Here is a 57,289-nt window from a genome sequence, read left to right on the forward strand (position 1 = left end):
CGCAAGAACTGACTTATCAAAAAAATAGCCACTTACGCTCGAAAACATACGGAAAGCCGACATCCGACAGCTTCAGTCAGATGACCACCTTGAGCCCAACTCGGTCGTTGCTTCAGGTCGCAGCATCCGTCGCGAAGGGCGGTTTCCGGTCATTCGCGGCCAGTGCGAGGGTATCGAGCGTGGGAAGAGAAAGCAGACGTTCAGAACGGCTTGAAATCGAGCATATCGCTGCATCACCGCAAGGCGGATCCGAGCCCGTAGCGTTAAAAGACAGTCGCCGATGCGTTCTTCTTTAAAGACAACGCTTGAGCCCCTCTTGAGCCTTTTCGCTTACGAATTTCCTTGAGGCTTCAAGCAGCTTCGTAGCACGGTTCTCAGGGGCCCCACTTGCGTGGCAACTGAGATCGACTTCCTGAACAGGCGTACCGTCATCGATGCGACTCAAGAGCTGGATTGTCACGACCTTCGTCATTGCAATCACTCAAGGCTTGCTGTCGCTTCTCCTGATCCTTCAGCACGATGCCATCTATTCCGAGCTGCTGCGGCAACGGGTTGCTGTGATCGCACAAACGACAGCAGAGACGTTTCGCCCCATCCTTGATCTCGGCCTGCCAATCTCCATGCTGCGTGACGGCGACGCCATCCTGGCGCGTGGCATCGATATCGATCCCAGCATTATTGCTCTCCACGCGATCAATCCCACAGGGATCGTGGCCCATACAACCGGGTCAAAACCTGGAGTAGTCGACGATCATGTGCTTGCGGCTATGCGGCTTGCCGATGGAGACTTTTGGGGACACGAAACTCGCGAACTGATTTATAGCGGCTTCTCGATCCGAAGGGCAGAAGGCGAACCGCCCTCGGGCGCGGTCATCGTGGAATATCCGCATGACAGACTGGATGCCGCTTCCCGAATCATAGCCCGGATCACGTTGCGCAGCGCCCTTGTCATAATCTTTGCGACATCGGCCCTGGCTTTCGTCCTGATCTACCTTATTCTCGACCGTCCGCGCCGCAGGCTGGCCGATTTGCGCACCTTCTTCGAAGCCATCCGTTCTCGGCAATCACCTCATACTCCGGCGATGACAACAAAGGCGGGCAGTCTCGATCATGAACTGGTCCGACTGGGACAAAGCCTGCAAGAGGCGGATTGCATGTATCGACAGGCCCAGCTGGCCATTGCGCAGCCCGATGATGCGCATTTGCCTTCCAGCAGGGATACATCGGCCGCCGACGACACGGGTGGCACGAACGTGAACACGGGCAGGCTTAAGTCCGTAATCATGGCGCGCCTTCTGCCCATCACGGTGGTGCTGATCGTCCTCTCCGCCATTGCGCTGGGCACCGTCGTAACCCGAGCGGTGACACGATCCATCGAGCCGGAACTGGCCGCGCGAACGGATCTGATCGGTACCGTCGTCGGCGAGAACGTACAGCGCGCCCTCGACAGCGGAATCTCTCTCGACGAAATCGTCGGAGCTGACCAATTCTTCGGCGACATGCTCAAGCGGTTGCCCGAGGTCGCCTATATCGCCATCGCCACGGGGCGGATCGTGATCGAAGCAGGGACCCGGATCGACCCGTATCTCGCCCCCCCTCGGGAACGCCGGGATGTCCGCAGCCATCCGATTATTCATGACGGAGAAGAGGTCGCCTATGTGGTCATCGACATCGATCCGCATCTGATCACCAAACGGTTTCGCAGCGCGTTCCTCGATGCGGCCGTGATCCTCTTGGTTACCATGCTATTGGCAAGCGAAGCGATGCTGTTGCTCACGGGGCGCGCCTTGGCCGAGGGCCTGGAAAACGTGCAGATTCTGAGCGGGATGCAGGCGGCTGGGGACTTCTCGCGCCTTGTGGTTGCGAAGGGCCAAGGTACAATTGCGACCATCTTGAGGACATTGTCAGACCGTGCCATTGCCCTCCACACGGTCTACGGCAAGGCGCTCGACGCGGCCGGAGGGCAAGGGCAGGCCGGGCTGCGGCGTGTGGGGGAGCGGTTCGGCTTGATCTCCGGCGCCCCGCGGCTGCTAGAAACCTCATCTTTCGGGGACGTCCGGCTGGCGCTGTTCCTCTTTGCCGCGGCGGATGAACTTCCGCTGGCCTTCCTGCCAATCTACACGCGCGCAGCGGACAATCTTTGGTCCTGGATCGACCAGTCAGTGCTAATCGCCCTGCCGCTCGCCGGGTATCTGCTGGCCATCGTCCTGATGTCACCTTACGCGCGGGTGCTGGTCGAACGGTTCGGCGTAAGGGGCCTGTTCGTCGCGGCTTCAATCCCGACTGTAATCGCCCATCTGGGTCTTTTCGCGGCATCGACGGCGCAAGAGATCATCCTGTGGCGCACTGTTACCGGGTTTGGCTACGCCCTAGTGACCCTCGCGGCGCAGGACTATGTTCTGAGCGTTTCGTCGAAATCGAACCGCGACAGCATGCTGGGTGTCTTTACGCTGGTTCTGTTCGGCGGCGTGTTCACCGGCGTGGCCCTAGGTGGAGTTCTCGCCGATCGTCTCGGCCCGGCCAACGTTTTCCTGGTCAGCGCCGGTCTGATCGCTACCTCCGCCCTTCTCAGCACCTGGTTGGTTGCACCGGGCGTCGGCAAGCGTCATGACCCGGTCGAAACCCGAACAGCCCGGAATTGGACGGCGCTCAGGCACCCGCATCTGATCGTCCTGATCCTGGGAATCGTCATTCCTTCTGCCGTTGTCCTGCAGGCCTTCGTTTCCTATCTCGTGGCTCTCACGCTCGATGCGCAGGGGGCATCCGCTGCCGAAATCGGCCGGATCCTGATGCTGTTCTTCCTTTCGCTGATGGCGGGCGGCCCGCTGGCCGGTCGTCTTGTGCAACATCTAAAAGGCTCTCACGCGATGCTCTGTCTTGGCGCAGCGAGTCTTGGCGGCATTGCGCTGCTGCCAGCGGCCCTCCATCCGTCACAGGCCACGATGGCACTGGCCATGGTCGCCACAGGCGCCGGTAGCGCCATGATACGGGGCGCACAGGTTTCCATTGCGCTGTTTCTGGCCGAGACCGACCTCGCCAAAATCGGGCCGACCGCGGTTCTGGGTGTGCTGCGCACCGGCGAACGGCTGGGAAGCATCGTCGGCCTGGTCCTGATCGCGGCGCTCGCGGGCATGGCAGGATACACCGCTGCGATCCTTTCAGTCGCCGCCTGGACGCTTGTAGGTGGCGTCGTCTTTGCTGCCCTGAATTTCAAGCATTTCTTGACAAAAAGTTAAGCTGGACGCTCAGCTATTCCAATTGTTGGTAGGAGCGATTCCATGAGGTTCATCGGTGCATGTTTTGCCGCTGGCACGCTAATCTTTTCATCTGCATTCCAGGCGGACGCCGAAACCAAGACCATCCTGGGTGTATGGTATGAGGGGTGCGAACACCTCTGTGAAGGTTTGAAGGACGCCATCGCCGTGAGCGGTTTCGATGTGGAAGTTCGAAGTGTCGATATCGCTCAAGACAAGAGCCTGTTGCCGGGAGTAGTGGAAACAGCGCGAAAAGATCAGGTCGATCTTGTCGTCACATTCGGCACGAGTGTGACTCTCGGGGTTATCGGCACGCTCGACGATGTGGGAAATCCCCGGTTTCTTGACGATATTCCGGTTGTCTTCACGGTCGTTGCCGATCCCTTCGGTACTCGCATCGCTGAAAGTTTCGAACGCAGCGGCCGGGAGAACGTTGCCGGGACCTTCAACCGTGTTCCGGAGGCCGTGAATGTCGAAATCATTCGTCAATATGATCCCGGTTTCGAAAAGCTCGGACTGCTATACCATTCCAACGAGCGCAACTCTCTGATTAAGAAAGAGGAACTTCAAGCCTTGCTTCCGGAACTTGGGATTGAGTTTGTGGCTCTAGAACTCGACCCGGGCAATCCTGGCGTTCCAGACGCCGCGTTGATTCCGGTCCGCATGGCCGAATTCCGCGAGCGAGGGGTTCGCTGGATGTATCTCGGATCGAGTTCGTTTCTTCGTCTCTACGGTGATCTGTACACCTCATCAGCCGTTGAGAATGGCATCGCGATCGTCAGCCCCTATGAGAGCCTTGTTCGAGAAAATCGTGCTCTCCTCTCGATTGCGGCGCGCTATTACGATGTCGGGAAACTTGCTGCAGATCAGGCTCTTGCCATCTTGCGTGACGGCGCGGTACCGGGTGACCTTCCCATCTTGCGAGCATCCAATTTCGCATATGTGGTTAACATGGATGTCGCGCGAGATCTCGGTCGAATCCCGCCATTCGCTTTCCTCCAGGTCGCGGAAACCGTATCGAACTGACGAGCCTTTGAGCGCTCAGGAAGCGAAGCCAAGTCAGCTTCGATTGGCTGCCAGACCTCCTTTACTCACGATCTGAAGGTCGGCTTAAAGCCGAGAACGCCAGTCGGGCAAATCTAGCGGAAGGTCCGAAAAGTCCGCTGAGCGGTCATTCGCCATTACAGCGATCACGTCCGCTTTGTGTTGCTAACCCGTCATTTGAGCAAAAGGCTCTGCACTTTCCGTTGAAGAACGCCCCCTGCCAGACGTATCCAGCAGGGGGCCACCTTGGGAAAGGTGCTTGGGGCGGTTTCTAGATGCCAGGTATTCGTGTCAGCCTTGTGACCATGAATTGGAATGAGTTTGGCAATAGGGTCTGTCCAAACTGTCCAGATGTCCATTTGGCGCTTCGCGTTCTGGACAAATGGACAGATTGGACACCACCGGTCAGGACAGCGGATCAGGTTTAAGCCGGTAATTGCCCCGCCCGCCCTTTTCGACCTCCCCGCCCACGGTCATACGCTGCAACGTCTTTGCACAAAGGTCATAATCCAGATCCGCGTGTTCGGCGATGTCCTTCGGCGTGGCTCTTCCGACCTTAAGCGCCGCTCGGATCGCCTTCCGGGTTTGGCTGCCGTGGACATCACAGGGACGCCCAAGGTCCGACCATTGGCATGTCTGCGGATCAAAATCGACGGCGCTCTCGAACTCGGCCAGATCACGCCCCCTGCCATAGAGCACCTTGCCATCGGTTGTGCTGCCAAGGACGAGAGTTGCATCTGCGGCACCCGTCAGTCCGGTAGACCCTGACACAGTGTCGAAAGGATCGTCCGCGTCGGCCTTGCGCACATGGTGTATGACCACGATGGCGATACCAAGCGCGTTTGCGAGGCCGTGCAGTCCGCGAAGCGACTGGTAATCCGACGTGTATTGGCTGTCCCTTGCATTGCCTACCGGGCGCACCGTGGCCAGCGTGTCGATGATGACGAGCCGTGCGGTTGGATGTCGTCCAAACCAGGCTTCGACGGCCTCCAACCCGCCGCCATCCAGCCGAGGCCATTCAACGGCAAAGACCAGGTCTTCGGGCCAGTCCATGGCGACTGAGCAGCTTTTAGACAGGCGGGCCTTAATCCGGCGGTGGTTATCCTCCAAGGCCGCGTAGAGCACCTTGCCCGATGCCGCCTGACGTCCAAGCACCTCACCACCGGTGGCAACGGCATGTCCCAACTGAAGCGCCAGCCAAGACTTACCCATCTTGGGTTTGCCGGCCAGCAACGTAAGTCCCTCCGGGAGCATATCCCGGACAATCCACGATACCGGCGGGAACTCCTTTCGTTGCAGTTCCTGCGCAGAGATTGTGTCCGGCATGGAGACGCCACTGGGCAAGGCGGGGGCCTCTGCGTTTTCAGCCGCTGCTTTGAGAGCATCATCCCATTTCATGCTGCCGCCCTCCGTCCTGCTTCCTCCAGGAAGGCCAGCTGCTCGCGTGCTGGAAGGCGCACGAAACAGGCGGAAAGCCAGGCCCGGATCTCGGGGAGCGTCGCAAGATCCGCCCACCAGCACGCGTCTTCTTCAATGTCCATGAAAACCGGCAGCGGTGCCCCGGCCAACCTGGCCGGGACGATGGTTTCCATCACTTCCAAAAGCGGATCGGTCTCGCAAGCAGCGGCAACCGACGCCAGCAGGCAGGCACGTTCATAGGGCGAGAGGCGCGCTCTGAGCACGGTCTCCAGCCCACACCAAACCTCTGGCTGGTCCTTTAGGGTCAACGCATGCCCAATTGAGGTAAGGGCGCGGTTATGTCGATCAGCTGTCTGCATCACCGGCCCTCCCCAAAGTGCAGCATCGCAATCAAGTGGGCTGTGTGCTCATCGAGACCGCAGCGGCGGCGCAGATAGCGGGTTTGAAGTTCACGCGATGTCGCGTATGTTTGCGTAAAGGATGTCGATGCCAATTGATTTTCCTTTTCTGCCCCGGTGGAGCGTGCCAGCGCATCCCCGGGGCGTTTCCATTTGCTGCTCATGATCAACCTCCTATGATTTTTGGAAGAGCGGCGAGCGCAGCCCATGCGGCAGGGTCAACCGGCTTACACAGGCTGGCGGCGAGGCGCATTAGGGCTTTCCGGGTCCAGAAGTAGCCAAGCGCCCGCCACGGCCACTTCCCGCCACCATTCTTACGCTGTTGCAGAATCCACTGGATGCCGTCTTTGCAGACGATCACTCGATGACATGGACAGATTGCGACCAAGTCGCGCGCTTGATGGTCAGAGGTTTCATATGTGCTTGGACTGACGCCATGCGCTTCGTTTGGCGTGCAACCGTTTTCGCCTGCAGCGATATGGATTTTATGCGCCGAACTGTCGTATCCTGACATTATTACTTGGCTAGGTGCACCACTTTCTGAATTAACTTTGAATAGGGCAGTGCCCCATGACTTTTGGTCTGCCATGGCAGAGTCCTTTCACTTGATAAGCAAAGGCGCTGGGCGTAATGGTGAGGAATAGTTTGCCGACTATATTCCCGCTCATTCCACTAGCGACTTCGCTTTGGTTTGAGCGGGTCTTACTCCGCGTGTGCCGCCATTGCGGCGTCTATATCGGTTTCGGCCCAATACAGGCGTCCCCCGATTTTCACGGGCTTGGGCAAGCGGCCCAACTCCACGTCTCTGTAAATTGTCGTGCGACCGCGCCCACCGAGCTTGTCTTGCAAGTCGCGAAACGTCAGGTAGCGCATCTTGATAACCTTTTTTCTATTCCGTCGTGCAGCATAGAACATATCGGGAACCCCGGGCGGAGAAAAGCCTAAATTTCAAAAAAATTGTGTGGCCACAAAGGGTTAGTCGAGTGGACCGAATTGTGGCCACATGGTCCAAAAAATAAATATCCATATCAGGATATTACGTCTCAAGCGGTTTTCTGTTGGAATTTAGATTGGGCCGTTTAAGCGCCTTTAGGCAAATCAGTGACGCTTTGCGAATTGTAGAAGTGATTCGTCGGCTGTTTCTGGCCCACTGAGTTTATTCGCCCACAGCTTCATCACCGCTTGGCGCTTCTCAAGAAAATCTGTGCGGCGATAACTGCGTTCGACCTTGCCGCCAACCGTGTGGCCCAGCGCAAACTCGGCTACGTCGTGCGGCGTGTTTGTCGCCTCTGCCACCCAATCGCGGAAACTGGAGCGGAAACCGTGCGGGCGCTCTGTCATTCCGCGCCGCTCCATGAATTTGCTCATGGTCATGTCCGAAATCACGCCTTTGCGGACCCCCGGAAAGAGAAAGCCGTCACGCGCGAACGGGGTGGCCTCTGCAATGACCGCTTGCGCCTCTTGTGAGAGCGGCACGCGGAAATCGCTGGTGGCTCCTACGCGGCCTTTCATGGCTTCTGCGGGGATGGTCCAGATATCGCCGTTGATCTGGTCAAGGTGCAGGTGCCGCAAGGGAAAGCTGCGTACCGCCGTCAGAATGAGCAGGCGCAACGCCAGTTCTGAAACGCTGCCGCCGTCAAGCGATTGATAGAAGGCAGGCACGTCGCGCCAGTTCATAGCGGGAATGTTCTTCACCGTGTGGCGTTGCTTGCCCAGCAGCGCCTTGGCCTTGTCAGTCGCCTGTAAGTCCACGTCGAGGCCAAGCGCCGCCGCATGGCGCAGGCAGATGCCGAGACGGTTCATCGCCTTCTGTGCCGTCGAGGCTTTCGTGTGCCAGATAGGCGCAAGCGTGTCGCGGATGTCCCGCTGGTCGATCTGCGACACTGGCATCTTACCCAGCTTTGGAAGCACATGAAGTTCCAAGGGCGAGAACCACCGGCCTGCCTTGCCATCGCCCTTCAGTTCGGCCTTGCGGCTTTCGAATGCATCAACGGCAATGTCGGAGAGGATGTGCAGGTTTTGCTCGGCCTCGCGCCGCTGACGCTCACGCTCTTTGATGGCGTCCTTACCTTCGCGGACCACGGCGCGCCATTTGTCGGCCTCGTCACGCGCTTCTTTCAGCGACACGTCCGGATAGCTGCCAAGGCCCATCTCGTGCCGCCGTCCGAATATCGTGTAACGAAGGAACCACTGCGCGCCACCATCGGGTCGCTTGTGAAACCATAGACCAGCACCATCCGAGTATTTACCCGCAGGCTTTGTCTTGATTGCTGCGCTGGTCAGCTTGTGTTTAGGTCGCGCCACTATCCGTCCACCCTGCTATCCACCCATATATATGGGGTATGCCGGTACAGATTGGAATACTCTGAAACAGTAAAGCTCTTATTTATCGGAGTGAACTTCGGGACGTGGGGCAGAATGGTGCATCAAGATATAGTAATTGGATGCGCTTCACCCGCACCACCTCCAGCCATGTCCAGTATCGGTTCACTCGCCGGGTTCTTGCCCAGTCCGCAGCAGAAATCCGTGGAACGATGTCTGCAGACGCTGGCAGATTGCGATTGCGAACCCGCTACGCTGTTGACTATCTTCCCTCTCGCCCGCGTCCGAGCTGTCGGCGGGACCATGTGTTCAGACGGGGCCAGCCATGAAATTCTGTATTGTGGGAACGGGGCGCTGCGGGACGCGTCTTTTGAGGGGTATGTTGAACGCCCATCCGGACCTTTTCGTGTTCAACGAAACCCACTGGATCGCCAATTTCTACGAGGTCTTCGGCACGGCGAAAGTGCCGGTCGGGGATCTTCTGGACGTCATGCAGCGCACGCGGTTCGTCGACGGCTCGCGGACGACCGAGATCGATATGGAGGCCTTCAAGGCGGCGCAGAACGGCAAAAGCATGATGACGCCTGCGGCGTTCAGTGATGCGGTGGGGCTTTTTTTCGCGGCGGAGGAGGGCAAGACGCTCTGGGCGGACAAGACGCCGGATTACGGGTATTGCGCATCGATGCTTCAGCTTTACTGGCCCGACTGCCGGATCATTCATCTTATCCGCGACGGGGCGCGGGTTGCCCGGTCGATGGCGCAGCATCCCGGATACCGGGCGCTGGTGGCGCATGGGCGTCAGCATTGGGGCCCGCTGTCGATCGATTTCCGCGGATTTTCCGGGAGGGAGCAGGAGGTGGACCGGTCGGACTTCGTGGACCTCTGGTATCGGCGGCTTTTGCGGATCCGCAATGAGAGTGAGCGCCTCAAACCCGGCAGCTACCTCGAAATCCGGCATGAGGATGTCATTGCCGACCCGGCGGGCACTTTGAGAACGATTGCGGATTTCACCGATCTGCGATCGGATGAGACCTGGCTGCGGACGGCGTCCGATCACTTCGATGCGAAGAAGATCAGCCGACCGCGCCCTGTCGGCATTCTGAAATGCTTCCGCCCGAGGCATCTCGCGCTGATGCGGGAGCTTGGATACAAGACCGACCTGCCGGAGCGCCGGGAATGCTGACGCGCTTGAACGCTTTGCCGCCCCTTGCACCCGACGACATTCTACTCGTGGCATGCCTGAGAAACGAAATGCTGCGTCTGCCCTGGTTTCTACACTATTACCGGCGTCTCGGGATAGACAGGTTCCTGATCGTCGATAACGGCTCGGATGACGGATCCCGCGCGTTTATTCTGGAACAAGAGGATGTGACCGTCTTCCATACCGAGCAGAGCTATGCCGACAGCGGCTGTGGGATCGATTGGCAAAACGCTCTGTTGCGGGACCATGCCGTCGGCCATTGGACCTTTGTCGTCGATGTCGACGAGATCTTCGTATTTCCGGGATGTGAGGCGACCGGTTTACGACGTTTTCTTACCTATCTCGACGGTAAGAAAGCGACGGCGGTCGTCGCACCCATGATCGACATGTATCCCGGCGGTGCGATTGCCGAGGCGGGATACCGCGCAGGACAGGACCCCCTTGAAGTGGCGCCCTTTTTCGACGTGGAGGGCTACCAGCTTGGCGGGGCGCGGTCCGAAGCGCGCGGATTGCCGGTGCGGGGAGGACCGCGGCACCGGCTTTTCTGGGAAGGGCGCGGACGGGACTTCCCGTCACCCGTGCTGCGCAAGACGCCGCTTTTGCGATGGTCGGCGACATCCGAACTGATCGCCTCGACGCACAAGGTGAAAGGATGTAGTTGGGCCGAGGTGTCCGGTGTGCTGCTGCATTTCAAGTTATTGCAGGATTTTGCCGCGAGCGCGCGGGAGGAGACGGCGCGTGCGCAGCATTTCGCGGATGCACGGCAGTACCGGGCGTATGACGAGGTGATATCGAAACGAGAGGCCCTGACCGCATATTACGAAGGGTCGGTCCGGTTTCGGAATACCGAGCAGCTTTGCCAGCTAGGCCTCATGCGTGTGCCGCCCGCGTATTCGCTCCTTGGCAATGGCGTGTTGTAATCGGGAAGGTGCGAAAATAGGGTTACGCGGGCTTCGCGTTCCATCCCGGAGAAATTTGCATGCATGGCTATTGGAAAGACTTCTGCGTTGTGGACGACAGGAAGCCGGACTTGGGGGGCAACCTGCTTCACGGGGACACGCAGGCGATCACGCCGGGTTTGTGGCGTTACCTGATTGACCGATTTGCACCCCGGACCGTGCTGGATGTCGGCGCAGGCGAAGGCATCGCTCTTAGCTTTTTTCACCGGGCGGGTGTCATTGCGCACGGGTTCGATGGTCTGGCGCGCAACGTGAACACTGCGAGGTTTCCCATTGCACAGCATGATCTGAAGCGCGGTCCCTACCGGTATCCCTGTGATCTTGTCTACTGCGTCGAAGTCGTCGAGCATATCGAGGAGAAATTCATCGACAGGCTTTTAGCGACCTTCCAGAACGCGCCGGTCGTCGTCTTGACCCATGCGCTGCCGGGCCAAAGGGGACATCACCACGTCAACTTACAGACCCGGGAGTACTGGATCGAGAAGATGGACGGCGTGGGATACAGCCTTTCGATGGACAACGATAAATTCTGTGCCATCGCTGCGGCGGAAAATCCCGACAGCTATTTTGCCAAATCGGGTTTGGTCTTTCTCAGGCGATTGCCCAAGCGCGCGTGATTTTTGGACCGTTTCGACTGACGCGACCCAGCCGAAGACCTCTTCAAGGCGCTTTGGTTTATTGACTAAGCGACCGGCCGGAAGCCGACCTATAAGCGCGGCAAATGTCGATGAAGCGCGTATCGGTGACCGCCACGCCGGACGCCAAATCCGCCGTTAAGGCGGCATCAGAGGGCAGCGCCTCTGCGAGGACCGCTTCGATCCCGCGTTCCTGATACATGCGGTACCATCGGCGCCAGTGCCAACCGGCCGTGGGCGGAAGGGTGGTATTCGCCGCATAGGCCTTTCCGCCCTGTACGACCTTTCGGCAGAGTTGGTCACGGTTTCTGATGGGGTAATGAAAAACCTCGATTGCCGAGGCTTCTTTTCTCGCTGCGTCCTCGTAGGCCGCGTTGTGATTACCCTGTTTGATCTGCCTGAGCCCTTGCGCCCGCATCATCACCTTCGGGGCCAGGGCATGGTAAAGATAGGGATGGTCCATCGGATCGGTGTAGATGTCCTGCAAGGCCGGACGGGGAAATGTTGTGCTGGGTCTGTATCTTATCCGGTCGATCCAGGGCCCTGTGTCGGGCTTGTCCCATGGGTAAACCATGTTGAGACGCTTGCAGACAAGCAGGTCGGCTTTTGTGTCGGCCAACCCTGCTTTCAGGTCACCCTTTGGTGCGGTCCAGAATTCGTCAGCGTCGTTGCTAAAGATGAAGTCGGCGCCGAACGCGTCGCGGGCACGCAACGCTGCCCGGGTCGTCCAGGCCGTCTGATTGAAGTCGCGACCTGGTTCGTCGATCACCTCGGCGACACCGGCGCGCGCGTAGTCTTCGAGGACTTCGCGCGTGCCGTCCACCGAGCCGTTGTCGATAGCGAGGACGAAATCCACCCCGTGATCCAGGTGATACGACATGTTCGTCGCGACGATGTCGATCTCATCTCTGACAAGAAGAAGCATGACCAGCTTCATGGAACCTCGATCCCGGATGGAAAACGACACGCCGTCATCCCGTTTTTCACGGCTTCAGGAGAGCGTCGTGTGAAGAACTGTTTCGCGATGTTGTGGCACGACTTCGATCATGCGTCCACTAAGGAACGGTTGCATGATCTATGGCGGATTATCAGGCCAAGGGACCCAAGTACGTTCGGCACGTCGCGCGTCCGTAAGCGTGCCAAGTGGTTATTACGACAGTCGATGACCTGAAACTTGCAGGCGTTTCCGACCCGCCGGCGGATCAGCCTTCTTCCTCGACACGTTCGGGCACGATTATCACACCTCTCGACACAACAAAGGATCCCGTTTCGTAATAGGGCACTTTCGCGGTTGATCGGGCCTGCGCGCCTCGCCCGTTGTCGATCTGGTTCTTGATTTCGACCTCTTCATCGGTGGCCGCAGTCAGTTCGTAGCGATAGATGCCGTCGAGCGCCTCTCGACCGGACAATTCGAACACGGGCGTACCGCTCATCGCCTCGATTTTCGTGACCTCACCGTCAGGGGCTGTGACGGTCAGGGTTGCATGGCTGAGGCCGATCCAGTTCTCGAACCAGACAGCGTTGGAATTGTGCTGTTTGACCGGGTCCGCGGCGAAAGTGGCCGTTGCCGTGAGCACGCAAAGGGCGGTTCCAAGAAGAAGGCGTTTCAAATCTCGCATGTCAGGCTCTCTCGTGTTGGATGAGTGTCGCAGGTTCGGCAGGCCGTGAGCTGTTCCGCCGATCCATTTGTGTGCGCTGCTTGCTTATCAGTTTAGCAAACGACCCTTTGAAAAACAGATGGAACGTCATTGCGATTTCAAAGCCTGTTTTTCGGCAAGGTTCTGCGCCTCGGTGATCTGTCCTGGCGTCATCCTGCTGCTGAATTGCGCCATGAGATCTGCGGCGGGCGTTTGTCCCGCGGCGGCGGCGAGCGTCAGCCACATCTGGCCCAGAACGAAATCGAGCGGGACGCCGGAACCCTGAAAGTAGAGCAGCCCGAGATTGATCATTGAGGGACCGTGCCCTGCCTCAGCCGCGGCCCGGAACAGGCGTGCGGCTTCGGCCCGGGTAGAAGCCGGGAAGTCCTCTGCGTTGGCCAGAAGCCAGGCGATCTGGAACTGAGCGACGGGATCACCGGCGCGGGCCGTCTGCTGGAGTTTCTCAAGCTCTTCCGGCGAGGTTGGCGGCGGGGCGAGGCGGGGATCGTAGACAAGATCAGGGCCAGCGCTTTCTTTGCGAAGCAACTTGAGTAGCGCGTTGAGACGCACAGTGTCGACGGGAAGGGCCACGCCGCTCTCAGACAGGGCGGCAAGTGTGCGGATTGCATCGGGATATCCCTGCTCGGCTGCGCTGAGCAAAAGCTCTGCCGCGCGGGCGTAATCTTGCGGCACTCCTTCTCCTTGGACGTAAAGCCTACCAAGTGCTGTCTGCGCGACAGGATGGCCCGCCGCGGCGGGTCCTTCGTAATGGCGAGCCGCCCTTGCAAGGTCCTTATCCACGCCCCGGCCGTTCTGATAAAGCAGTCCGAGGCGCACGGCGGCATCCAAGTGCCCGGCTTCGGCGGCTCGGCTGTAGAACGTGGCAGCGGAGGCCGGATCGGTGCGCCCGTCAGCGCCGGTTTCCAGAGCGATGGCATAATCGAAAAGGAATTTCGGCACACCGGTCTTTGCGGCCAAGCGCAGCCAATTCAAAGCTTCGGCATGGTCTCTTTCCCGTCCGAGGCCGGTCAGGAAGGCAAGGCCGAGCAGGTTTTGTGCAGGCGGGTCACCCGCCGCGGCGGCCTTCTCGGCCCAATCGGCTGCGGTTTCGTAATTCCGTGGAACGCTCGCGCCTTCAAAAAAGGCGCGCGCGAGATTGGATTGCGCGGCGGTATCGCCCGCTTCGGCGCGCTGGATCACTGTCGCAAGTCCATCCTCCTGCGCAGTGGCCGGTCCTGCCGAGAGAGTGAGACAAAAGAACAGGGTTACGGTGCGTGCCTTCATTCGCGCGCAGAATCCGGGCTTGGGTTTGAAATGCTTTGGTGCGTTTGCGGCGGGCCGGGTTCTTGCGTGGCAAACCATGTCCGCGTGGCGGTTTGCGCCTCGGCCAATTGTTCAGGGGTCATGAGATCGCCGACTGATGCTCTCAGGCGGGCTGCCTCCGATGCGCCCAAGGTCGCGGCGATATTGAACCATTTGTGCGCGCTGACATAGTCGCGCGCGACAAGCTTCCCTTGCAGATAGAGCTGGCCCAACCGGAGCTGCGCGGCGGGATCGCCGGCCATCGCCGCCTGTTCCAGCAGCTTCACGCCTTGGGCGCCTGTCACGTCGTCGTCGAGATAGATTTCTGCAAGGGCCGTGAGCGCGGGTCTCAATCCATCCTTGGCCTGGCGTTCGAGCCAGCTTGTCGCGCCGGCATCCCGTTCTACCGCTGCGGCCAAGGCCCAGGGTACCATCCGGTGCGGCGCCATCCGCCCGTCGAGCGCGCCGGCGCCGGCAAGCTGTCCGAGACGAAGTGCGGCCGCACCCGCGTCCGATGTTTCAAGCGCGCCCATGTAAAGGCCGAGCGCGGTCTCACTGTTTTGCTCCACACCGCGACCGGTCTCGTAGAACCTTGCCAAGGCGACCATCGCACGCCCAAGACCCCGCTCGCTTGCCAGCGCATACCAGCGTGCGGCGTCCTGATCGTTGGGCGTGACACCAAGACCGGTGGCGTAGGCGAAGCCGAGGTTGCTCATGGCGCCTGCATCGCCGGCCTCTGCCGCCGTTTGCAGCCAGCGCAGGCCTTCGTCGACGTTTTGGTCCACGAGATCGCCACGCAGGTAGTGCATGCCCAGTTCCCGTTGCGCGATCGGCATGCCGGTTTCCGCCGCGCGCCGGTACCATTGTAGGGCCTCGTCCGGTGCCGGATCCGTGCCGTCGCCATGTTTAAGCCTGACAGCAAGGCGAAACTGCGCCGGATGGTGTCCGTTCTCGGCGGCGGACCGGAGCCATGTGACGGCCGTGGCCGGATCGACAGCGGTTCCGAGCCCGGCATCGTAGAGCTGGCTCAGAGTGTACTGTGCCTCTGCCATGTTCTGATTGGCGGCGGCGAGATACCATGTGTAGGCCGAGGTGGCATCCTTCTCGACGCCGGTGCCGGTCAGGTAAAGCTGGCCCAAGAGATACTGCGCATCGGCGCCGCCGAGCGCTGCCGCCCGCGACAGCAAGTCTACGGCCCGGTTTTCGCTCAGTTCGGGCGCGGTGCCCGCGCCGCCCTCGGTAATGTCTGTTTCGTCGGACAGTTGGAGGCGGGCAAGAAGGGTCATCGCCGACACATGATTTCTGCCAGCGGCCTGTTCCAGCCACTTGATCGCTGCAGGAATGTCCCGCGGCCCGCCGCGCCCTTCGAGCAAGACGCGCCCATAGCGGTATTCGGCAACGGCCGAACCGCCTTCTGCGGCCAACTGGCCAAGGCCTTCGCGCGCGAAGATGAAATCGCCCTTGCGCCAGGCGTCTTCGATCTGCTGCATCGTGACCCGTGGTGTGGCGTTATCATCTGCCGCCCGGTCTTCGTTCGCCGTGGCGGCGAGAGAGGACAGCGAAAGAACGAGACAGACCAAGCTTCGATACGCCAAGGCATTCTGCCAGGAAGAGGTCTTTCCGCTCATGTCGACTTGGTTCTTTTCTGCTTCGGCGTGGTCGGGAATCGCGTGATACCGGTACATCGTGCCATGCCAGAGTGGTCGGTCAAGCGACCACCATGCAAGTGCGGTAAGGTATATTTTCGGGGTGATCAAAGCGCCAAGCACGGCGCGTTGGCCGGGCCTGGATGGATATCGTCACAAGATCGAGGTCAGTCGAGAACCGTTGTCTCGAGCTTTGCCACGCGGTCACTCAGGCCATCGATCATTAGCTGCTGCTGCGCGATGTAGATATGCGCATGTTCCAGTTCGTTGAGGATATTCCCCATCTTGTCTGTGATGTTGACCGGCTGACCGGGACGGGTCGGGCCGACCGCCGGAAGATGCCCGTTGGTCCACATCAATTCGGCGTGCTCCTCGATCGTGCGGAGCGAATACTCTTCGTCAAAGACCCGGTCACAGCCGCTGGCACAGCTTGGACCGTTGGTCGTCAGCGTTCCGCTGATCGTCATGTTCCCATTATGATCCAGCGACATTTCCTGTCCGTCGCCATCCACGATATTGAACCGGATCGCACCGTTGCTGCCGCCGTCGGTAAAGGTGATGTCAGCAGATTTGTTGGGAGCCGCACCGTCTGCGGTGATGCGCAGGAAGTTGAAAGACTGCGACGAGATCAATTCGAGCACCCCATCGTTATCCAGTGACATCTCGTGGCCGTCGGTTTCGTCGATATTGAAGCGAAACGCGCCTTCGGCGCCGGCGTCGGTGAACGTGATATCGCCGAATTTATTCGGCGACGCACTGAGCGCTTCGAGCCGGAGGGTCGCCCAGGATTGATCGACCCGTGCTACGTGCAGGTCGACAACTGGGGAGTTGGTGCCCATGCCGACCTTTCCGCCCGGATTGAGAACCAGGGCGTTGTTTCCGGCATTCGGTTTGACCCTGAACGGCAGTTGAGACCCGTTGGTGACATCTCGCAGGAAAAAGTTGGTTTCGTTACCGGCAAGGTCCCAGGTTTGTGGTGTCCAGCCGCTCGTCCCGTTCTGTTCGAGGCGAACGGTGGGCGTGTCTCCGTCGGCAATCTGGACTTCTGTTACGGGATTATCGACCCCGATGCCGATGTCGCCGTTGGCGTCAACACGCAAGGAATTGTTCGGTGCGCCATAGTCGATCTGGAAGGGCGAAGCGTTGTTGTCGGCGCTGTCGATGCGAAAGTAATTCCCACCGCCGTTATTGCTGTCGTTGATCGTAATGCGCCAATCCACGTTGGGAAAACTTCCCGAACTCGACGTGTCGTTGAAGTGGACGCGCAGATTGTTTTCCTTGAGACGGAGCGTGTCGAAGCCGAAGTTTTCCGAAAAGGAACAGTCGGTACCGACGCAGAGCGACCCTCTGATTTCGACGTCAGTCGTAAAATCCGGGCCTGCCGCGAAGGCGCCGGTCGCAAGGCCCATGGCGCTTCCCAACAGGGCGGCTTTCGTACTGTATTTCAACATTCTGGTCGCTCTCCCTCAAAGCAATCATTTGGTCGCCAAACGGTTGTCTTTTATCTGTCGAAGCTTGGTCTTCGCTTTCTCACTATACACAAGAGCATACCGCTAATTATACCTAAAGGAAGAACTCTTTGTTTCTTAAGCCGGCAATTGCAAAAGCACCCATTGCATCGCGGTCGCCGCCGCAAGCGCGGCGCCGAATGGCAGCGGGCGGCTTGCGCGTAGGGCGTTTCGTGAGCGTAAACGGCCTGCTGCAGCCACCGCGAGCGCGGCGAGACTCGCGGTCAGAAGCATGGCCGGCAGGTTCCAGGACCCGATCGCCGCCCCGAGCCCGGCCATCAGCTTGATATCTCCCAGGCCGAGGCCCTCGCGCCGCCTTATCACTCGGTAGCCGACACGCAGGATTATAAACACGCCGCTGCCGATCAGGGCGCCGAGAAGCGCGTCGGTCAAAGGCGGCTGGCCCGTGATCAGAGACAGCGCAAGCGCAGTCGCAATAAGCGGCAGCGTCAGGGCATCGGGCAGGCGGAACCACAAAAGATCGGTAATCACGAGCGTGAGCAGTAACCACAGAAACAGTGCGGTCAGCCAGGTGTCCGCCAGCTGTTGCCCTAGGATCACCGCGATCACGGCAAGACCCGTGGCCAGGATCTCTGCATAGATCAGCCATGGCGGGATCGCCGCGCCGCAAGAGCGACAGCGCCCCTGAGCGAGAACAAACGACAGGATTGGTACGAGATCAAAAAACCCAAGCCGACGGCCGCAACTTCGGCAGGCCGAGGGGCGCCGAACGATATCTTCTTGCCGCGGCAGGCGGTCGGCGAGCACACCGAGAAAAGAGCCGATCGCCGGACTTATCACGATGAGCAGGAGATCGGCGAATGTGACGGTCATGCAGACTTGATAAGCCAGCACCGCCGAGATTGTCAGCCCGGTGTCGATCCATTAAGGTTTCGCTTGAGCAGAAAGAGGATACCCCGATGCAGAAATGCAGCCGCCGGACCTTGGCCGCCGGGCCGGTTCAGCGAAGACACGACGCCGGATTCTCGCTTTTGGAATTGATGGTCGTCGTTGTCATCCTGTCGATCCTGGCGCTGGTGGTTGTGCCGCGGGTGATCGACCGTCCGGATCAGGCGCGGGTTGCACGGGCGCAATCGGATATCGCGGCGATTTCAAGCGCGCTCAATCTCTATCGTCTCGACAATTTCCGCTATCCGACGACAGAACAGGGCCTGCAGGCGCTGGTCTCTGAGCCGACCAGCGAGCCGGCCCCGGCCAACTGGGCGGCGAACGGGTACATGGACCGTCTGCCTGTCGACCCTTGGGGACAGCCCTATCAATATCTGCAGCCCGGCGTGCATGGGGATTTCGATGTGTTTTCTTACGGGGCGGATGCTGCCCCCGGCGGCACCGGGATCGATGCGGATGTCGGATCATGGACGCAGGGCTGAGATCTTCGAAGGGCGCGGGCTTCACCCTGATCGAAGTGCTGATCGCCGTCGCTGTTTTGGCGGTGCTGACACTGGGCGCGGTTCTTACTGCGGGCCGCGTCAGCGGCGGGTCAGGCGCGTCGGATATGGCGCGCTTTGCCGAGCGGATTGAATTCGCCCGCACGTTGGCTATCGACGCACGCCGAACGGGTGGCCTTCGCCTGCGCGATGGCACTATCCAGATGCTGCGACGCGACGCTGATGGATGGCAGCCGGTTGCGGATCCGGTGCCGTGGCAGCAGCCCGTAGTGTTCGAAACGCGCTCACCACGCATCGGGACGGAGACGCCGGATATCCTGCTGCTGCCCAATGGTCAAAGCACGGCCTTCACGCTGCGCTTTTCGAACGGTGGGTTTTGCGAAAACGATGGATGGACCGGCCTGAAATGTTCCGGCGGCTGATCAGAGGGATGAAACGCTCTCGCGGGCTGAGCCTGCTGGAGTTGGTCGTCGCTATCCTTGTGCTTTCGATCGGCAGCATCGCGGCTCTGCGCGCGACCGATCAGTCCCGGGTGTCCATCGGCGGCCTGCCGTCCCGTGTCGTAAGCGGCTTGGTGGCGCGCAATCGGATTCAGGAAGCTCGGCTTTACGGTCCTGCGCGTCTTGGCGTGTTGCCCGAAGAGGTGCGCATGGCCGGGCAGGTCTATCGCATAACGCATGATACCGAAACCACGGCGGGCGGCCTTGTTCGGATAGTGGTCGTTGCGCGCGGTCCGGACGGGGTCGGCGCCCAGTTCGTGACATACCTGCCGGATAAAGGTCTGGAACCATGAAGGCCTCGTCTACGCGGGGACTGACACTTATCGAATTGGTGATTGCGATGTCTATTTTCGCGCTTGTGGCGATCATGGGCGTTCAGAGCCTGACCGGCGCCTTGCGGCTGCGGGACAGGCTGGCAGCGACCGTCGAAGAGACGTCTGACCTCGGACGGGCAACCGCATTGCTTCGCAACGATTTATCCGCCGCGGTTCCCATGCTTTTCTATCCACCTGACGCGCCGCGGGCGGACGCGTCTCTTGACATCGCGGCGAAGGGAATGGGGATAGCTCTTTCAGTCGGCGGCCAGGCCGGGCTTTCCCTTGCGCCCGGTCGTCCGGCGGCATCTGCCCGCCAGAGGGTGGAGTGGTGGCTGGACCCGGCGGAAGGGCTACTCTTTCGCCGGGCCTGGTCGAGCCTTTACCCCGACAGCCCGTCGGACGTTTCGCCGGATGTGGCGATGCTGGAGCATGTTGAGGCGATCGAGCTGCGCACCTATTGGCCTGGGTACGGCTGGGTCGTTGGGTTGCGTCCAGAAGGCATGCCTGACCCGGGCGCGTTCGAAAGTGCCGTCGATAGTGATACCGGCGCGCTTACGCGAAGCATCCTGACCGATATGCTGCCGCTGGCGCTGGATGTCACGCTGGTGATCGGCGATCTTGGGGAGGTCACGATCACGGAGGTGCTGCGATGACATCTTCGCGTGGGTTCGTCCTTGTCAATGCGTTGATTATCGTGGCGGCCCTTTCGGCGGTCGCGGTCTGGCTGTTGACCCGGGCGGAAACCGGACGAGTTCAGGTGGCGGCGGCGCAAGAGGCAGTGCAGCTCGAGCTTAATCTGGATTCCTACGAGCATCTCGCCATCACGGTGCTCGACCGTGATATGCAGGCTGTGGATCACCTGAACGAGGATTGGTCGCACAGCGATCCTGTGCTCGACCTAGAAAGGGGCCGGGTGTCGGGGCGGATCGAGGATCTTCAGGGACGTTTCAATGTCAACTGGTTGGCCAATTCGGATGACGAGCGGATCCGGGATGCGTTTCTTGTGCTTGCGACGCGTCTTGGCGTACGTCAGCAGACCTCGCGCACGATCATCGCGATGGTGTCGGGGCAGGGTGAGCCGTTTGGCCAAGGGCGGCCGGTACGCGCGGAAATCCCGCCGCGCGGCCCGGTGTTCGTACTGGATCAATTGCCGGTGCCATTGACAGAGTTGCTGCTTTTGCGCCCATACGTGACGGCCTTGCCGACCGATAGTCGGCTGAACGTCAACACCGCAAGCGAAGCTGTTCTTGCCAGTCTGGTTTTACCCGAGGCCAATTCAGGCGCGCTCAACGTGCTTGTGTCGACGCGGGTGCGGGAACCCTTCGAGACGCTCGATGCGTTCGCCGAGGTGGTGCGTGCAACGTTCGGCGAAGACGATGTCGAAGCGCTTGGTGGATTGCCGCTCGACGTGTCGTCCGTGTGGTTCGAGGCGCAGATCACGGCAGAACTGGATGGTCGCCGGGCATTACGGCGTGTCATTCTGTGGCGCAACGCGCTTCCCGCGGGCACGCAGGTCGCCTATCGTGCGGATGAGTGGTGAAGGTGGAGCAAGCGCAGGTGAACGCCAACCGTGAGACACGGCTGAAAGAGGCGCGGTCCGAACCGGCCGAAACCGGTGCGGACGGTTTCGTTTACGTGTCCGAAAACGCCGGTCCGCTCACGGCGCGGCAGATCGGTCTCGTGCCGGGGGCTGAGGCGCCGCTCTTGCCGGTATCTTTGCCGCCTGCGCTGCAGGGCTATGCGCGCGAACAGGTCGCGCAAAGACAGCTCGGTGATCGCCTGGGCCTTTCAGCGCAAGCCTTCGATATGCGGCCTTTCCCGGCCTCAGCCAAGAGCCGCATGTGGAGCCGGGCGATCGTGACCGATCCGAAAAAGCTTTCCCGCTGGCGAGCGCTGGCAGGATCTTCTGGCAGGGCCGTTTTGCCAGATTATCTTGCCTTGCCCGCAGCCCAAGACATCTGGGTGCTTCGGGTGGCCGGAGAAATGGTAATGGCTCGCCTAGGGCCGGAGGACGGGTTTTCCGCGTCTCCGGCCATCGCAGCGCGGCTGCTGCGCCAGGCACTGGACGCGGCCGGCGCGCCGCCCAAGGCATTGTTCGCGATGACGCCGCTGCCCAATGAGATCGACGCTCTGTTCTCGGAGCGCGACCTTCCGGTTGCGGGACGTGCCGCCGAGCTGGAGGCGCTTGGTCTCGCGCCGCCTCGCAGCCTTGCGCATGGTGAATTGACCTGCGATCTGCGCCTCGATCCGCGCGCGGCGCGGTCGCGCTTGGCGTCGCGGATCTTGCCGTGGCGCTGGCCGGTGCTTGCCGGACTGATTGCCGTTGGATTCTGGTCCGCGGCGCAATTGCTGGCGATCGAGGAAATGCGGCAGGAAACGGTGCAAGTCCGGGCGTCCACGCTTGGCGTGGTGCGCGATGCGTTTGTGCCGACAGGACCGATCCTAGACATCCGGACTCAGGTGAGCCGATCATTGGCCGAAGCGCGGGTTGCTGCCAGCGGAGGAGAGGACCGGGCTGCTCTGCTCGATCTTCTGGGGCTCGTGTCCGACGTACTTGTCGCCCATGAGGCCCGCCCGCTGGTGCTTGACTACGAGTCGGGGAACACGCTGCGCGCCGAGGTACAGGTCGCGGATTTCTCTGCGTCCGAGGCGCTGGCCGAGGCCCTGCGCGACGCCGGTCTTGACGTGCGCGTCGTGGAAGCGCGGGCAGAGGGCGGCAGCGAAGGGGTGCGTGCGGATCTGGAGATTTCGGCCCGCGCGGCCTCAGAACCGCCCGAGAGGGCGCGGCCATGAGCGCGCGGTTCATAGACCTCTTGCTCAGGCTCGCCCCTCGTGAACGCCTGCTTCTGGGTGTGCTTGCCGTTGTGCTTTTGGTTGCCGGTGTCGGTTTTGGCGTCATTCAGCCTTTGGCCGAGCAGCGTCGCACGGCGCAGAATGAGCTTTTGCAGGCGATTGCGCTTGATGCCTGGGTTCTGGGCCGTCGGGATGATCTGAACCGGATTGATCGCCCGGCTGGGACCCGCGCGACGGAACCGGTCGGCGCGAGCGCGATAGAGCAGGGTCTGATCGCGCTCAATCTGCGAAACAGCCTGTCGCGGCTGGAGACCGGCGAGGATGGCGGGATCACGATGCGTTTTGATGCAGTGCCTTTCGGGCGCTTCATGATCTGGCTGGATTCAGAAGAAGACAAATGGGGCTATCGCATTCAGCAGCTACGCATCGAGCGCACTGACCGTCCTGCAATGGTCGAGGCGCGCTTGACCTTAGAGCCGGCAGATTGATTTAACACCCCTCAGGCGGCGGATGTTATCAAAGAGTTTTCAAGGTCGCATCTATGCTTGATTTGCGTTCGGCCATGGACCCAAGCGGATCGAGGTCGGCATCCTTCGCCAAAAGTTCGCCCAGAGCGGCAGAGGCTTTTTGCAAGTGTTGCTTTCCGGCGGCCTTGTCACCCTCGAAAAGGGCTGTGAGGCCCAATTCGTGGTCCGCAGTGCCTTGAACAGCGAGGGCCGCACTTCGCGCTGTGCCGTGGCTCGACCGGGCCAATGCCTCGGCATGGGCCGACGCCTTCTCAAATCTCCCAGCGCGCAAAAGCGCGTGGGTGTATTCCAGCGTCAGACGCGGCTTGAGCGGACCTGATTGCGGGATCAGGACGGCATAGGTTTCCGTGGCACGTACGTAATGTCCGCGTTCTAGCGCGTCGCGCGCAACGGCATATTGCTTTTGAAAGCTCTTTTCGCCGACCCCGCTTCCGGCGCCACAGCTGCCAAGCACGAAGAAGAGGCCAACCGACGCGGCCCTGACGAATGATCCTGCCTGCATATTTCTGCTCTTTTTTTATAGTTTCGTTAACATGTACCATCGGCGGGAATCTCCGTCTACTTATCGTGGCGACATGGTCTTGTCGTGTTGCCAGAGAAGGACACCCATGCGGCTGCTGGCCTATATCACGCTTCTGGTTGCGCTCGGTTCGGCGGGCTGGGCCGCGCAATTATTGTGGGAAGAGCTTCACGCCGAGCCAAAGCCGCAGATCCGGCGCAGCGTCTCGCCGGAGCAAGCCGCGAAGTCACCAGAGCTGCAGCCGGTGTCGCGGCAATGGCCCGCGCTATTCGGTGAACCGCGCCCGCCCGCTGCGCCTGAACCACCGGCACCGCAGCGGGAAGAACCGCAACCACCGCCGAAGGTCATGCCTCCGCTCGAAAGCCTGGGGTATACTCTTACCGGTGTCGTGGAACTCAGCGGTGTGATCTGGGCAATGATTTCCCATCCGTCCGGTGACATGGTTCTGCGTGAAGGAGATGCGCTGATCGAGGGTATGACGGTCACGCGGATCACGAAAACGGCACTTTGGGTCAAGTCCGAGGGCGGCGAGGAAGTCTCGCTCGGTTTTCCGCAATAGGCCGGAAAACGCGACACGCAGGAATGCCCCCTGGGCGTTCTGCGAATTTATGTGCCAAATTTGGTCAAATAGGCTAATCTGCAACGAAACAGCAGTCCGTTGCATCTGAAACCCGCCAAAAGAACGGGATCGGGCGCTGCGAAAAGAGGCGATGAGCAGGATATGAACAGAACCGAATGTGTGCGATCCGTCTTGATCGCAATGGCCTTGGGGCTTTGCCTTGTGGTGTCGCTGCCGTTTTCCGCGCGGGCGCAGGTGGGTTTGAACCTGCGAGATGCCGATCTTCGCAACTTCGTCGAAATCGTATCGGAAGCGACCGGACGCAGCTACATCCTTGATCCAGGCGTGCGTGGCACGGTGACTGTGCTAGCGCCCACGGAGATCACATCGGATGAGCTCTACGAGGTCTTCCTCAGTGTTCTTGAGCTTAACCGGCTGACAATCGTGGAAGGGGCCGGCGCGGATCGGATCGTGCCGATGAACACTGCGCGTGAACTTGCCCCCGTAACGCGCGGCGGCTCTGCATACGAGACGCGCATTCTGAAGATCGCGCATGTGCCGGCGCAGGAGATCCTTGAAGTCATTCGGCCGCTTTTGCCAGCCGAGGCGGTCGTTTCTGTCGTACCCGGGTCGAACCTCCTGATCTTGTCGGACAGGGGGCAGAACCACCGACGCATCGAGGCACTGGTCGCACGTCTGGACCAGCCCAAGGAAGCGCCTATCGAAATCCTGCGCTTGCGCAACGCAGATGCCGCGGAAGTCCTGCAGGTGATTCAGTCGATGGAAATCATCCCGCAAGGCGCGAACGTCACCGCGGACCGACGGTCGAACGCACTCGTGATTTCGGGTCCCGATAGCCTGCGCCGGCAGGTCCGAACCCTGGCCGCGCGCCTTGACACGCAGCGCAACAACGTCGTGAGCCACGCGATCGGCTTGAAATACGCGGATGCGTCGACCATGGCCGGCGTGGTTCTGAGCAGCCTTGCGCAGCAGGGAGACCCCGCACAGCAAGGCGAGATCCGCCTTGTCCCGGAACCGCAGACCAACACGCTTTTGATCAGCGCCCCGGAAGACCGCATGAACGATATCATCGCGATGGTGCATTACTTGGACCGCCGCCCGACGCAGGTTCTGGTCGAAGCCGTGATCTTCGAAATGTCGGTCGAGGGCTTCTCGGATCTGTCCGCGCAATTCGCAGGGATTATCAATTCCGCCGTGGTCGGTGGCGCACAGTTTTCGCTGGAAGGCCGGCCGAGCCTGACCAATCTCGTTTCGGGCGTTATCAACGGCGAGTCGGTCGATGCCGGTTCGGGTGGAATCATTGCTGGCGTGCCCCGCCAGGGCGATCGCGGCTTCGCCGGATTTCTTGCAGCGATCGCGCGAACGCAGTCGACCAAGCTGCTGTCGACACCGTCGATCATGACGCTGAACAACCAGGAGGCTGAGATCGTTGTCGCACAGAACGTGCCGTTCGTTACGGGATCTTTCGCGACCGTGGGCGATGATGCGATCCCCGACAATCCGTTTCAGACCATCGAACGGCAGGATGTCGGTCTGACGCTGAACGTGACGCCGCAGATCAACGCCGACAATACCGTCAAGATGGTGGTCAAGCAGGAAGTGTCTAACCTGACCAACAGCTCGTCCTCTGCGGGTGGCGAGATCACATCGAAGCGGTCTCTGTCTACCACGGTGCTGGTGCATAGCGGCAATGTCATCATGCTGGGTGGACTGCTGGAAAACGGCTCTGGGTCCGCGTCACAAGAGGTGCCGGGCCTGGCCAAGCTGCCGTTGGTCGGGGGGCTTTTCCGGGGCAAGAATGCCTCTAAGAACCAACGGGTCCTGCTTGTCATGCTGCGCCCGAAAGTGGTGAATTCGGAGGAAGAAGCCAAGCGCCTGACCCGTGAACTTGCGCGAGAAGCGAAGGCGGCAAGCCTTGTCATCGAACCCATTGATGAGGGAAACTTTCCCCGCAGACCCGGGTCGAGCCTGCCTTTTGACGGGGCCGACCTCAATCAACCGTTTGACGCTGGATTCATCGATGATGTTGCGCAAAGCAGAAACTATCCGCCCCTCCCGACCCGACTCCGCTTCGGTGGCGGCTGAGACGGACGAGCCAGTCCGACTGCCTTTCGCCTTCGCGCGCGACCAGCAGGTGCTGCTTGACGGCGCGCGTATTGTCGCCGGCCCGCATGCCACACCGCTTGGCCTGCGCGAGGCGCAGCGCCGGGCAGGGTCCTCCGCTGCGTTGGACGTGGTGGACGAGACCCAGTCAGGTTTCGAAGCGGCATTGACACGGCTTTACGGTTCCACCGAAACGGCCGGGGTCGCGGTGGAGCCGGAAGCAAGTTTCGATCTTGAAGACAACGGCGGGAAGACCGCGCATCGCGACCTTCTGGAGGAACCGGGTGATGCGCCGGTGATCCGGCTGGTGAACCAGCTAATGCGACGCGCTGTGACAGCTGGCGCGTCCGACCTGCATATGGAACCTTATGAGGGCGGCTTGCGGGTGCGGATGCGGGTCGATGGGTTTTTGCAAAAGGTGATGGACCGTGACGACGTACCTGTGCGCCGGGTCATTTCGCGATTGAAGGTCATGGCTGGCCTCGACATTTCCGAAACCCGGCTGCCGCAGGACGGGCGTATCCCTTTGCGTTTGGGCGGGCGCCTCATCGACACGCGTGTTTCGTCGCTACCGGGCAATTACGGCGAGCGGATTGTCCTTCGGATTCTGGATCGGTCCACCGGTCTTGTGCCGTTGTCCGAGCTTGGGCTCAGCCCGGCGCAAGAGGCATTGCTTGAACGGCTGTCCGCCCTTCCCAATGGCATCATCCTTGGAACCGGACCGACCGGATCGGGCAAGACCACTACGCTTTATTCCCTGCTGAAGCTGGCCAACCGGCAGGAACGCAATATCGTGACGGTCGAGGATCCAATTGAATACGATCTTCCGGAAATCTCTCAAAGTCAGATCAATGCCGAGATCGGCATGACCTTCGCCGCCGGTCTGCGTGCGACGCTGCGGCAGGATCCGGATGTTATCCTCGTCGGTGAGATCCGCGATGCCGAAACCGCGTCCGTGGCGGCCCAGGCGGCGTTGACCGGACACTTGGTCTTTTCTTCGCTGCATGCCAACGGCTCGATGGGGGCGGTGGTGAGATTGCGCGATCTTGGTCTGGACAACTTCCTGATTGCGGCCACGTTGCGCGGGGTCGTGGCGCAGCGTCTGTTGCGCCGGCTTTGCCCGCAGTGCCGTGCGCCGCGCAAACCGACCGAGGTTGAGGCGAAACATTTCACACGCCACGGCCTGGATGCGCCGGACCATGTGCACGACGCCAAAGGCTGTGCGGCTTGCAACGAGGTTGGATATGCGGGCCGCCTTGGTATCTTCGAAATGGTTGAAGTGGGTGATAGGCTGCGGGAAGCGATCGACCGGGGTGCGTCGGAGGGCGAGTTGAAATCGTTGGCCGTCAAGGATGCGGAAACCCTGATCGGACAAGGTCTGGGTGCGGTCGCCTTGGGTGAGACTAGCCTTCAAGAGGCCTTGCGCGTCGTCGGAGATGTCGCTTGAGGGCTTACAGCTATGTGGCCTACACTGCCGACGGGCGGCGCAAGACCGGCACCGTCGTCGGCGAGACCGAGACGGACGCCACGCATCAGCTGGCCGAACAAGGGCTTTACCCATCAGAACTCAGGGCGCGGGCACGGCCACGAAAATCGCGCTTGGGCGATTTTGGCAAAGGCCGGTTGGGCACCGAATTGCAGGCAGTCCTGACCCGCCAGCTTGCGGTTCTTCTTGCGGCTGGTTTGCCAGCAGAGACCGCGCTTAAGGCGGTCAGAGCGGGCGGAAGCCCAACGCTCGAAAAGGTGGCCGCAGCCGCGCAGGTGGCCTTGATGGATGGCGCGCCCCTGAGCGAGGCCCTAGACCAGAGCGGAGCGGGCTTTCCGCGCTACGTGATCGCTTCGGTTCGGTCCGGCGAGATCTCAGGCGATGCGGCTCAGGTCTTCGCCGAGCTTGCCGACCACCTGGAAACCCGGGGCACAGATAGGGCGCAGATTTCCAGCGCCCTGGTTTATCCTGCCTTTGTCGCTGCTGTTTCGCTGCTGGTGTGCGGTATTCTCATGGTAAATGTTGCCCCTGAAATCGTATCGCTTTTCGAGATGTCGGGCCGCCCGCTGCCGGATTTGACACGCATAATGCTTTCGATAAGCGACTGGATCGGCGCGCATTCCCTGCTGCTTGGCGGGTTCTTTGGGGGCTTTCTATTGCTTTTGGGGATCAGCGCGCGAGTGCGGGCATTGCGGCGGATCCGGGACCGTATCGCGCTGCGTCTGCCGCTTGTCGGCCGCCTGATGCGGCAGTCAAGTGCGGTGCAATACCTACGTACGCTTGCGCTTGTGCTGGCCAGCCGTCAACCAGCGGTCAACGCCTGTGAAAGCGCCGCGGGGGTCATGGATATCGACCGGTTCAGGCGCGAGGCTGACGCGGCGACCGAAGCCGTGCGCGGGGGAGAAACGCTGAGCCGTTCTCTGGCGCAGCTCAGTCCGATTCCGCCCGTTGCGCTGCAACTGATCGCGGCCGGTGAGATGTCGGCGAGGCTTGGACGGATGGTCGGGCGCGCGGCCCTGTTGCTGGAAACAAGCCTTTCGTCGGAACGTAAGAGGATCGCCGCGTTGCTGGAGCCGATTCTTATGATCCTGGTCGGCGGTCTTGTTCTTGTGATAGTGCTTTCGGTTCTCTTGCCGATTTTTGAACTTCAGTCGGTTGTCGCGAATTGATCCGACCGGGAGTATACGGGCCAACCTGAAAAGGCGAAAGCCGATCAAATCCGCCTCTATCGACGGGTTTGGTCGCGGCTAGTCGCTTTCCGAGGCCTTTGGAAGAACCGGTTGCGGTTCGCGGTTCTTGCGGAAGTGGCGATTCCGCGCCTGCATGTTGTAATCGCGGTAATCATATGCGTTCAGCAGCGAAAGATGCCGATGCATCACGGTGGTGGCTATCGCGCATCGAATGCCCGCTTTCTTTGCTTCCTGGTAGACCTTTCCGTCAACTGAAAACATGAGCTTCGACAGAGCGCTCTTGCGTGCCATGAGCAAGCGCCCGGGGGGATTGAACGGGTCGATAAGAGGACCATCGGGCGGATCGCTCGGTAAGGCTCGCTCTGGTGACCGGGCTTTGATCATGGCCTCTGCAATGGCCTCGTGCGTATCGGGCAACAGCGTGTCGATATCTTCGATCGCAATGAAATCGCGCGTGTCAACGTAGGATCCCAGAAGCCCGAGTTCTGGATTTTCGTCCATCAGATCGCTCATCCGTTCGAGCCAGCAGGGCTCTGTCTCGAACACTGTGACATCGCTTTCGATCACTACGATCTTACCGCCCGGACCGTCCATATAGGTTCTGACCGCTTGGAGCACCCGCGTGGGGTCGTTCTTGGCGTGCCATTCAACCTTGTAGAACATGCCACGTCGTTCGAACCCATGCACCACGTCGCGGATCAACGGGTCGTCAGAGGCGTTGTCGGTCAGGATAAAGCGGGCGGGATGCCGGGTATACCGGTACAGGCTATCCAGACAGGCCCAGAGGTAAATCGGCCGGTTGCGCGACAGGATGACAACGGTAATCGGCTGTTTCGCGGTCACGTTGCGGGTCCTTCGTCACGAATGGCATACCCGAAGCCATGGCGCCCGTAGTCGTTGCCGCAATAAAACATGTAGGTTTGCCCGTGGCCGCGCATCACGGTTGTATAACATTGCATCTTTTTGTCCCAATCGCCGGGCGCCGGCGGGTTGACGAAACCATGGGCCTCGTCGCGCCGAGTCCAGGTTTCGGCATCCGGTGAAGTCGCGTAGCCAATTGCGTAATTGCGGCAAGTCGGTTTGTCAGGGTCGTATCCGCCGCGTGCACTGAACCACATCTCGTATCCTTCTTCATTCGGCATAACCCAGGGCCGACCAAGGCCGCCCTCGTTTCTGCTGTCGGACAGGGCGATGGCGGGGTCCGGATCCTGTTGCCAGTGGACCAAATCTTTGGAGACGGCATGGCGGATATCGTAATGAGGCTGAGCTTCGCCACTTGGGCTCTGCGACCAGGAGCGCCAGCTTGCAAACCACATATGCCAATCCGATCCGATGCGAAGGATCTGCGCACTGCTGCATCCTACCGGGTTTTCCGCACCGGCGCACAGCGTTGGAGCGAGCTGAACCCGAGAGAGGTTTTGGCCACGGTCGAGACTGCACATGAGTCCGATCCCAAGCTGGTAGGGATAGGTTTCCAGACATCGCAAACCCGCACTGGCGAAAAAGACCTTGTCATCAAGCACCATGGCGCAGGTCACGCCGACCCCGTCGCTGTCGAAGGCTCCGGGATTGCCGAACTCGACCAGTCGTTCCTTGGAAATCGAGAGAACCTGCATTTCCCTGGTTGGGTCAACCTCGATCAAGACGACAGAGCCGCGGTTGCGCGCATCTCGCCCTGCAACGTAGATACGCCACAGCGCATCGTGGACGGGCAGTACGGTCGGCACCTGCGCATGCGATCGCCACCATGGATGTTCTTCGGGGATGCTTAGGATCTGCCGCTGTCTGATCCATCGGGACTGCATGCCAAATCCTTGTCAAATTGAGAAAAAAACGCTGAAGCTTTCGGTCGCCAGCGCAGAATGAGTTCAACTGGCAGATGGCGACTTCGTTAATAAACTGTTAACACTATGAATAGGAGGCGTCGTGTTGGCAAGTTTTCGCGACCGAGTCACCGCGATCTGAACGCAACGGATAACTTATTGAAAAAGCTGTCGATCTGTCTGATCTCACCAAGATTCGCGCCTTCGTTCTGGGGGCGGGAATACGCCTTGCCACTTATGCCAGGCGACAAGCGCGCCTGGATCCAGCCCGGTGCCTTGCCGCTTCTGGCGGCGCTGGTCCCGGAGCCGCACGAGGTGGTCCTGATCGACGAGGCCGTGGAAGACATCGACTTCGGCGACCTTCGACGGTTCGATGTCATCGGCGTCACTGGCCAGATCGTCCAACGGGACCGGATGCGCGACATTCTTCACGCGCTTCGCGATCTACCTGGAAAAGTGGTTGTCGGCGGGCCTTACGCGTCCATCGATGAGGGTTTTTTTGAAGGGCTTTGCGAAGCTATCTTTATCGGCGAGGCGGATCATTCATGGCCGGCGTTCCTTGACGACCTGGCGCAGGGCAGGCCGCTGCAGGCGCGCTATGAGCAAACCACGCCCACTGACATGACCTGCCTGCCGACGGCACGGAGGGACTTGCTGAAGTCGCAACACTACATGTCCGCGTCGATCCAGTATTCCCGCGGCTGTCCTTTTACCTGCGAGTTTTGCGACATCATCGTGATCTTCGGGCGACGCCCGCGGGTCAAGGAACCGGCGCAGGTCGTGGCCGAACTCGACGCGGTGCACAAAGCCGGGTTTGGTGTATGTTTCGTGGTCGATGACAATTTCATCGGCAACAAGGTGGCTGTGAAGAAAATGCTGCCGGCGATCATTGACTGGCAACAGGCGCATGGCTATCCGCTCGTCCTGTCGACCGAGGCGACGTTGAACCTCGCGGATGATCCCGAACTGATGGATCTGATGGTCGAAGCGAATTTCCGCGAGGTCTTTATAGGAATCGAAAGTCCGCGTGCGGCCGCTCTGCAGGAAACCAAGAAGCTGCAGAACATGCGCGGCGAGTCGATGTCGGTCAAGCTGGAGCGTATTCGGGATGCGGGTCTCGTGGTGTCGGCCGGTTTCATCGTCGGTTTCGATGAAGATGATGCGGAGATTTTCGAAGAACAGGTTCGTTTCATCGAAGAGAATTCTATCGGCCAGGTGTCACTCGGCCTTTTGATGGCCTTGCCCAAGACACCGTTGCACGCGCGGCTGCAGGCCGAGGGACGACTGACCGACGACAGCGAGATGTGCAATTTCATTCCTCGGCAGATGACACGCGAGGATCTCGTGACCGGCTGTGCCAACACGCTGCGGCGCCTTTATACGGCAGAAGCCTTTTTCGGTCGGATCTTGCGAAACATCTCAGTTTCCGAAGGGTTCAAGACGCGGCGGGCCGAGATGGTCGCACGGGAACAAAGACGCGGAAGCGCGAGGGCGCGTGCAGACAGCCTCGCCATGGCGTTCCGGCTTTGTCTTGCGATGGCGCGCGCGCGTGTATTGCGGCGTGGCGTGGCTATGTATCTTGACGTCTATCGATTCCAGGGCGTGGCGGATCGGCTATCGGTATCCACGTTTTTGTCCTTGTGCGTGCTGCATTGGCATCACTACAGGCTTACCCATCTGAATGCCGAAAACGGCTTTGCGCGAAGCATGAATTACTTTAACGCTGCGCCCGTGGCGGCGCCGAGCAGCCCCGCGGCGATTCCGGAGCCTCGTGACCGTGAAGGCCCTGCATGGCAAAAGTCGTGATTTTCGGAACTGGTCAGTTCGCACAGACCGTGACTGTCTATCTCGAACGAGAGTCGGAACATGAGATCTTCGGCTATACGGTTGACGCAGTATACCGAAACGGGCAGGCGTCTTTGCTGGGCAAACCCGTATTTGCCTGGGAAACGCTCGAAGATCACTTCGCACCTTCGGATGGTGTTCTTTTCGGGCCGATCAGTTTTCGCGGCATGAACCGTTTTCGCGCTGAGCGATATGCGGAGGGCAAGGCGCGCGGGTACGATTTTTTGACCTTCGTACATCCGGCAAGTCATGTTTACTCGGAAGAGATCGGTGAGAATTGCTTGATCCTCGAGGCGAACACGATACAGCCTTTCGTTCGGATCGGGAACAATGTGGTGATATGGAGCGGTAACCACATCGGACATCATACCGAGATCGGAGATCATTGTTTTCTAACTTCGCATGTGGGCATTTCCGGCAACTGCCGGATCGGGCCGTCCTGCTTTTTTGCAGGAAAGAGCGGCGTGTCTGACAATGTAGCGATCGGCGAGCAATGCCTTGTGGGGGCGGGGGCCCTGATCCTGCGTGACCTCGCGGCAGGGTCTTTCGCCCGCGAGATTTCTCCCAAGATCATACCCGGTGGGGCGCACCGTTTCGCGAAGCTGCTGCTAGGTTAAGCTTTTCCGCCGCCGCGAGCACTGTGCAGATCTCGGAGACGTCCCTGGCCTTTAAGTCACAGTAGAAAGGCAGCCCCAGGACTGAGCGCGCCAATCTGTCGGTAACCGTCAGACTGTCCTGCTCGAATGGTCCGAAGCCGCTTTCCGCGTGCAAACCGAACCCGTACCAGAAGCGGCTGTCGATCTTTCGTTCCAGAAGCTTTTCGCGCAAGAGCATCGCGGCCTCCGGCGAGGTCGCATGATAAAGAGCGTAGGCATTGGAAAAGGCCCCGCCTACGCTCAATGTGCCGATCACGCCATGGTCTTGGGACGCCTCGGCGTAATTGGCCGTGACCTGGTCATACTGCGTCTGCCGCGCCGGCCACGCGTCGAGTGCGGCCATGGCAACGCACGCGTGATATTCGCTCATCTTTCCATTGATGTTGTCGCCGATCACCTGTCGCGTGCCCAGAAAGCCGTGATTGGTGGCGCGAACGGCCCGGACCAGAATTTCTGGATCCGAACACAGAATGGCGCCGCCTTCACCACAGCCGAAAGCCTTGGTTGCGTGAAAACTGAGGGCGATGGGGATGTCCGGCTCATAGGCGCATCCCGTCCGCGTCAGGACATCGAAGCTTGCGGCGGCATCAATGATGACCGGAAGGCCTGTGTCGCGGCTGAAGGCGGACCAGAGCTGCAGGTCGGGCAATCGGCCATAGGGCGCCGTCACCATGACCATTCCGATCTCTTCCAGTCGCGGATGGGCTGCGACCTTGCTGGGGTCGAGTGTCCATGTATCGGCATCGACATCCATCAGATACGGCTCATAACCACAACTTTGTGCCGCGGAGATCGTGGCCACGAACGTATAGGACGGGCAAAGCGCCAGCCGTTGTGCGCGGGCGCGTCCTGCACGGGCAAGGATCGCACCGATCAGCGCCGTCGTGCCGGAGGCGGTGAGTGCCACGCCGCCGGTTTCCAGCGCCAGGATATCCGCAAGCCGACGGTGCAATTGCTGGCTGACAGGGCCGAGATTTGAATAGCGCCGCGTCCGGTCGAGTGTCCGAAGGTAGGGAACGATAGCCTGCGTTTTCGGCAAGTGCGGCTTGGCGACCGGGATACGTGGGGTGTAGAGCACCGGATGCAGATCTGATCCAAGTGCCATGCGCTACGCCGCCTCTAGCAGAGGCTGGTTCGAAAACCGGTCTAGATCTGCGCGCAAAGCCTGTTGCCCGGTACGCATGAGGGCCGGCAGAAGATACAGGTGTGGGCCGTCGTAGGGGGGGAGGAAGTGCAGTTGCAGCCCATGTTCCTCAAAGGCCGCACCTTGGTAGAGAGTTCGCCCTCCCGGTGGGTTAATATAGCCGGTTGCGCCCGAACGTGTCGCGATTTCAATGATCCGGTCCTGTGCTTTCAGCCGCGGGTCGATCGCCAGTGCCGAACTGCGCGAAAGGGGGCAGTCAAGCCCGAGATAGGCGCACATGACCTCGATCTGGGCGCAGAGGTAATCCGCCACCGACCGGGTTCGGATAAAAAGAAGATCTTTCAGGGAAAGGCCTGCTATGGTCGCGTCTGGCAAATACCAGTCCTGACGCGCAAGGCGTTTCTCCCATTCCTCCGGTGCCGTGTCGGAAAAGCGCAATTCGCGGATGGTGGTCGTCACTGGCTGACGGGCAAGAGGTAAGGTCAGCCATTTCGGTTCGCCGTTTGATGGCATCGGAGAACGGTGCACGCGACCGCGGCGCGGGAATTGCACACAGTCCAGCAAGATCACCTCATCGGCGCGCGCGAACAGCGAGTAGTATCCAAGATAGGGAAAAAAGTAGGGTTGGATGATCGCGACGCGTTTGGGTGTCATACCCATCATCCTTCCCGAAAAGGGCCGTCGCGGCAATAGTTTGCAACGGCCCTATTATGCACCTACGAGCGCGACGGGAAAATGCCTTCGAGCGCGACACAGGTTTTCATCGCCAGATAAGGCTGCATGTTCGACACGGGTTGTTGGCCCCCTGTATTGCTGACGGAGGCGGCGTGAATGAACTGAACCGAGCCTTCGCCCATGACCAGGTCGAGATTTCCCGTTTCAGCATAGACAAGCGCGCCGGCCGGAAATGTCGGCTTGAAGGCATTTGCAGGGCTCTTGTTGTCCGGAGAATTAGAGCTTGCCGCAACGGTAGCCGAGACCGTTCCGAGAAGGGTATGACTATGTGTCGGCATGTTCAGGACCGAATGGGTAACTTCTGTCAAACCGATCCTTTCCCCTTGTCTGTTCGGTGTAAGGCCCGGCCCGTTGCCGACGCCCATGCCGAAGCGGCCCCGCAGATCCGGTAAGCCGAATGTGGTTCTGCCGTCGCCACCATACATTGTTCCGAGAAGCGCAAAGACTGCGGAGTACTGGGAAATCGGTAGCAATTGGCCGTTCGCTTCTGCCCAACCGCGCGGGCAGAAGGTTGTCCCGACTTGCATGATGGTTCCCAGAAAGGGTTGAGAGTCGGCTTTGGATTGGACGCTGGTGACCCCGATCAGGCAGGCCGCGAGAGTGAGCGTTTTCGCAAGGTATTTCATGTGTTGATCCAGTCTTTTGAAAATGTGCGGGAAACTTCAGCTCCGGCTCGGGTAAATCCCGAAAAGAGCGATGCAATAGTTGTTCACGAGTGTTGGGGCCATGTTTGTGATCGATTGGCTTCCACCAGTCGTGCCGATGATTTCGCCAGAAATGTCGACGCTAATCAGCCCGGGCGCCATGTCCTGTTTTGTACCCTCGGATGACGCGTAGAAATTGACGTTTCCGGTGGGAAAATACGCTCCGTCCGGGTTGTTGGTGCTTGGTGTTTCGTTGCTGGCGACGAGCTTTGCGCCAAGGGTTCCCAGTGGGCTGTGCGAATGGCCGGGCATCTCGTTGATCGTTGTGGTGACGGTTTCCGCTCCGGCCTTGCTGCCCAGACGCTGAAAGCTCAGCCCGCTCCCCGTACCGGTGTGAACCGGAACGCGACCCCGTAAGTCGGGCAGGCCGAAAGTGGTTCTGCCATCGCCGCCATAGATGGTTCCAAGGAGCGAAAAGAGCGCATTGTTCGAGCTGATGGCCAGAAGCTGCCCATCGAGGGGCGCCCAATTCCTGGGGCAAAAATTAAAGCCAAAAGACCGGATTTCCCCGACGAAGGGTTCGTCGGCTTTGGCGCTTTCGGTGGCTGCAGCAATCGCAAGCGTTGCAGCAAATACGTGAGAGATCAGTTTTCTCATATCTATCGTCCTGATATTGCAGGTGCGGCGGTTTTCGATCGGTGCCTATGCCGCACGGTATCTGTGAATTCGATGGCTTGCGCCGCGGCGTCAGTTGCGCGGCGGGAAAAGGCCCTGGGTCGCAATGCAGAAATTCAGCACCTGATAGGGCTGCATGTTGTTCGCCCGGATATTGTTCCCGCTTGTGCCGAGCGATATCTGAACGTCCAGATCGACCGTTGCATTGTTCATGGGCACCGGTACCGTCTGCGAACCCGCGTATACGCGTTCGCCAGCAGGAAATGTCGGGATAAGATTGCCGCCGGGCGCATTCGACGTCGGGGGGCTGCTGGTCGCCTGAAGCCTGCCGGTCGGAACGCCGACAACGTTATGCGTATGATTGGGCAGGTTCTGCTGTGTCATTGCCGTTGTCTCGGACCCGCTTCTCTGCCCGAGCTGATAATTCGGAAGGCCGGGTCCCATGCCGCTTGCGATCGGAGAGCGACCGCGCAAATCCGGAAGTGCGAAGGTCGTTCGGCCATCGCCGCCGTAGGTCGTCCCGAGCAGAGAAAACAGCGCCTGGTTGCTGCTGATCGGCAAGAGCTGCCCATCGGCAGCTGCCCACCCACGGGGGCAAAAATTGAAGCCGACGATCATGATGTCGCCGAGATACGGATCGATTCCCGCCTTTACCGGAGCGGGTGTGGTGAGAGTTGAAACAGCGGCCGCGGCAGCGGCCAAAAATAGTCTACGCATGTGATACCTCCCTTAAAAAAATGTTTTCCTTACGTTAGGTTAACACCATAAAAATTATTCACTCAACGGTTGACTTTAGCTTTTTCCTTTCGAGTAAAACGCGAAGCTTTTCGAAGCTTAACTGATGCGACTCGCGTTGCAGAAAAAAGACACACACCTGCTGGTCCGCGGATCGTAGAAAGATCGTCAAGTCGGCCAATTCCGATCTGTCCGACGCTCTGCCGGCGATCAGTCAGGCAGGATCGCGACAGTGGCTTTTTCTCGGAGCGTGTCCTTGCCATGCGTCTTCCGAAAACCTTTGGTGTCGTGGTTCCCAAGGTAGTACGCCACGACTTCCGCGCGAAGGGCGAGTGCCGGGGCAAGTTGCGTGGAGTTGATCACAATCAGCCGCATGCCGCCTTCGGGCATGCCAAGCGTTTTGAACGTGCCATCCGCCGCGTAGGAGGGAAGCTGGAGATATGTCACGTCCTTCGTCGCGCGCCAGCGCGACCAGATCTCGGCAGGCGGTGGCGGATAGAAGGCCGGTGGCGCAAAAGCGACCACGCTGTATCCTTCTCGCTGCTCCAGACTGTCCGGCCACAATCCGGTCTCATGGAGCTTGTGAAGTGCTCTGACGAAGGGTGCGCCGTAGAGGTCGATCCATTGGACAGCGATGCGCGGATGAACCTCGATGATCGCGGGGCCGATCATTTCGAAATTCAGCGCGCCAGTATAGTCGCCGAGATTTCTGGCGACGAAATCGCGCAAACGTGCCTCGATCTTCGGCTCGATCGACACGCCGATATGCCAAAAGTCCCAAGTGCCCTTGTCGAGCGGGTAGCCTTTCGTTGAGCAAAGCCAATAGATTTTCCCGTCGACTGCGATGACGTCGATACTGTGATGGGGGCCTTCCAGAACCTCACACCACATCATCCCGGGGCGCAGCGTGCTTTCGAATTCGGCGATCGTGTCGAAACGGCGCGCCCCCACTGACATGCCAGACAAATTGTAAATCGGTTTCGCGAAAAGCGGCTCGACGGTTGGCGGCACGCCGAAGGGGCCCGCGCGCAGCCCTTGAAGTTCGGCGACCTGCAACTTGTTAAAGAGCCAGTGATGCCGTGGGTTGAGCTGGTAGGCATCGGCGTCATCGGTGGGCACACCGGGCGTTTCGGGAAAGCCGAACCCGTCGAAATAGGCTTTGCGCCAAGCGTTGCAGCAAAGGATCGCCATGGCTCAGCGCGGCGGACTGTAATCTGCGGTGGCACCGACCTGCAGCACCCAGTCCGCAATCTCGGGTGTTTTTTCGCTCACGAGGTTGTCGGCCAGGAAAAGAAGCCTGTTGGTGTCCTTGCTGTCTGCGCCCGTGCAGAACCGGTCTTGCAGGTAGAAGGGCGGGGTCGCCTGGTAAAGAAGCCGGGCCGTCACCCGGGCCACAGTGACGTCGGGCAGATCGAATGCGTATGTCACGGTGTCGGCGCCGGTGACCGGAGTTGCGCCTTCTGCATCGTAGTCCGGGTCGATGACACCTTCGGAGTTCGTGACCCCCACTGCTGTCGTGTCTTCAGCAAGGTTTGGCTGTGCACCCAGAGCCTTTGCGATCCGGACCCTGTGCGCGAGGGGCAGAAAACCGGAGGGATAAAGCCGATTATCCTTCACCTCGGAACAGATCGACAGAAAGCTGGTGGTCAGTTCACCGGCCGGGGTCGCGTCATGGCCGCAATCCGCCGAAGTGGCACCCGCCGGTGGTGTGCTTACCAGTTCTTGGTAGATCTGCGCTTGGTCTTGCGCGGTGATGAGCTCGTAATGCGGCTGGTGCGGACGGTCAGCCCAGTTTGCTGGTCTGGTGCATTGTTTGGTCCACCAGACCTCACCTGTGACAGGCGTCTTCTGCGGCCCTGTGATCTGGCCCGCCGGGTTGACCCCACCCGATTGCCAAAGGATGCTGTCGTTCTCACCATAGGCGGTGAATTCTATGAAAGCACGGCGGAAGCCCACGCCCGAGGGAAACTTGTGCCCGGTAAGGTTCGTGACCGTGACATCGAAGGCATTTCCGTAGGCGTTGCCGCTTGACGGATTGACGGGGGCGCTTTGGCTGGTGCCGACGGTCACTGTGGCGGTGGCGTTCCGGGCGTTGTCGAGCATTGCGAGTTTCGTCAGGTCGGCGGGGTTGAGCCCGTTGCTGACCAGCATCGGGCTCGATGCAGGGATCCCCAGGACGTTCGGAAACTGATCGGCCATCTCGACGAGAAACATGTTCAATCCGACCAGCGTGTGTTTCGCGAAGCCCTGCCGATAAGGCAGGTCGATGTTTTCCGACGATTCCGTGTAATCGGCAGCGGAGAAATTGGTGCGTTCCTGAATTCCCGCGATCTTGCTGACATAGGGCGTGCCATCAGCCGTCTTGCTTGGCAGGTGGCATTCCTGACACTCCTGCCATTTGCTGCCCTGGTCTGATTCACCCAGAAGATTGACGCCAAGCAATTCGCCAGAACGGAAATCGCTGAACGCCCATTCCGGATAGGTTGTCTGCTCGTATACGTATGTCAGAATGTTAAGGTTTTCACTCGCCGGGTCGGTTTCGCCAAGAACCGGCAGGTGCACGGTATGGCATGAGCCGCAGGCGGCGGAGTCCTTGAAACCTTCATGATATTGCGGCCTGAGTCCAAGCGCGTTTTCCATCGGTACAGTCTTGATCGGACCTGCGGGATCGTTCTCAGCGCCGAACGGGCCATTGATCTCGTCGGCCGCGCCGACTTTGAAACTACCCGTGAAGGTGGCGGCGAAATTTGTGTTTGCCGGTTGCCCCTCGCCATTCTGGCTGAAGATCGCCTGACGCTGCGCGACGCAGATGTTGCGCGTTTCCGTCTCGTTGCTGGCGTCGGTTGGTTGCGGCGGCGGCCCGGCCACGGTGGCATCGGCGAAGTTCATGCGATGGCAGGCCGTGCAATTGATCCCGTCTCGCGCGAGCGCTGCGTGGCGCGCGTCGATATCGTCGAAGGTTGACGGCACCGTGTCTACGTCGGCTCGGGTAAAGTTCTCGCAGGTCTGCGTTTGCGCATCGAATGTATCGATCTGGAACTGGCGCTGTCCCGCGATGCCATGACATCCAAGACAAGTATTCTCGATGAAGGAGGGCAGGCTTTTTTGACCACCGTCATAGGTGCCCGAATGGAACGTGTTCGTCTCAGAGGCAAGCTGAGCGTAGAAAATCGGATCGCGTCCGGCCAATCCCATCGGCGAGGTGCGCCAGGTTGCATAGGGTGAATAGTTGTAGAGATGCGGGACCGACGCGCCCGCGCCCGCGTTTTCCTGAAGTCGCTTGTGTTCCGCCACCGTGAGTGGATGCGTCATGTCAAATTGCATGCCCGTGCCCCCGGCGTCGTGGCAGCCCGCGCATTGGTCCGAGGTGAGATATTCGCTGGCATCGGTTGCCGGACCCGCAAAGACGGGCGCGGTGTCGTAGGTTGCGCTGATCATGCTGATCGTGTCCGGGTCTGTCGGCACTGGCGTCTTGTCATAAAGGTACTCTGCAATCGGTCCTTTACCGGGGGACGGATCACGTACCTGTGCCGCTTCGAGGGCTGGCTGAAGCGCGCGCAGCTCATGCCCGTTCGTGACATCGGTGCGTCCGGATGTTTCGCCGGCGATCGAAGGCGTCAGCGCGGCCGGATCGCTGAATACCTGAACATCGAACCACGAATTCGTCAGATAGCTTTCCGGCTCGCCCTCGCCGAGTTGCAGGTTGTTCATTGTCGAAAACGTCGAATTGTCGACCGCTGACGCATGGCAATTCAGACAATACTGGCCGAACCCCATCGCAGGCGCGCCCCAGTATTGCGGCGGCCAGTCATTGGCCGAGGTATTCTCGGTCGTGGCACCGGGGTCATACTTCGTTGTCTGAGAGGCGAAGTTCTGTTGGGCTTCGGTCTTGGTCGGACCGAGGGCGAGGCCGTAATAGCCCCAATACCAGCCGTCATGCGTTGCGCCCGCATCGCGCACCATAAACGCGATACCGCTTGTGGGGAAAAGGGTTATTGGATCGCGGTCCTGGCATACGGTGGCCGGGGCGTCGTACATTTCTTTCACGATGATCGCGCCGTCAGGCATCGGTGTTGCTGGGGCGTCGTAATGGCCGGTATCGCCCGGCCGTTCGACCGAAATCCAGTCGAACGCCGTCTGGTTGTACCAGATCACCGCCGGCTGATGGAACGCGCTTTGGGCGGTTTGCCACTTGCCGGAACCCTCGCTGCCGAATGTAACACCGGTCGCCATGTCGGGGCCAAGCTGGCGGACGAATTTGTCGCGATACCACCCTTCACCGCTCGGCGCGCCGTCTTCGATAGGTGCGAGCCGCCGGTGGCACATGTTGATAAAAAACTGACTGACTAAATTCTCATAAACTTCAGCCGCTGACATCCCTCCGGCGGGTTGCGTCGCACTTGGCGTTTTGAGTTTTGCTTCCAAAACCTCGCAACTCGTCCCGTCGAAGTTGCCTTGTGTCGGCAAGAGGCCAGAGGCGCTGTCATAGGGGCTTGGCGGTGTCGCGTCACACCAGACCTCGGCGTTGGCCGATGCCGCAAAGGCAACAAGCGCTGCGGACAGCAGTACATTCTTCATATGGGGACCCTCGGCTGACTGCTGACCAAGGACTTGCGGAGAGAAAAACCCTATGACCTGGCAGAGTATCGGTTGTTTTTGCCGGTCATGAATTCGCTAAGCGGGACAATATTTTTGGTTTAAATGCAATGCCGGTACACACTGGATAGTTGAGCATGGGGCGCAACATTGTGTCAAGCAAAACGTGGGTTGCGAACGGCGCTGGACGGTAGGTTGTGCCCTTCATCTCGCAGATATCCGCAGGTTTGCGCTGGCCTGTCTTTGGGCGTCTGGTGGCCCCAGAATTGCATCGACAATGCCATGAATTTTCCGCGTTCTGGAAAAGCCCTAGGTCTTGGGCGCGCCGTGAAAAAGCTTTGGATTGTCAGCGGCGCAGTGAAAGGAGGCGGTTTATGCGACCAGAGTGCGTTTTCGCCGTGCCGGGTGACTTGTCGGCACCAACCGGTGGATACCACTATGACCGGCAGCTTCTGGCGGCATTGAACGACGTGGGGCAGCGGACACGCCACTTGGCGTTACCCTCATCCTTCCACTTCCCGGAGGACCAGCACATGCAAGACGCTGTGGAAGCACTCGCAAAGGTGCCGGCAAAGGACGTCTTGATCGTAGATGGACTGGCCTACGGCGCGATTGAAACAAGGCAAATCGACCGGATCGTGGCGCCAATCATCGCGTTGGTCCATCATCCGTTGGCCCACGAAAACGGCTTGCCGCCAGATCAGGCCAGAAGGTTGCGGCTCCTTGAAAAAGCCAACCTGGGGAAAGCCGCGCATGTCCTTGTTCCGAGCGGGCATATCAAGGATGTTCTCGTGACGGACTACGACATAGCGTCTTCACGTATCGAAGTGATCCGTCCGGGTAGACCCGAGTTTCTGTCTGTACAAAATCTGGCACGAGATGATGCTGCGCCCCTTATTCTGTCCGTGGGATTGTTGCATCCCCGGAAAGGGCATGATGTCCTCATTTCCGCACTTGATGCTTGTGCCGATCTGACTTGGCGTGCGGTGATCGTCGGCGCGCCGTGGGAGAAGGGCTATGACAAAACTTTGCAGAACCAGATCGATGCGGCCGGTTTAGGCGAACGCATCAAGCTCGCCGGTCGGGTTCGGACGGAAGAACTGACACGCCTTTATGCCGAAGCGCGGATTTTTGCGCTGGCGACCCGCTACGAGGGCTACGGGATCGTGTTCGACGAAGCCTTGATCAATGGTGTGCCAATTGTCGCGACCGCCGCAGGGGCCGTGCCAGGTACCGTGCCGACCACGGCAGGTGCGCTGGTTCAGCCAGAGGATGCAACAGGCTTCTCCGCGGCTTTGCGCGGGCTGCTTAAGGACGACGTGCTGCATGCCAAAATGGCGGCGGCGGCGGTGCAGGCCGGGCGCGAACTTCCGTCTTGGGCAGATGCGGCACACCGCGTCAGGTCGGTGATCGATCGTGTGCGTAGCATGGCCTGACGATCTGTCGCTTCCTGTACTTTCAAGCGCCCGCGCCATTCGGGAGCGGGTCAGTCTGAGCGTCTTGGTTGTGTTTGTCCAAATGGTGATTTGGCCAAGGTTGTGGGTTGGTTCACGCGATTGTGTTTCGCCTCAAAGACTTGGCGACACCGGTGTGAACCGTGCGTCTGCGATGTGAAAGTACAGAGCGATTGGCACGAACCGGCCCACTCGGGTCAGGCGGTCTTGCTTTGATCAATTCCCCTCTACATTCATCGCGTGAGTGCCAAGATGGAGTTCCGCGTTGCAAGTTTTTCGTTCATCCGCAATCGACACGGCGACCGTATCAGCTGTGCTTGCGCCGAACGCGTCCGAAATGCTGGCGCGGTTGACCAACGATATGGCGGTCGGTTTGCCAGTCGTATTGCAGGGCGCGCAGGGGGCCGTCCTTGTCGCATTGATCGAAACTTTGACGGAAAATCGCCTCGCTGCTCTTATGGCCCTTGGACGCGCTGAACTTGTTCTGACCGAAGGCCGCGCGCGCGCCCTTGGAATAGAAGCCGAGGTTGCCGGGCAGAAAGTGTTGCGTGTCGACCTACCTGAAAGCTTCGGACTCGGACAACTGAAGGCGGCGGCGGGCCAAGGTGCTGACGCCGCCGCACAGCCCGAAGAAATGCGCCAGGCCGGCCCAGCGGCGCAGCTTCATGAAGCGGCCGTCGCCTTGGCGAAGTCGGCGGAAATGTTGCCCGCGTTGTTACTTGTACGCCCTGATCCACTACAGGCAGAGGCTGGCGATCTGGGTTTGTCTGCGATGAAGGCCAAAGACGTGCTTGACTGTCTTGCGCACGAACGGAGGCTCTCAAACGTCAGTTCGGCGCCCCTGCCGATGGCAGTTTCCGATCTTGGGCAAGTGCACGTCTTTCGAACCGACAACCGGCGCGAAGAGCATTACGCCATAGAGTTTGGCACACCGGATCCGGCACAGCCGGTGACTGTGCGTCTGCATTCGGCGTGTTTTACCGGCGACGTGCTGGCCAGTCAAAAATGCGATTGCGGCCCTCAGCTTAACGGTGCGATGCGTGCAATGGCCCAAACCGGCGGTATACTTCTTTACCTCAATCAGGAAGGACGCGGCATTGGTCTCGCCAACAAGATGCGTGCCTACCGTCTTCAGGATGCGGGCCTAGACACGGTCGAGGCCAACCATTGGCTTGGCTTTGATGACGATGAGCGTGATTTTCGGCTGGGCGCGCGCATGCTGCACCGCTTGGGCATTCGGCGCGTACGATTAATGACGAACAATCCCGCAAAAATTGCGATCCTGTCGTCGCAAGGAATTGAGGTTGTGGAACGCGTGCCGTTGCACACGCCCCAGACGTCTTGCAATGCGCGCTACCTTGCGACGAAGGCCGCGAAATCTGGACATCTGATGCCATGACGGCCGCCGCGCTTTGGTGCATAGGGCCAGAACAGGCCGAAATCCGCGCGGGTCAGTTGGGCGAGGGGATCGAGGTCGAAACCCTCTTCAGCGCAATCAGTCGCGGGACCGAGCGTCTTGTTTTCGAAGGACGCGTGCCGAGAAGCGAAGTGGACAGGATGCGGGCACCCGCACAGGAAGGTGAATTCCCGTTTCCGGTAAAGTACGGCTATTGCACAGTCGGACGCGTGCGGCAGGGCCGATTGGCTGGACAAAAGGTTTTCGCGCTGCACCCTCATCAGACCCGATATCGCATGCCGGAAGCGATGCTGTCTCCGATCCCGGATGCAGTGCCGGATGCTCGGGCGGTTTTGGCGGCAAACATGGAAACCGCCCTTAATATTCTATGGGACAGCGGCGCGTCTGCGGGCGACCGGATTACTGTTGTCGGGGCAGGGGTCGTCGGCGCGCTTGTGGCCTATCTCGCCGCAAGAATGCCAGGGGCGGAGGTCACACTGATAGATCGGCTGAACGGCCGGGCGCGCCTTGCCAAGGCTTTGGGATGCAGTTTTGCTGTGCCCGATGAAGCCCCGCAAAACAGCGACGTCGTTATTCACGCCACGGCGACCGCCGCGGGACTTGCACTTGCGCTAGACTGCGCCGGGCAGGAGGCCACGGTCGTCGAGGCAAGCTGGTTCGGCAGCAGCGTGACCGAGGTTCCGCTAGGCGGCGCATTTCACAGTCGACGACTGAAGCTTCTCAGTTCTCAAGTCGGCCATTTGCCGCCGGACCGCACGTCGCGCTGGTCTTTCGGGAGACGCATGGCCAAAGCTCTGGAGCTTTTGCACGACCCGAGCCTGGACGCGCTGATTTCAGGAGAGACGGCCTTTGATGATCTTCCGGCCCAATATGGCAGGATTCTGTCTGATCCAGATACGCTGTGTCATCGCATTCGATATTCATCAAACTGAGGAAATCCCATGTTCGCCGTAGAAGTCCGAGATCACATCATGATCAGCCATTCCTTTCCCGATCCGACGTTCGGACCGGCGCAGGGCATGCACGGGGCGACCTTTACCGTTGATACGGCCTTTTACACTGAGGACATCGACGACCTGGGACTGGTGGTCGATATTGGCCTTGCGACCGAAGCCCTGTCCGAGGTCCTGGCGCCGTTGCGATACCAGAACCTCGACGAGGTGCCGGAATTTGCGGGGAAGTTCACGACGACGGAATTCCTGTGCAAGCATATTTTCGATGAAATGGCCGGTCGCGTACGAAAAGACCGCCTGAAAGATGGCGGGCGGGTGAAGAAACTGCGCGTTCTTCTGCACGAAAGCCACGTTGCGCGGGCTTGGTTCGAAGGCGATATCTGAGATGAGCTTTTCCGCCGAGTGGCTTGCTCTTCGGGAGCCGGCCGATCATGCCGCGCGCGATCGGGGCCTGTTGCGCCGCGCGGTCGCGGCTGCCGGTCCCAAGCCGGTGGTTCTCGATCTGGGGTGTGGCACAGGATCTACCGTACGGGCGATGCGCGCGCAGTTGCCGTCCGAAACCAGGTGGCGGCTGGTCGACAATGACGCGGCCTTGACCGAATCCGCCGCCCAGGACGCGGGCGGGGAAACCGAGACCTTCGTGCTTGATATCTCCGACCTTGAAGTTCTGCCGCTTAGGGATGTAACGCTTGTGACGGCCTCGGCCCTTCTGGACCTGGTTCCGGAGGACTGGCTGCGCCAGCTTGCCCTGCGTCTGAAGGTTCCGTTCTATGCCGCTCTGTCCTACGACGGAGAGATGTGCTGGACGCCCGAGATGGAAACGGATGCGGCGGTGACAGAAGCATTCAACGCGCATCAACGGAGCGAAAAGGGAATGGGTAGGGCCCTTGGTCCCGACGCGGCGAAAGCCGGTGCGGCTCTGCTTGAGGAGGCGGGGTTTTCCGTGGTGCAGGCGGAAAGCCCGTGGTGCCTTGGCCCGACCGAGACCGCATTGCAGCGAGAACTTGTCGACGGCATTACCGACTCGGCGCTGCAGATGGGATGTTCGTCTGCCGCCGCATGGGGCGAAGCCCGGCGCGATGCTGCGGCAACATCCAGCGCGAGGATTGGGCATCGGGATCTTCTGGCGCTGCCTCCCGGTATCGCAGGCGGGAACCTTCATGCGCCCGATTGACGTGAGCACGCGTGTCTGGACGCGGCTTTTGGATCTGCGTACCGAAGGCGGTTCCGAGGGCGCGCCGGAGTGGACCGAGGCCGAGAAGGCGGCATTTGATCTTTACGCGCCACTTGCAAGCCGCAATGGAGGGTACGTAACCGTTGCGCAGATAGGACAATCCCTCGATGGGCGGATTGCGACCGTCACCGGTGATGCGCGCGATGTTTCGGGACCTGATGGTCTTGCTCACTTGCACCGCATGCGGGCGCTTGTGGACGCAGTGGTGATCGGTGTGCGGACTGCCTTGCACGACCTGCCACGAATGACCGTCAGACTTTGTGAGGGGCCAAACCCTGCCCGTGTTGTGATCGATCCCAAGGGCCGACTGCCGGATGATGCGCCCTTGTTGCAGTCACAGGAGGTGCGTAGGATCGTTGTTCAAGCGGTCGACCGGCCACGACCGAACGGGGTCGAAGTCATCCGGCTTCCAGATCAAAACGGTGCGCTCTGCGCGCGGGCAATCCTTGCTGCTTTGCATGACGCAAATTTGCAGACAATCATGGTCGAAGGTGGCGGCATCACCATCGCAAATTTTCTCGATGCGGGGCTGTTGGAGCGTCTTCACGTCGCCATAGCACCGCTTCTGATTGGTGGCGGTCCGCAAAGTCTGACGCTGCCAAACCCGGTCAGGCGTTTGTCGGATGCGATGCGCCCGGACGCTCAGATTTACGGACTGGGATCCGATATCGTTTTCGATTGCGATTTGCGCGCATAGCGCAGCGACGCAGGCAACCATTTTTTTCAAATCGGTTAGTTTTTGCATAAATTTCCGGTGTTTTGGCAGCTTTTTGCCGCCGCGCGTCCTCCATTGGGTCGCCCACGGAAACGTCACTGGATGTTTTGCGCCTTTGCACCAAAACCACGCCATGGACAAGAACAAGGTGACCTTTCCATGAACGATCTCGATCCTGCCGAGGCTCTCTTTACCGAGGTTTCTAGTGAAAAAACGCGCGACTCTGCGTACTGGTGGCAATCTATGCCCGTGACCAGCCGTCGCCGGCTGATTGCAGGTCTGAACGCCGCAACCGTAATGCTGTTGCTTGCCGGAATGTGGAGCATCCTTGCCACCGAAGGCTTGGTGTTCGGGGAATACATCATGCTCGCGGCCTATGCGCTGACCTTGCCGTGGCTTTCGATCGGTTTGTGGAACAGCCTGATTGGTTTCGCGCTCGATCGCGTGTTCGGCGATAACGCGGCGCAGGTGGTGACACCGGCGCTGTCCAGGGTGACAGGCACAGAAATCATCACGCAGCGGACCGCTATCGTGATGGCGCTGCGCAACGAAGATCCGGAAGCGTCGATCGGGCGCTTGCGCAAATTACAGCGAGAGATTGCCCGTAGTCGCTGGCACAACAAGTTCAGTTTTCATGTTCTGAGCGATTCCGACCTACCTGAGATCGCGGAGCAGGAAGCCAGGTTGGTCGGACGCTGGCAGGAGATGGCGCCAGAATGTGACATCCACTACCGGCGTCGAACGGACAACTCCGGATACAAGGCCGGAAATATCGCGGAGTTCGTGCACCGATCTGTCGGGCGCTATACCTATTTTCTACCACTCGATGCCGACAGCGAGATGGGCGCGGATACAGTTTTCCGTATGGTCCGGGTCATGCAGGCCAGCCCCGAGATCGGGATGCTGCAAAGCCTTGTCACCGGACTTCCTTCACGGACATTTTTCACACGCGCCTTTCAGTTCGGAATGCGTCACGGCATGCGGTCCTACACGCTTGGCGCGGCCTGGTGGCAGGCCGACTGCGGCCCGAACTGGGGGCACAATCTATTGATCCGCCTGCAGCCCTTTGCCGAGGCATGCATGCTGCCGGTACTTGAAGGACGGGGTCCGCTTTCGGGCCACATTATGAGTCACGACCAGGTCGAGGCCGTTCTCATGCGTCGCGCCGGATTCGAGGTTCGCGTGATGGCTGAAGAATCGGAAAGCCGAGAGGAAAATCCGCCAAGCCTGATCGATTTCATTCGTCGTGAACTGCGCTGGATGAACGGCAACATGCAGTACCTTCGACTGCTCAACATGCCGGGGCTGAAACCGCTCAGCCGTGTGCAATTGCTTCTTGCCATCCAGATGTATGTGAGCGCGCCGGCATGGATGGTGTTTATTCTGGCCGGCGCTGCCATGGCGGGAAGCGACGTGCAGATGGCGTCGGTGCCGATCTGGGTCGGGCTAAGTTTCTTTGCGCTGCTGATGACATTCACACTTATGCCGAAGCTGATGGGCTTGGCGCAGGTATTGTCGCGCCGCGACCGGGCTGAAGCCTATGGCGGGCGTGGCAGAGTCGCGCTGGGCGGTGCCGCGGAAATCCTGTTCTCCATGGTGACGTCGCCCATCGTCGCCTTTTCGCTGACCCTTTTCATGGCTGGGCTTTTTCTGGGCCGGCGCATCGGCTGGGACGCGCAACAACGCGACCGGCGTTGCCTAAGCTGGAGAGAAGCGGCGCGCGTCCTCTGGCCGCAAACCGCTGTAGGACTGGCGTTGTCGGCATGGCTTGGCGCTGTGGCACCGTGGGCTTTGTGGTTCGCCGCGCCAATCCTTTTTGCCCTGGTTTGCGCAATCCCGCTGGCCGTGGTGTCGACCTTGCCTGCGATCAGCCGGTGGTCAATTTCTCGGGGGCTTTTCGACATTCCAGAGGACCAGGTCGGAGAGCGAATACGACGCCGAATGCGTTTCGTGGCAAATCACATCTGAAGAAAAACGGCCTGCGGTCTCTTCCGCAGGCCGTTGCGCCTTCGCATACTCTGATTTCCGGATCAATCCATCTTCATCGCTTCCGTTTCGATTCTGATATCGACGGTGTCGCCGACAAGCCCGTTCTCAACCGCATACATCATGCCGAAATCGCTGCGCTGGATGCTGGCGTCGAGTGAAATGCCAAGCACGAAACGCTTGTGGCCGAAAGGATAAGCTTCAGCCTTGTTGAGCGTCACGTTTAGTGTCACGGGCTGTGTCGTGCCGAGAATAGTCAAGTCACCCTCGACGGTGCCAGTCGTGTCTGTTTCGGGCATGCCGCCCTCCGCCGTGAAGGTGATCATCGGATGGTTCGCGACGTCTAGAAAATCGCCATTACGGACATGTTCGTTGCGCGCATCGTGAAAGGTGTCGACGCTTTCCGCAGCGATACTGACCTCGACATTGCCGAGCTCTTTCGTTTCCATATCGTAGTCGAAGGTGCCATTCACGGAGCCGAAGATCCCTAAGGTCTTGGCATAACCAATGTGATCGACCGTGAAGAACACTGTCGTATGTGCCGGGTCAAGCTCGTAGCGGGCCATCTCGGCATGAGCGACGACGGGCAACAGGCTGAGCAGGGTGGAGGCAATTTGAATTCGCATGGGGTCTCCTATCTCTGATGAAGGGCGAGGCGAGAAAAAGTAATGAGCTGATGGTAGATCACGACCGTTCATCTGCAAATGACACCGCTGTGAACCAGAGAGCCGAGCTTCGCTGCGCGAGCTGGAACATACACCGTGGCAAAGGAACCGATGGGCGGGTCGACCCGGGTCGGATTCACGCGGCGATCGCCGGTGCCCTTTTAGCGGACGGGCTCGATGTTCTGGCGCTGCAGGAGGCGGATGAGGAATGCCGCCCGCATGGCCGCATTCTGAAAGTCGACCGCATCGGCCGTGACACCGGCCTGCGCTACCAGCACGAGCATGCGGTCATGCGTTGGGGGCCGCAAAGCGATGGGTTCCTGGGAACAATTCTGTTCCTGCATCCACGGTTTTCCGCGAGCCATCGGGATGTGATCGACCTGCCCGGCCATTGCCATCGCGGGGCAGTGGTGATCGAGGCGCGGGACGGTCCGGCCTCGTTTCGCGTGGTGTCCGCGCATCTTTCGCTGAGCCAGCCACTGCGGATAATCCAGATGCGGATTGTCGGACAGTATCTGCGCCGCAGGCCGCCGATGCAGACAATTCTGCTGGGTGACTTCAACGAGTGGCGACCCTGGGGCGGCCTGATGTTCAACAGGCACCTTATCGGCCAGCGCTTTCACGGTCCGGCCCTACGCACTTTTCCGTCGCGCTATCCGCTCTTGCCTCTGGATCGGATCATGACCGACCGGGCCGGGGCGGTCTTGCAAGCGCGGGCGATCACGACCGAGGAGGTGCGACGAGCCTCGGATCATCTGCCGATCACCGGTACAATCACACTCTCGCGAGAAGACTGAATCAACCAAGGTAAGGCTGGCAACACCTCTGGTCGGACACGTCGCCAAGGCTACGTAACCGTCATCAGTTAGGTTCGCGAGATGGTCGACAGTTCTCATCAATCGCTCGGCAGGGCGTCCCGCATACGATCGCCGCAGACAGACTTTCTCTGCCTGTCGATGTTGTTGGCTGCGCTTCTGACGCTCACCGCTGCCCATATCCTTGCAACGCCGTTTTGGGCGCTTGGTGGCTTCGTCGTCGGGGCGGGGCTGGCGGGGTGGGGCTTGCGTCAAAGCTTTGAGCATGGGGTGCTTGGCTTTTGCAACGTCGTGACGCTGGTGCGAATGGCGCTGGCCGCTCTCTTGTTCGGGATGCTCTTCGAGACGGAAAGCGTGCCATCCTGGTTGGTGTTTTCAATTGCCGTCGCGGCCTTGGCGCTGGACGGCGTGGATGGGTTCCTTGCTAGGCGCTCTGGATTGACGTCCGATTTCGGCGCGCGGTTCGACATGGAGACCGATGCAATTCTCGGCGCTGTTCTTGCCACGTGGTTGCTCTTTTCCGGAGAGGTGGGTCCTGCGATCCTTGTCCTAGGCTACATGCGGTATGTTTTCATGCTGTTTAAGCTGGTCGTTCCGACGTTGCGCGCACCGCTTCCGCCCTCGCTGCGCCGCAAGACAATTTGCGTGGTGCAGATCGGCGCGCTGATCTTCGTTACTGTGCCGGGCAACCCCGGGTTTTTGGACGGTCCGGTATCGTTGGTTGCCTCAGCTTTGCTGCTCTACTCGTTTTGCGTAGATGCGCTTTGGCTGCTTCGACGGGACGCATGAAACGCCGCATAATTCTCCTGAGTGTTTCGGCATTTCTGGTGTTCGCCGTACTCGTGTTGCCCAATCACCCGGCAAACATGCGCCCGGATGCGCTGCTTTTGTTTCCTTGGGAGCTGCCGGCGGTTCTTGGCCTTGCACTTGCGTTCGGCAGGCTTCGGGGGCTGGCCACGACCCTCGCCATTGTGCTCTTGTTCGTCATTGCGCTGAAAGGGGCTGATTTTGCGATGTTCCTGGCGCTCGATCGGCCCTTTAACCCAGTCCTCGACCTTTTTCTGGTTAAAGCCGGAGTTGATCTCTTGCGCGACAGCGTTGGGGGATTTCAGGCCGCTCTCATCTTGGGTGGTGGTGCGACACTGGCTTTGTTGCTGTTCGTTTTCTTGCGGCACGGGCTGAAAGCCTGGGCAACCGTTGAGCTGCCGCGGCGGACACGCCTGGCGGCTTTGGCGGGTCTAATCGTGTCCGTTTGCATGATCGTGGCCGATACATCGCATGACCTTGGTTATTGGCAGGCAAACCAAGATCCTCCGGGTACCGCATGGACCACGCGTCTGGCTGTCGAGCGTTTGCGAAAAACTCAGGTGGTGGCGGCGGACCTCGTGCAGTTTCGGCAAGAGGCGCGCGACGATCCGATGGATGGGGTTGCGAACGTACTGGATCGGCTGGAAGGACGCGACGTTCTCATCGTCTGGATCGAGAGTTACGGGCGTGCCAGCTTCGACAATCCGCTTTATGCGGCCACGCACACACGCACGCTTGCCGAGGCGGAGGCGCGGATCGCGCAACTTGGGTTGGGAATGAAAAGCGGTTGGCTCATCTCGCCAACCGCCGGCGGGCAAAGCTGGCTCGCACATGGCGCGCTTGCAAGCGGACTTTGGACCTCCAATCAGGGGCGCTACACCGCGATGCTGGCCAGCGGGCACAAGTGGCTGTTTCACTTCGCGCGGCAAGCGGGCTACCGCACTTCTGCTGTAATGCCGGCAATCACGCAGGCCTGGCCTGAAAGTGCTGCAATGGGTTTTGACCGTTTTTTTCCGGCGGCGGATATTCCCTATCGCGGACCGCCCTTCAATTGGGTGACGATGCCGGATCAGTTCACTCTTGCGGTTTACGAGGATCTATTGCCACCTGACGATCGACCGGATTTTATCCAGATCGCGCTCATTTCGTCGCACGCGCCTTGGACGCCGGTGCCAGACTTACTGCCGTGGAATGCGGTAAGGGATGGCCGCATCTTCGATGAAATGGCCAAAACTGGGCCGTCACCGCGTGACTTGTGGAAGGACCGCGATGCGATACGCGACGCGTACCGACGGGCCGTGGATTACGCGCTTCAGGCCGTCTTTTCACATGTGGTTCGTTTGGGAGAGGACGCGCCTTTGGTAATTGTCGCCGGCGATCACCAAGCCGCCGGTTTCGTAGCTGGTAGCGACAATCGTGATGTGCCGGTTCACATGATCGGGCCCCGAGATCTCATCGACTTGATTGAGGCATGGGATTGGAGCGATGGTCTCCTGCCGGATCCAGAGGCACCGGTGCGCCGCATGGACAGCTTTCGCAATGATTTTCTGCGAGCGTTTAGTTCGCAGCTAAGCAAGAGCGCTGACGGTTCATGACGCAGCGTCTGTTCAAGCTGTTCTTTTCGATCGGCGTCATCGCAGGTTTGCTTTGGTGGATTGGCCCAGACGAAGTACTCCGGCACCTCGTGCAGGCACAGCCGGGCTGGCTTGCCGCAGGCGCAGTTGGACTGCTTCTGAGTACGTTGTCGATGGCACGCCGTTGGCAGCTGACTGCGCAAAAGCTAGGGCTGGAACTTTCTTATCTCCACGCGTTGCGCGAATACTATCTCTCTCAAATCGTCAATTCGGTGCTGCCGGGAGGCGTTCTGGGCGATCTGAGCCGGGCGCTTCGACTTCGCGATAAGGCAGATTTCCGTCGGGCGGGCTATTCGGTTATGGCTGAACGTTTGATTGGCCAGATCGCAATGTTTTCTATTACCGCTACTGGGCTCCTCGGCGCGTTCTTGTGGCCGGGTGGTCTTGACTGGCCGATCTCGTTCTTTGTTGTGCCACCAATACTGATCGCATTTAGCGTCATCTTGTTTCGAACCTTTGGCGCGACCCCCGAGGCAATTGAATTCCTCGACCTGTTCGCCAACCTTCTGCGAAATAGGACAATCCTCCTACACGCGTTTGGCGCAACAGCGTTGCTGATTTTCAGCCTTTATGCCTGTGCCCGTGCGACTGGCACAATAGTGCCACCAGAGGCGTGGTTTACGATCCTTCCAATGATTCTTTGCGCCATGGTTATTCCCCTTTCCGTGGCTGGATGGGGATGGCGTGAGGGTACAGCCGCGACGCTAATGCCGATGATCGGCGCCGCTCCCGGTGCGGGTGTGGCGCTCGGACTATGCTATGGTGCGTTGATGCTGCTTGTCACGTTGCCGGGACTTGTTCTGTTCTGTCTCGGAAAAACGCCTGGGCAGGACCGGCGTGCGGCATTGTGAGATATGCAGAGCTCCCGGCTGTGAGCTGAGACAGCTATTGGCTCAACTTCGGTTGGTCCACGAATTTCTGTGAACTGCGTGATGTCGGCCTGACCGTACGTTTCCGCGACATCAGTGCTTTTTTGCACACCGAAGATCTGCCTTTAAGTTGTTGGGCGCTGTCAAGATTGAGGTGGCGAATTCAGGGAACTGGCGGCTGCGAGAGCGAGCCGATCCCCTCACCGAGGTGGGCAGGTTTGAATTTTGCACTCATCGTGTTACATATTCACGTGAAACCGACGCAAGCTAAGTCTCGCCGGGATCCTTACCCTTTACAGAGGTCCTGTTTCTAACCGCGAGGTGGCGGCAGCACATCATGTGTTGTCCGGTGCTTGCGATGTTGAAAGGATGAATAGATGACCGAGAAGAACCCGGAGAAAGGCTATGTTGCGATATTGGGCTGGAGCCTGAACGCAATTGACGCGATCGACCGTTTTGACCGCCGCTACGTCGTCGTCGCACCGCCTTGGGCGGAAGACTATTGCAAGCAAAACGATATCCCGTTTGTGCCGTGGGATTTCGATCGCCTTAATGAACGCTCGCATGAACTGGCACACCGTTTGGAGGATATGGGCGTCGATGTCGCAATTCCTATCTTCGAGGAAACGGTGGAATGGGCTGGTGCTATCAACGCCGTGCTTCTGAAGAACCCGCGCCTTCTGGGCCAAGCAATGCTCTTTCGGGATAAATCCCTGATGAAACGTCGGGCGCAGCTTGGCGGTATTCGCGTTGGGGTGTTCGAGGAAGCTCACGACCGTGGGGACGTGATCCGTTTTCTCAAACGTGTCAACCAGACGCTGCTTAAACTTGATGGTGATCCGAACGACCCGATCCATTTCAAGGCTTTCGACAAGTCCGGTACAGCCGGTCATCGCGTGATCCGTACGCCAGAAGACGTGGACAATATTCCAGACGACGAATTCCCGGCGCTACTTGAAAGCCATCTCGATGGCTGGGAATTCGCGGTGGAAGCGTGGATCAAGAACGGCAAGATCCAATTTCTGAACATTTCCGAGTATGTCACGCTTGGTTACTCCGTCTTTGTTCCCGCCACACCGGAACTTGAGGCGCACCGCGAGCGGATCACCGAGGAGATCGAAAAGCTGATCGAAACTTTCGATATCGAATTTGGCTTTATCCATCCGGAGTATTTCTTGACGAGCGACAACAAGCTGTACTTCGGTGAGGTGGCGTATCGTCCGCCAGGCTTCAACGCATTGGAGTTGATCGAACGCGCTTATGGCTTCAACGGATATCAGGGCCTTGTCGTTGCGTTTGATCCGAAGACGACGCAGGAAGAGCTTGATGCGTTCTTCCCCGAGCCTGTGAAGGACGCGAAAGGCCACGCCGGCTGTTTCGGCGTCTATCCGCGCCGCCGCGTTGTGAGCCGGTTGGAGGTGCCCGAAGAAACGGCACATCATCCGTATTTCGAGTTCCATGAATTGTCGGATCCGCGCGAGCAGAAGGTGGCGAAACGCTCCGCGTTTGGTACACACTGGGGCCTGGCCTATTTCTTCGGTGACAATCCGCATCAGTTGCGTGATCTTCTGAAGAAGCAGGAAGATCTGGATTATTACGTTTGATGTCTCTGACGGATGCGCCAACAGACCAACCGCAAGCGAGTGCACAGGTGCAACGTCTCTGCGACACCCTGGACGTAGCGACCGAGCGGTTGGAACGGGCGCGTCCGTTTGCCAAGGCCCGCTACTTGGGACCGGTTCTCGACGTGGTGGCGCGCTTGCTGCCTATCGAGGGCGGGGTCGACGCGATTTGCAAAAGGGCAGTGCGGCTGGATCAGGCCGGGCTTTTCTCTGGCTCGGATTGGGACCGGCCGGAAAGCTTGATGCCGCAGCTTGTCGGAACGTCCTTGATCTCAGATGATCCGTCGCTTCGCGCACTGGAGGCGGTCAACTTAGCCCGCTTCTTGGCCGTTGCGACCGAAGAGGCAAGGCATGACAACCTGCATGTTGACGGTGCGCGGCATTTCCTCACACAAGTTCTGGCGCTAAATCTGCGCGACGTATTCGGACATTCCGACGAAGCCGCCCGCGTGATGGGCGAGAGGTATGAGACCAAGCGCAGGCTCATGCTGTATATCGCCGACCATATCGGGCTGACCGATGTTTTGGGCGTTCTCGTTTCGGAAATCTGGCGCTTGCTTGAACAGCGGTCTGTTCAGGTCGGCGTGGTGAAAGATATGATCGCGCAAATCGCCATCGCATTACACGAAAAAGGCACAGAGCCAGGTAGCACGCGGCTTGGCGCGGAGCGCTTGGTCAGCGCGCTGTTTGGGCCGACTGCGGCCTCTCTCGATGATCCCGGCGTCGACGTCTATCTTGACCGGATCGCCCATGCCGACGAGGCCGGCTTGTCGCGTGAAGCAATGGGCTTTGCCCGTGCGATGCATGATACCGGTCTTGTGTCGGACTACCATGTGGCCTTTTTGCTTTGGGCGGTCGAATATAAAGACCGACCGCTTATTCCCGAGGCTTTGGGTCTGGGATCAACCGGACTGGATTGCTGGCGGCACTACCGGCGCCTTATCGAAGACTTGATCCGCACTGCGGTAACGCCGGCCACACCGCAGGCGATTTACGGAATGTCGACACTGCTTGATCGGGGTGTGCTTCATCACGCGCCGATGGTGCCGGCGCTGGACCGTCAAATTCGACTGAAATTACGCGGTGGCGCCAGAGAGCGCCTTGAACTCGGATTCAGCCCGCAGGCGTCGCCCGAAACGCATCTCCTGGCGGGTGTGCTGCAGGTGATTGGACAGCCATTGGGCGTGGGGCAGGGAGCCAACCCAACGTGCCAGTCGGCACGAGCCATCGCGATGTGGGCGCTTAACGATCCCGATTTTCTTCTACACCTCGTCACACAGGCGGCTGAATTCGACACGCTCCTGATGCAGTTTGAGGGTCAGCCTATCAACTCTGCGGACCTGCCGGCTGGTCTGGCGGGGTTCGGACCGGTTGATGCTGACCCCGTTTCGGTTCTGCTCGTGTCGCATCTGGATCGGATTTACGCCGAGATGGGGCGGCGTTGCGTAGGCCGGGCCGGAGATCCACACCGTTGGATCAATCCGGAGTTTCACGGCTGGTGGGTCGCCCGGGACT

53 protein-coding genes (1 of these 53 cut by a window edge) are annotated in these 57,289 nt (G+C 59.7%); 31 read left to right on the forward strand and 22 right to left on the reverse strand.

Annotated features, from left to right (window positions below; all coding sequences use genetic code 11):
* Nucleotides 1-434: 434 nt before the first annotated feature.
* Nucleotides 435-3,236, forward strand: a complete 2,802-nt coding sequence (locus EZV60_RS17325) for an MFS transporter (RefSeq protein WP_135507035.1) — start codon at nt 435-437, stop codon at nt 3,234-3,236.
* Between the two features lie 42 nt (nt 3,237-3,278).
* Complete coding sequence (locus EZV60_RS17330) at nt 3,279-4,280, forward strand: ABC transporter substrate-binding protein (RefSeq protein ID WP_135507037.1); 1,002 nt, start codon at nt 3,279-3,281, stop codon at nt 4,278-4,280.
* 423 nt (nt 4,281-4,703) lie between these two features.
* Here EZV60_RS17330 and EZV60_RS17335 read toward each other — a convergent pair whose 3' ends face one another.
* The 5 genes from EZV60_RS17335 to EZV60_RS17360 form a co-directional block, all read right to left on the reverse strand.
* Nucleotides 4,704-5,696: an AAA family ATPase gene (locus EZV60_RS17335; protein ID WP_135507039.1), complete on the reverse strand. Its 993-nt coding sequence runs from the start codon at nt 5,694-5,696 to the stop codon at nt 4,704-4,706.
* Nucleotides 5,693-6,076, reverse strand: coding sequence for a hypothetical protein (locus EZV60_RS17340; RefSeq protein ID WP_135507041.1), 384 nt, complete (start codon nt 6,074-6,076; stop codon nt 5,693-5,695). Before EZV60_RS17340 ends, EZV60_RS17335 begins: the two co-directional genes overlap by 4 nt.
* Nucleotides 6,076-6,279 carry a hypothetical protein gene (locus tag EZV60_RS17345; RefSeq protein WP_135507043.1) on the reverse strand — a complete coding sequence of 68 codons (204 nt, stop codon included), beginning with the start codon at nt 6,277-6,279 and terminating at the stop codon, nt 6,076-6,078. The genes EZV60_RS17340 and EZV60_RS17345 overlap by 1 nt, the downstream gene beginning before the upstream one ends.
* Nucleotides 6,280-6,281: 2 nt before the next feature.
* On the reverse strand, nt 6,282-6,704 hold the full coding sequence (locus EZV60_RS17350; protein WP_135507045.1) for a hypothetical protein: 423 nt from the start codon (nt 6,702-6,704) through the stop codon (nt 6,282-6,284).
* 509 nt (nt 6,705-7,213) lie between these two features.
* A complete protein-coding gene (locus tag EZV60_RS17360) occupies nt 7,214-8,419 on the reverse strand; it encodes a tyrosine-type recombinase/integrase (RefSeq protein ID WP_135507049.1) in 1,206 nt (401 codons plus the stop codon).
* 343 nt (nt 8,420-8,762) lie between these two features.
* Here EZV60_RS17360 and EZV60_RS17365 point away from each other — a divergent pair, with 343 nt between their 5' ends.
* From EZV60_RS17365 to EZV60_RS17375, 3 genes are read left to right on the forward strand one after another with little or no spacing between them, the layout of a single operon-like run.
* Nucleotides 8,763-9,620: a sulfotransferase family protein gene (locus tag EZV60_RS17365; protein WP_135507051.1), complete on the forward strand. Its 858-nt coding sequence runs from the start codon at nt 8,763-8,765 to the stop codon at nt 9,618-9,620.
* The gene (locus EZV60_RS17370) at nt 9,614-10,558 is read left to right on the forward strand and encodes a glycosyltransferase family 2 protein (protein ID WP_167853569.1); all 945 of its coding nucleotides are present in this window, start codon (nt 9,614-9,616) and stop codon (nt 10,556-10,558) included. The genes EZV60_RS17365 and EZV60_RS17370 overlap by 7 nt, the downstream gene beginning before the upstream one ends.
* A 59-nt stretch (nt 10,559-10,617) precedes the next feature.
* A complete protein-coding gene (locus tag EZV60_RS17375) occupies nt 10,618-11,214 on the forward strand; it encodes a class I SAM-dependent methyltransferase (protein ID WP_135507055.1) in 597 nt (198 codons plus the stop codon).
* Between the two features lie 58 nt (nt 11,215-11,272).
* Here EZV60_RS17375 and EZV60_RS17380 read toward each other — a convergent pair whose 3' ends face one another.
* The 6 genes from EZV60_RS17380 to EZV60_RS17405 form a co-directional block, all read right to left on the reverse strand.
* Complete coding sequence (locus EZV60_RS17380) at nt 11,273-12,169, reverse strand: glycosyltransferase family 2 protein (protein WP_135507057.1); 897 nt, start codon at nt 12,167-12,169, stop codon at nt 11,273-11,275.
* Nucleotides 12,170-12,434: 265 nt separating this feature from the next.
* Complete coding sequence (locus tag EZV60_RS17385; protein WP_135507059.1) at nt 12,435-12,851, reverse strand: hypothetical protein; 417 nt, start codon at nt 12,849-12,851, stop codon at nt 12,435-12,437.
* 126 nt (nt 12,852-12,977) lie between these two features.
* The gene (locus EZV60_RS17390) at nt 12,978-14,153 is read right to left on the reverse strand and encodes a tetratricopeptide repeat protein (protein WP_167853570.1); all 1,176 of its coding nucleotides are present in this window, start codon (nt 14,151-14,153) and stop codon (nt 12,978-12,980) included.
* On the reverse strand, nt 14,150-15,799 hold the full coding sequence (locus EZV60_RS17395) for an SEL1-like repeat protein (protein WP_167853571.1): 1,650 nt from the start codon (nt 15,797-15,799) through the stop codon (nt 14,150-14,152). Before EZV60_RS17395 ends, EZV60_RS17390 begins: the two co-directional genes overlap by 4 nt.
* A 185-nt stretch (nt 15,800-15,984) precedes the next feature.
* Nucleotides 15,985-17,268 (reverse strand): hypothetical protein, encoded by a 1,284-nt coding sequence (locus tag EZV60_RS17400; protein ID WP_135507065.1) that lies wholly within the window; start codon nt 17,266-17,268, stop codon nt 15,985-15,987.
* Between the two features lie 135 nt (nt 17,269-17,403).
* The gene (locus EZV60_RS17405) at nt 17,404-18,159 is read right to left on the reverse strand and encodes a prepilin peptidase (RefSeq protein WP_135507067.1); all 756 of its coding nucleotides are present in this window, start codon (nt 18,157-18,159) and stop codon (nt 17,404-17,406) included.
* 86 nt (nt 18,160-18,245) lie between these two features.
* Here EZV60_RS17405 and gspG point away from each other — a divergent pair, with 86 nt between their 5' ends.
* The 7 genes from gspG to gspM are packed head-to-tail and all read left to right on the forward strand — an operon-like array spanning nt 18,246 to nt 22,832.
* On the forward strand, nt 18,246-18,716 hold the full coding sequence (gene gspG / locus EZV60_RS17410) for a type II secretion system major pseudopilin GspG (RefSeq protein WP_135507069.1): 471 nt from the start codon (nt 18,246-18,248) through the stop codon (nt 18,714-18,716).
* Complete coding sequence (locus tag EZV60_RS17415; RefSeq protein ID WP_135507071.1) at nt 18,701-19,156, forward strand: prepilin-type N-terminal cleavage/methylation domain-containing protein; 456 nt, start codon at nt 18,701-18,703, stop codon at nt 19,154-19,156. Before gspG ends, EZV60_RS17415 begins: the two co-directional genes overlap by 16 nt.
* Nucleotides 19,157-19,164: 8 nt before the next feature.
* Nucleotides 19,165-19,527, forward strand: coding sequence for a prepilin-type N-terminal cleavage/methylation domain-containing protein (locus tag EZV60_RS17420; protein ID WP_167853572.1), 363 nt, complete (start codon nt 19,165-19,167; stop codon nt 19,525-19,527).
* Nucleotides 19,524-20,204: a prepilin-type N-terminal cleavage/methylation domain-containing protein gene (locus EZV60_RS17425; RefSeq protein ID WP_135507075.1), complete on the forward strand. Its 681-nt coding sequence runs from the start codon at nt 19,524-19,526 to the stop codon at nt 20,202-20,204. Before EZV60_RS17420 ends, EZV60_RS17425 begins: the two co-directional genes overlap by 4 nt.
* Nucleotides 20,201-21,091, forward strand: coding sequence for a type II secretion system minor pseudopilin GspK (gspK, locus tag EZV60_RS17430; protein WP_135507077.1), 891 nt, complete (start codon nt 20,201-20,203; stop codon nt 21,089-21,091). The genes EZV60_RS17425 and gspK overlap by 4 nt, the downstream gene beginning before the upstream one ends.
* Nucleotides 21,088-22,344 carry a type II secretion system protein GspL gene (gspL, locus tag EZV60_RS17435; protein WP_135507079.1) on the forward strand — a complete coding sequence of 419 codons (1,257 nt, stop codon included), beginning with the start codon at nt 21,088-21,090 and terminating at the stop codon, nt 22,342-22,344. Before gspK ends, gspL begins: the two co-directional genes overlap by 4 nt.
* Entirely contained in the window at nt 22,341-22,832 is a 492-nt protein-coding gene (gene gspM, locus EZV60_RS17440) for a type II secretion system protein GspM (RefSeq protein ID WP_135507081.1), read from the forward strand. The genes gspL and gspM overlap by 4 nt, the downstream gene beginning before the upstream one ends.
* Nucleotides 22,833-22,860: 28 nt before the next feature.
* Here gspM and EZV60_RS17445 read toward each other — a convergent pair whose 3' ends face one another.
* Nucleotides 22,861-23,373: an outer membrane protein assembly factor BamD gene (locus EZV60_RS17445; RefSeq protein ID WP_135507083.1), complete on the reverse strand. Its 513-nt coding sequence runs from the start codon at nt 23,371-23,373 to the stop codon at nt 22,861-22,863.
* Between the two features lie 106 nt (nt 23,374-23,479).
* Between EZV60_RS17445 and EZV60_RS17450 the strand changes: the two genes are divergently transcribed.
* The 4 genes from EZV60_RS17450 (at nt 23,480) to EZV60_RS17465 (ending at nt 28,729) form a co-directional block, all read left to right on the forward strand.
* Nucleotides 23,480-23,950 (forward strand): type II secretion system protein N, encoded by a 471-nt coding sequence (locus EZV60_RS17450; RefSeq protein ID WP_135507085.1) that lies wholly within the window; start codon nt 23,480-23,482, stop codon nt 23,948-23,950.
* A 162-nt stretch (nt 23,951-24,112) separates the two neighbouring features.
* Nucleotides 24,113-26,056, forward strand: a complete 1,944-nt coding sequence (gspD, locus tag EZV60_RS17455) for a type II secretion system secretin GspD (RefSeq protein ID WP_135507087.1) — start codon at nt 24,113-24,115, stop codon at nt 26,054-26,056.
* Entirely contained in the window at nt 26,046-27,521 is a 1,476-nt protein-coding gene (locus tag EZV60_RS17460; RefSeq protein ID WP_245306344.1) for a GspE/PulE family protein, read from the forward strand. The genes gspD and EZV60_RS17460 overlap by 11 nt, the downstream gene beginning before the upstream one ends.
* Nucleotides 27,518-28,729: a type II secretion system F family protein gene (locus tag EZV60_RS17465; protein ID WP_135507092.1), complete on the forward strand. Its 1,212-nt coding sequence runs from the start codon at nt 27,518-27,520 to the stop codon at nt 28,727-28,729. The genes EZV60_RS17460 and EZV60_RS17465 overlap by 4 nt, the downstream gene beginning before the upstream one ends.
* Before the next feature lie 78 nt (nt 28,730-28,807).
* Here the strand turns inward: EZV60_RS17465 and EZV60_RS17470 are convergent, their stop codons facing one another.
* Together EZV60_RS17470 and EZV60_RS17475 are read right to left on the reverse strand one after the other, a co-directional pair.
* Complete coding sequence (locus tag EZV60_RS17470; RefSeq protein WP_135507094.1) at nt 28,808-29,593, reverse strand: glycosyltransferase family protein; 786 nt, start codon at nt 29,591-29,593, stop codon at nt 28,808-28,810.
* A complete protein-coding gene (locus EZV60_RS17475) occupies nt 29,590-30,477 on the reverse strand; it encodes a glycoside hydrolase family protein (protein WP_135507096.1) in 888 nt (295 codons plus the stop codon). Before EZV60_RS17475 ends, EZV60_RS17470 begins: the two co-directional genes overlap by 4 nt.
* 333 nt (nt 30,478-30,810) lie before the next feature.
* Here EZV60_RS17475 and EZV60_RS17480 point away from each other — a divergent pair, with 333 nt between their 5' ends.
* Nucleotides 30,811-32,379 (forward strand): B12-binding domain-containing radical SAM protein, encoded by a 1,569-nt coding sequence (locus EZV60_RS17480; protein WP_245306351.1) that lies wholly within the window; start codon nt 30,811-30,813, stop codon nt 32,377-32,379.
* Nucleotides 32,364-33,035 carry an acetyltransferase gene (locus EZV60_RS17485; RefSeq protein WP_135507100.1) on the forward strand — a complete coding sequence of 224 codons (672 nt, stop codon included), beginning with the start codon at nt 32,364-32,366 and terminating at the stop codon, nt 33,033-33,035. The genes EZV60_RS17480 and EZV60_RS17485 overlap by 16 nt, the downstream gene beginning before the upstream one ends.
* Here the strand turns inward: EZV60_RS17485 and EZV60_RS17490 are convergent.
* The 7 genes from EZV60_RS17490 to EZV60_RS17520 form a co-directional block, all read right to left on the reverse strand.
* The gene (locus EZV60_RS17490; RefSeq protein WP_135507102.1) at nt 32,989-34,179 is read right to left on the reverse strand and encodes a DegT/DnrJ/EryC1/StrS family aminotransferase; all 1,191 of its coding nucleotides are present in this window, start codon (nt 34,177-34,179) and stop codon (nt 32,989-32,991) included. The genes EZV60_RS17485 and EZV60_RS17490 overlap by 47 nt on opposite strands.
* Before the next feature lie 3 nt (nt 34,180-34,182).
* Nucleotides 34,183-34,872, reverse strand: coding sequence for a WbqC family protein (locus EZV60_RS17495; protein WP_167853573.1), 690 nt, complete (start codon nt 34,870-34,872; stop codon nt 34,183-34,185).
* A gap of 62 nt (nt 34,873-34,934) precedes the next feature.
* A complete protein-coding gene (locus tag EZV60_RS17500) occupies nt 34,935-35,579 on the reverse strand; it encodes a phage tail protein (protein WP_135507107.1) in 645 nt (214 codons plus the stop codon).
* A gap of 36 nt (nt 35,580-35,615) precedes the next feature.
* Nucleotides 35,616-36,254, reverse strand: coding sequence for a phage tail protein (locus EZV60_RS17505; RefSeq protein WP_135507109.1), 639 nt, complete (start codon nt 36,252-36,254; stop codon nt 35,616-35,618).
* Nucleotides 36,255-36,344: 90 nt separating this feature from the next.
* Entirely contained in the window at nt 36,345-36,989 is a 645-nt protein-coding gene (locus EZV60_RS17510; RefSeq protein WP_135507111.1) for a phage tail protein, read from the reverse strand.
* A gap of 228 nt (nt 36,990-37,217) precedes the next feature.
* Nucleotides 37,218-38,198 carry an ATP-grasp domain-containing protein gene (locus tag EZV60_RS17515; protein ID WP_135507113.1) on the reverse strand — a complete coding sequence of 327 codons (981 nt, stop codon included), beginning with the start codon at nt 38,196-38,198 and terminating at the stop codon, nt 37,218-37,220.
* Nucleotides 38,199-38,201: 3 nt separating this feature from the next.
* Entirely contained in the window at nt 38,202-41,585 is a 3,384-nt protein-coding gene (locus EZV60_RS17520) for a hypothetical protein (RefSeq protein WP_135507115.1), read from the reverse strand.
* Nucleotides 41,586-42,136: 551 nt separating this feature from the next.
* On the opposite strand from EZV60_RS17520, the gene EZV60_RS17525 reads away from it, so the two are divergent.
* The 7 genes from EZV60_RS17525 (at nt 42,137) to mdoH (ending at nt 49,344) form a co-directional block, all read left to right on the forward strand.
* Nucleotides 42,137-43,039 carry a glycosyltransferase family 4 protein gene (locus tag EZV60_RS17525; protein ID WP_245306345.1) on the forward strand — a complete coding sequence of 301 codons (903 nt, stop codon included), beginning with the start codon at nt 42,137-42,139 and terminating at the stop codon, nt 43,037-43,039.
* 283 nt (nt 43,040-43,322) lie between these two features.
* A complete protein-coding gene (gene ribA, locus EZV60_RS17530) occupies nt 43,323-44,456 on the forward strand; it encodes a GTP cyclohydrolase II (RefSeq protein WP_425353574.1) in 1,134 nt (377 codons plus the stop codon).
* Nucleotides 44,453-45,406 carry a zinc-dependent alcohol dehydrogenase gene (locus EZV60_RS17535; protein WP_135507119.1) on the forward strand — a complete coding sequence of 318 codons (954 nt, stop codon included), beginning with the start codon at nt 44,453-44,455 and terminating at the stop codon, nt 45,404-45,406. The genes ribA and EZV60_RS17535 overlap by 4 nt, the downstream gene beginning before the upstream one ends.
* A gap of 9 nt (nt 45,407-45,415) precedes the next feature.
* Nucleotides 45,416-45,811 carry a 6-pyruvoyl trahydropterin synthase family protein gene (locus tag EZV60_RS17540; RefSeq protein WP_135507121.1) on the forward strand — a complete coding sequence of 132 codons (396 nt, stop codon included), beginning with the start codon at nt 45,416-45,418 and terminating at the stop codon, nt 45,809-45,811.
* Between the two features lies 1 nt (nt 45,812).
* Complete coding sequence (locus EZV60_RS17545) at nt 45,813-46,601, forward strand: methyltransferase domain-containing protein (protein ID WP_135507123.1); 789 nt, start codon at nt 45,813-45,815, stop codon at nt 46,599-46,601.
* Complete coding sequence (locus EZV60_RS17550; protein ID WP_135507125.1) at nt 46,588-47,358, forward strand: RibD family protein; 771 nt, start codon at nt 46,588-46,590, stop codon at nt 47,356-47,358. Before EZV60_RS17545 ends, EZV60_RS17550 begins: the two co-directional genes overlap by 14 nt.
* A gap of 177 nt (nt 47,359-47,535) precedes the next feature.
* The gene (mdoH, locus tag EZV60_RS17555; RefSeq protein WP_135507127.1) at nt 47,536-49,344 is read left to right on the forward strand and encodes a glucans biosynthesis glucosyltransferase MdoH; all 1,809 of its coding nucleotides are present in this window, start codon (nt 47,536-47,538) and stop codon (nt 49,342-49,344) included.
* A gap of 62 nt (nt 49,345-49,406) precedes the next feature.
* Here the strand turns inward: mdoH and EZV60_RS17560 are convergent, their stop codons facing one another.
* Nucleotides 49,407-49,988 (reverse strand): YceI family protein, encoded by a 582-nt coding sequence (locus EZV60_RS17560; protein ID WP_135507129.1) that lies wholly within the window; start codon nt 49,986-49,988, stop codon nt 49,407-49,409.
* Between the two features lie 89 nt (nt 49,989-50,077).
* Here EZV60_RS17560 and EZV60_RS17565 point away from each other — a divergent pair, with 89 nt between their 5' ends.
* From EZV60_RS17565 to EZV60_RS17590, 6 genes are all read left to right on the forward strand, one after another.
* Nucleotides 50,078-50,824, forward strand: coding sequence for an endonuclease/exonuclease/phosphatase family protein (locus EZV60_RS17565; protein ID WP_245306346.1), 747 nt, complete (start codon nt 50,078-50,080; stop codon nt 50,822-50,824).
* 81 nt (nt 50,825-50,905) lie between these two features.
* Nucleotides 50,906-51,631, forward strand: a complete 726-nt coding sequence (locus EZV60_RS17570; protein ID WP_245306347.1) for a CDP-alcohol phosphatidyltransferase family protein — start codon at nt 50,906-50,908, stop codon at nt 51,629-51,631.
* On the forward strand, nt 51,628-53,244 hold the full coding sequence (locus EZV60_RS17575) for a sulfatase-like hydrolase/transferase (RefSeq protein WP_135507133.1): 1,617 nt from the start codon (nt 51,628-51,630) through the stop codon (nt 53,242-53,244). The genes EZV60_RS17570 and EZV60_RS17575 overlap by 4 nt, the downstream gene beginning before the upstream one ends.
* Entirely contained in the window at nt 53,241-54,134 is an 894-nt protein-coding gene (locus EZV60_RS17580; protein WP_135507135.1) for a lysylphosphatidylglycerol synthase transmembrane domain-containing protein, read from the forward strand. Before EZV60_RS17575 ends, EZV60_RS17580 begins: the two co-directional genes overlap by 4 nt.
* A gap of 395 nt (nt 54,135-54,529) precedes the next feature.
* Complete coding sequence (locus EZV60_RS17585; RefSeq protein ID WP_135507137.1) at nt 54,530-55,756, forward strand: ATP-grasp domain-containing protein; 1,227 nt, start codon at nt 54,530-54,532, stop codon at nt 55,754-55,756.
* A 47-nt stretch (nt 55,757-55,803) separates the two neighbouring features.
* Nucleotides 55,804-57,289 carry the 5' portion of a hypothetical protein gene (locus tag EZV60_RS17590; protein ID WP_245306348.1) on the forward strand. Its footprint extends 470 nt past the window's final position, so the window shows 1,486 of its 1,956 coding nt (coding positions 1-1,486); the start codon lies at nt 55,804-55,806; its stop codon lies off the right edge, out of view.

It is taken from the genome of Roseovarius aestuariivivens (genome assembly GCF_004761875.1).
In the GTDB taxonomy this organism is placed as follows: domain Bacteria; phylum Pseudomonadota; class Alphaproteobacteria; order Rhodobacterales; family Rhodobacteraceae; genus Roseovarius; species Roseovarius aestuariivivens.

Coding starts and splice junctions, on each gene's coding strand:
- EZV60_RS17325 (WP_135507035.1), top strand. CDS start 435: ATGCGACTCAAGAGCTGGATTGTCACGACCTTCGTCATTGCAATCACT.
- EZV60_RS17330 (WP_135507037.1), top strand. CDS start 3,279: ATGAGGTTCATCGGTGCATGTTTTGCCGCTGGCACGCTAATCTTTTCA.
- EZV60_RS17335 (WP_135507039.1), bottom strand. CDS start 5,696: ATGAAATGGGATGATGCTCTCAAAGCAGCGGCTGAAAACGCAGAGGCC.
- EZV60_RS17340 (WP_135507041.1), bottom strand. CDS start 6,076: ATGCAGACAGCTGATCGACATAACCGCGCCCTTACCTCAATTGGGCAT.
- EZV60_RS17345 (WP_135507043.1), bottom strand. CDS start 6,279: ATGAGCAGCAAATGGAAACGCCCCGGGGATGCGCTGGCACGCTCCACC.
- EZV60_RS17350 (WP_135507045.1), bottom strand. CDS start 6,704: ATGGCAGACCAAAAGTCATGGGGCACTGCCCTATTCAAAGTTAATTCA.
- EZV60_RS17365 (WP_135507051.1), top strand. CDS start 8,763: ATGAAATTCTGTATTGTGGGAACGGGGCGCTGCGGGACGCGTCTTTTG.
- EZV60_RS17370 (WP_167853569.1), top strand. CDS start 9,614: ATGCTGACGCGCTTGAACGCTTTGCCGCCCCTTGCACCCGACGACATT.
- EZV60_RS17375 (WP_135507055.1), top strand. CDS start 10,618: ATGCATGGCTATTGGAAAGACTTCTGCGTTGTGGACGACAGGAAGCCG.
- EZV60_RS17380 (WP_135507057.1), bottom strand. CDS start 12,169: ATGAAGCTGGTCATGCTTCTTCTTGTCAGAGATGAGATCGACATCGTC.
- EZV60_RS17385 (WP_135507059.1), bottom strand. CDS start 12,851: ATGCGAGATTTGAAACGCCTTCTTCTTGGAACCGCCCTTTGCGTGCTC.
- EZV60_RS17390 (WP_167853570.1), bottom strand. CDS start 14,153: ATGAAGGCACGCACCGTAACCCTGTTCTTTTGTCTCACTCTCTCGGCA.
- EZV60_RS17395 (WP_167853571.1), bottom strand. CDS start 15,799: ATGAGCGGAAAGACCTCTTCCTGGCAGAATGCCTTGGCGTATCGAAGC.
- EZV60_RS17400 (WP_135507065.1), bottom strand. CDS start 17,268: ATGTTGAAATACAGTACGAAAGCCGCCCTGTTGGGAAGCGCCATGGGC.
- EZV60_RS17405 (WP_135507067.1), bottom strand. CDS start 18,159: ATGACCGTCACATTCGCCGATCTCCTGCTCATCGTGATAAGTCCGGCG.
- gspG (WP_135507069.1), top strand. CDS start 18,246: ATGCAGAAATGCAGCCGCCGGACCTTGGCCGCCGGGCCGGTTCAGCGA.
- EZV60_RS17415 (WP_135507071.1), top strand. CDS start 18,701: ATGGACGCAGGGCTGAGATCTTCGAAGGGCGCGGGCTTCACCCTGATC.
- EZV60_RS17420 (WP_167853572.1), top strand. CDS start 19,165: ATGAAACGCTCTCGCGGGCTGAGCCTGCTGGAGTTGGTCGTCGCTATC.
- EZV60_RS17425 (WP_135507075.1), top strand. CDS start 19,524: ATGAAGGCCTCGTCTACGCGGGGACTGACACTTATCGAATTGGTGATT.
- gspK (WP_135507077.1), top strand. CDS start 20,201: ATGACATCTTCGCGTGGGTTCGTCCTTGTCAATGCGTTGATTATCGTG.
- gspM (WP_135507081.1), top strand. CDS start 22,341: ATGAGCGCGCGGTTCATAGACCTCTTGCTCAGGCTCGCCCCTCGTGAA.
- EZV60_RS17445 (WP_135507083.1), bottom strand. CDS start 23,373: ATGCAGGCAGGATCATTCGTCAGGGCCGCGTCGGTTGGCCTCTTCTTC.
- EZV60_RS17450 (WP_135507085.1), top strand. CDS start 23,480: ATGCGGCTGCTGGCCTATATCACGCTTCTGGTTGCGCTCGGTTCGGCG.
- gspD (WP_135507087.1), top strand. CDS start 24,113: ATGAACAGAACCGAATGTGTGCGATCCGTCTTGATCGCAATGGCCTTG.
- EZV60_RS17480 (WP_245306351.1), top strand. CDS start 30,811: ATGCCAGGCGACAAGCGCGCCTGGATCCAGCCCGGTGCCTTGCCGCTT.
- EZV60_RS17485 (WP_135507100.1), top strand. CDS start 32,364: ATGGCAAAAGTCGTGATTTTCGGAACTGGTCAGTTCGCACAGACCGTG.
- EZV60_RS17490 (WP_135507102.1), bottom strand. CDS start 34,179: ATGGCACTTGGATCAGATCTGCATCCGGTGCTCTACACCCCACGTATC.
- EZV60_RS17495 (WP_167853573.1), bottom strand. CDS start 34,872: ATGACACCCAAACGCGTCGCGATCATCCAACCCTACTTTTTTCCCTAT.
- EZV60_RS17500 (WP_135507107.1), bottom strand. CDS start 35,579: ATGAAATACCTTGCGAAAACGCTCACTCTCGCGGCCTGCCTGATCGGG.
- EZV60_RS17505 (WP_135507109.1), bottom strand. CDS start 36,254: ATGAGAAAACTGATCTCTCACGTATTTGCTGCAACGCTTGCGATTGCT.
- EZV60_RS17510 (WP_135507111.1), bottom strand. CDS start 36,989: ATGCGTAGACTATTTTTGGCCGCTGCCGCGGCCGCTGTTTCAACTCTC.
- EZV60_RS17515 (WP_135507113.1), bottom strand. CDS start 38,198: ATGGCGATCCTTTGCTGCAACGCTTGGCGCAAAGCCTATTTCGACGGG.
- EZV60_RS17520 (WP_135507115.1), bottom strand. CDS start 41,585: ATGAAGAATGTACTGCTGTCCGCAGCGCTTGTTGCCTTTGCGGCATCG.
- EZV60_RS17525 (WP_245306345.1), top strand. CDS start 42,137: ATGCAAGACGCTGTGGAAGCACTCGCAAAGGTGCCGGCAAAGGACGTC.
- EZV60_RS17535 (WP_135507119.1), top strand. CDS start 44,453: ATGACGGCCGCCGCGCTTTGGTGCATAGGGCCAGAACAGGCCGAAATC.
- EZV60_RS17540 (WP_135507121.1), top strand. CDS start 45,416: ATGTTCGCCGTAGAAGTCCGAGATCACATCATGATCAGCCATTCCTTT.
- EZV60_RS17545 (WP_135507123.1), top strand. CDS start 45,813: ATGAGCTTTTCCGCCGAGTGGCTTGCTCTTCGGGAGCCGGCCGATCAT.
- EZV60_RS17550 (WP_135507125.1), top strand. CDS start 46,588: ATGCGCCCGATTGACGTGAGCACGCGTGTCTGGACGCGGCTTTTGGAT.
- mdoH (WP_135507127.1), top strand. CDS start 47,536: ATGAACGATCTCGATCCTGCCGAGGCTCTCTTTACCGAGGTTTCTAGT.
- EZV60_RS17560 (WP_135507129.1), bottom strand. CDS start 49,988: ATGCGAATTCAAATTGCCTCCACCCTGCTCAGCCTGTTGCCCGTCGTC.
- EZV60_RS17570 (WP_245306347.1), top strand. CDS start 50,906: ATGGTCGACAGTTCTCATCAATCGCTCGGCAGGGCGTCCCGCATACGA.
- EZV60_RS17575 (WP_135507133.1), top strand. CDS start 51,628: ATGAAACGCCGCATAATTCTCCTGAGTGTTTCGGCATTTCTGGTGTTC.
- EZV60_RS17580 (WP_135507135.1), top strand. CDS start 53,241: ATGACGCAGCGTCTGTTCAAGCTGTTCTTTTCGATCGGCGTCATCGCA.
- EZV60_RS17585 (WP_135507137.1), top strand. CDS start 54,530: ATGACCGAGAAGAACCCGGAGAAAGGCTATGTTGCGATATTGGGCTGG.